General features: G+C 39.8%; 64 protein-coding genes and 1 pseudogene (2 of these 65 running past the window's edge). 12 read left to right on the plus strand and 53 right to left on the minus strand.

Annotated features, from left to right (window positions below; translation table 11 throughout):
- From LC455_RS14635 to yugI, 6 genes are all read right to left on the minus strand, one after another.
- A protein-coding gene (locus LC455_RS14635; RefSeq protein WP_223591863.1) for a YugN-like family protein crosses the window boundary here: on the minus strand, positions 1-259 show its 5' portion. Its footprint begins 143 nt before the window's first position; only the first 259 of its 402 coding nucleotides appear in the window; the start codon lies at positions 257-259; its stop codon lies beyond the left edge, outside the window.
- A gap of 93 nt (positions 260-352) precedes the next feature.
- A complete protein-coding gene (locus tag LC455_RS14640; protein ID WP_223591864.1) occupies positions 353-1,702 on the minus strand; it encodes a glucose-6-phosphate isomerase in 1,350 nt (449 codons plus the stop codon).
- Between the two features lie 273 nt (positions 1,703-1,975).
- Positions 1,976-3,139: an iron-containing alcohol dehydrogenase gene (locus tag LC455_RS14645; protein ID WP_223591865.1), complete on the minus strand. Its 1,164-nt coding sequence runs from the start codon at positions 3,137-3,139 to the stop codon at positions 1,976-1,978.
- A 92-nt stretch (positions 3,140-3,231) separates the two neighbouring features.
- Entirely contained in the window at positions 3,232-4,503 is a 1,272-nt protein-coding gene (locus LC455_RS14650; protein WP_223591866.1) for a Glu/Leu/Phe/Val family dehydrogenase, read from the minus strand.
- Between the two features lie 24 nt (positions 4,504-4,527).
- Positions 4,528-5,727 carry an ornithine--oxo-acid transaminase gene (locus tag LC455_RS14655; RefSeq protein ID WP_223591868.1) on the minus strand — a complete coding sequence of 400 codons (1,200 nt, stop codon included), beginning with the start codon at positions 5,725-5,727 and terminating at the stop codon, positions 4,528-4,530.
- A 157-nt stretch (positions 5,728-5,884) separates the two neighbouring features.
- Positions 5,885-6,286, minus strand: coding sequence for a S1 domain-containing post-transcriptional regulator GSP13 (yugI, locus tag LC455_RS14660; RefSeq protein WP_223591869.1), 402 nt, complete (start codon positions 6,284-6,286; stop codon positions 5,885-5,887).
- Positions 6,287-6,507: 221 nt separating this feature from the next.
- Here yugI and LC455_RS14665 point away from each other — a divergent pair, with 221 nt between their 5' ends.
- Positions 6,508-6,741, plus strand: a complete 234-nt coding sequence (locus tag LC455_RS14665; protein WP_223591870.1) for a helix-turn-helix domain-containing protein — start codon at positions 6,508-6,510, stop codon at positions 6,739-6,741.
- Positions 6,742-6,860: 119 nt separating this feature from the next.
- Here the strand turns inward: LC455_RS14665 and LC455_RS14670 are convergent, their stop codons facing one another.
- Complete coding sequence (locus LC455_RS14670; RefSeq protein WP_223591871.1) at positions 6,861-7,124, minus strand: DUF1871 family protein; 264 nt, start codon at positions 7,122-7,124, stop codon at positions 6,861-6,863.
- Between the two features lie 85 nt (positions 7,125-7,209).
- On the opposite strand from LC455_RS14670, the gene LC455_RS14675 reads away from it, so the two are divergent.
- A complete protein-coding gene (locus LC455_RS14675) occupies positions 7,210-8,373 on the plus strand; it encodes a MalY/PatB family protein (protein ID WP_223591872.1) in 1,164 nt (387 codons plus the stop codon).
- A gap of 278 nt (positions 8,374-8,651) precedes the next feature.
- Here LC455_RS14675 and LC455_RS14680 read toward each other — a convergent pair whose 3' ends face one another.
- From LC455_RS14680 to LC455_RS14710, 7 genes are all read right to left on the minus strand, one after another.
- On the minus strand, positions 8,652-9,029 hold the full coding sequence (locus LC455_RS14680; protein ID WP_223591873.1) for a PH domain-containing protein: 378 nt from the start codon (positions 9,027-9,029) through the stop codon (positions 8,652-8,654).
- 91 nt (positions 9,030-9,120) lie between these two features.
- A complete protein-coding gene (gndA, locus tag LC455_RS14685) occupies positions 9,121-10,533 on the minus strand; it encodes an NADP-dependent phosphogluconate dehydrogenase (RefSeq protein WP_223591874.1) in 1,413 nt (470 codons plus the stop codon).
- Positions 10,534-10,694: 161 nt separating this feature from the next.
- Positions 10,695-11,885 carry an alanyl-tRNA editing protein gene (locus tag LC455_RS14690; RefSeq protein WP_223591875.1) on the minus strand — a complete coding sequence of 397 codons (1,191 nt, stop codon included), beginning with the start codon at positions 11,883-11,885 and terminating at the stop codon, positions 10,695-10,697.
- A 110-nt stretch (positions 11,886-11,995) separates the two neighbouring features.
- A complete protein-coding gene (locus LC455_RS14695) occupies positions 11,996-12,406 on the minus strand; it encodes a hypothetical protein (RefSeq protein WP_223591876.1) in 411 nt (136 codons plus the stop codon).
- Between the two features lie 127 nt (positions 12,407-12,533).
- Positions 12,534-13,088, minus strand: coding sequence for a superoxide dismutase family protein (locus LC455_RS14700; RefSeq protein WP_223591877.1), 555 nt, complete (start codon positions 13,086-13,088; stop codon positions 12,534-12,536).
- A 94-nt stretch (positions 13,089-13,182) separates the two neighbouring features.
- The gene (locus LC455_RS14705) at positions 13,183-13,392 is read right to left on the minus strand and encodes a hypothetical protein (protein WP_223591878.1); all 210 of its coding nucleotides are present in this window, start codon (positions 13,390-13,392) and stop codon (positions 13,183-13,185) included.
- A gap of 77 nt (positions 13,393-13,469) precedes the next feature.
- Positions 13,470-14,210: a peptidylprolyl isomerase gene (locus LC455_RS14710; protein ID WP_223591879.1), complete on the minus strand. Its 741-nt coding sequence runs from the start codon at positions 14,208-14,210 to the stop codon at positions 13,470-13,472.
- A 119-nt stretch (positions 14,211-14,329) separates the two neighbouring features.
- Here LC455_RS14710 and LC455_RS14715 point away from each other — a divergent pair, with 119 nt between their 5' ends.
- Positions 14,330-14,713 (plus strand): kinase-associated lipoprotein B, encoded by a 384-nt coding sequence (locus tag LC455_RS14715; protein WP_223591880.1) that lies wholly within the window; start codon positions 14,330-14,332, stop codon positions 14,711-14,713.
- 38 nt (positions 14,714-14,751) lie between these two features.
- Here LC455_RS14715 and kapD read toward each other — a convergent pair whose 3' ends face one another.
- From kapD to LC455_RS14760, 9 genes and pseudogenes are all read right to left on the minus strand, one after another.
- Positions 14,752-15,375 (minus strand): 3'-5' exonuclease KapD, encoded by a 624-nt coding sequence (kapD, locus tag LC455_RS14720; protein ID WP_223591881.1) that lies wholly within the window; start codon positions 15,373-15,375, stop codon positions 14,752-14,754.
- Positions 15,376-15,538: 163 nt separating this feature from the next.
- Positions 15,539-15,925, minus strand: coding sequence for a hotdog fold thioesterase (locus tag LC455_RS14725; RefSeq protein ID WP_223591882.1), 387 nt, complete (start codon positions 15,923-15,925; stop codon positions 15,539-15,541).
- A 127-nt stretch (positions 15,926-16,052) separates the two neighbouring features.
- Positions 16,053-16,340: a hypothetical protein gene (locus LC455_RS14730; RefSeq protein ID WP_223591883.1), complete on the minus strand. Its 288-nt coding sequence runs from the start codon at positions 16,338-16,340 to the stop codon at positions 16,053-16,055.
- A gap of 118 nt (positions 16,341-16,458) precedes the next feature.
- The gene (locus LC455_RS14735) at positions 16,459-17,967 is read right to left on the minus strand and encodes a leucyl aminopeptidase (protein ID WP_223591884.1); all 1,509 of its coding nucleotides are present in this window, start codon (positions 17,965-17,967) and stop codon (positions 16,459-16,461) included.
- Positions 17,968-18,040: 73 nt separating this feature from the next.
- Positions 18,041-18,652 carry a 3D domain-containing protein gene (locus LC455_RS14740; protein WP_263297792.1) on the minus strand — a complete coding sequence of 204 codons (612 nt, stop codon included), beginning with the start codon at positions 18,650-18,652 and terminating at the stop codon, positions 18,041-18,043.
- 192 nt (positions 18,653-18,844) lie between these two features.
- A complete protein-coding gene (locus LC455_RS14745; RefSeq protein ID WP_223591885.1) occupies positions 18,845-19,168 on the minus strand; it encodes a YuiB family protein in 324 nt (107 codons plus the stop codon).
- A gap of 143 nt (positions 19,169-19,311) precedes the next feature.
- Complete coding sequence (locus LC455_RS14750) at positions 19,312-19,440, minus strand: YuiA family protein (protein WP_223591886.1); 129 nt, start codon at positions 19,438-19,440, stop codon at positions 19,312-19,314.
- A 311-nt stretch (positions 19,441-19,751) separates the two neighbouring features.
- Positions 19,752-20,088: pseudogene (locus LC455_RS14755) on the minus strand (NUDIX domain-containing protein); the annotation flags it as partial.
- A 59-nt stretch (positions 20,089-20,147) separates the two neighbouring features.
- Positions 20,148-21,365, minus strand: a complete 1,218-nt coding sequence (locus LC455_RS14760; protein WP_223591888.1) for an NAD(P)/FAD-dependent oxidoreductase — start codon at positions 21,363-21,365, stop codon at positions 20,148-20,150.
- Between the two features lie 451 nt (positions 21,366-21,816).
- Here LC455_RS14760 and LC455_RS14765 point away from each other — a divergent pair, with 451 nt between their 5' ends.
- Positions 21,817-22,815 (plus strand): NAD(P)/FAD-dependent oxidoreductase, encoded by a 999-nt coding sequence (locus tag LC455_RS14765; RefSeq protein ID WP_223591889.1) that lies wholly within the window; start codon positions 21,817-21,819, stop codon positions 22,813-22,815.
- Positions 22,816-23,026: 211 nt separating this feature from the next.
- On the opposite strand, the gene LC455_RS14770 is transcribed toward LC455_RS14765, so the two are convergent.
- Entirely contained in the window at positions 23,027-23,392 is a 366-nt protein-coding gene (locus LC455_RS14770; protein WP_223591890.1) for a HesB/IscA family protein, read from the minus strand.
- A 39-nt stretch (positions 23,393-23,431) separates the two neighbouring features.
- Entirely contained in the window at positions 23,432-23,671 is a 240-nt protein-coding gene (locus tag LC455_RS14775; RefSeq protein ID WP_223591891.1) for a YuzB family protein, read from the minus strand.
- A gap of 260 nt (positions 23,672-23,931) precedes the next feature.
- On the opposite strand from LC455_RS14775, the gene LC455_RS14780 reads away from it, so the two are divergent.
- Positions 23,932-24,999, plus strand: coding sequence for an NAD(P)/FAD-dependent oxidoreductase (locus tag LC455_RS14780; RefSeq protein ID WP_223591892.1), 1,068 nt, complete (start codon positions 23,932-23,934; stop codon positions 24,997-24,999).
- Positions 25,000-25,043: 44 nt separating this feature from the next.
- Here LC455_RS14780 and LC455_RS14785 read toward each other — a convergent pair whose 3' ends face one another.
- Entirely contained in the window at positions 25,044-25,373 is a 330-nt protein-coding gene (locus tag LC455_RS14785) for a YuzD family protein (RefSeq protein WP_223591893.1), read from the minus strand.
- 152 nt (positions 25,374-25,525) lie between these two features.
- Between LC455_RS14785 and LC455_RS14790 the strand changes: the two genes are divergently transcribed.
- Positions 25,526-25,762, plus strand: a complete 237-nt coding sequence (locus LC455_RS14790) for a NifU family protein (protein ID WP_223591894.1) — start codon at positions 25,526-25,528, stop codon at positions 25,760-25,762.
- Between the two features lie 49 nt (positions 25,763-25,811).
- Here the strand turns inward: LC455_RS14790 and LC455_RS14795 are convergent, their stop codons facing one another.
- Together LC455_RS14795 and yutH are read right to left on the minus strand one after the other, a co-directional pair.
- Positions 25,812-26,801 carry a 2-hydroxyacid dehydrogenase gene (locus LC455_RS14795; RefSeq protein WP_223591895.1) on the minus strand — a complete coding sequence of 330 codons (990 nt, stop codon included), beginning with the start codon at positions 26,799-26,801 and terminating at the stop codon, positions 25,812-25,814.
- A 95-nt stretch (positions 26,802-26,896) separates the two neighbouring features.
- Positions 26,897-27,910 (minus strand): spore coat putative kinase YutH, encoded by a 1,014-nt coding sequence (gene yutH, locus LC455_RS14800; protein WP_223591896.1) that lies wholly within the window; start codon positions 27,908-27,910, stop codon positions 26,897-26,899.
- Positions 27,911-28,299: 389 nt separating this feature from the next.
- On the opposite strand from yutH, the gene LC455_RS14805 reads away from it, so the two are divergent.
- Positions 28,300-28,815, plus strand: a complete 516-nt coding sequence (locus LC455_RS14805; RefSeq protein WP_223591897.1) for a phosphatidylglycerophosphatase A family protein — start codon at positions 28,300-28,302, stop codon at positions 28,813-28,815.
- A 26-nt stretch (positions 28,816-28,841) separates the two neighbouring features.
- Here the strand turns inward: LC455_RS14805 and LC455_RS14810 are convergent, their stop codons facing one another.
- From LC455_RS14810 to LC455_RS14820, 3 genes are read right to left on the minus strand one after another with little or no spacing between them, the layout of a single operon-like run.
- Positions 28,842-29,606 carry a TIGR01457 family HAD-type hydrolase gene (locus tag LC455_RS14810; protein ID WP_223591899.1) on the minus strand — a complete coding sequence of 255 codons (765 nt, stop codon included), beginning with the start codon at positions 29,604-29,606 and terminating at the stop codon, positions 28,842-28,844.
- A 6-nt stretch (positions 29,607-29,612) separates the two neighbouring features.
- Positions 29,613-30,056, minus strand: coding sequence for a DUF86 domain-containing protein (locus LC455_RS14815; protein WP_223591901.1), 444 nt, complete (start codon positions 30,054-30,056; stop codon positions 29,613-29,615).
- A gap of 28 nt (positions 30,057-30,084) precedes the next feature.
- A complete protein-coding gene (locus tag LC455_RS14820; protein WP_223591903.1) occupies positions 30,085-31,386 on the minus strand; it encodes an EAL domain-containing protein in 1,302 nt (433 codons plus the stop codon).
- A gap of 187 nt (positions 31,387-31,573) precedes the next feature.
- Here LC455_RS14820 and LC455_RS14825 point away from each other — a divergent pair, with 187 nt between their 5' ends.
- A complete protein-coding gene (locus LC455_RS14825) occupies positions 31,574-31,840 on the plus strand; it encodes a DUF3055 domain-containing protein (protein WP_223591905.1) in 267 nt (88 codons plus the stop codon).
- Between the two features lie 59 nt (positions 31,841-31,899).
- The gene (locus LC455_RS14830) at positions 31,900-32,184 is read left to right on the plus strand and encodes a cytosolic protein (protein ID WP_223591907.1); all 285 of its coding nucleotides are present in this window, start codon (positions 31,900-31,902) and stop codon (positions 32,182-32,184) included.
- A gap of 28 nt (positions 32,185-32,212) precedes the next feature.
- Here LC455_RS14830 and LC455_RS14835 read toward each other — a convergent pair whose 3' ends face one another.
- Positions 32,213-32,488 carry a YutD family protein gene (locus LC455_RS14835; RefSeq protein ID WP_223591909.1) on the minus strand — a complete coding sequence of 92 codons (276 nt, stop codon included), beginning with the start codon at positions 32,486-32,488 and terminating at the stop codon, positions 32,213-32,215.
- Positions 32,489-32,594: 106 nt separating this feature from the next.
- Between LC455_RS14835 and LC455_RS14840 the strand changes: the two genes are divergently transcribed.
- Positions 32,595-33,239 (plus strand): YhcN/YlaJ family sporulation lipoprotein, encoded by a 645-nt coding sequence (locus tag LC455_RS14840; RefSeq protein ID WP_440446400.1) that lies wholly within the window; start codon positions 32,595-32,597, stop codon positions 33,237-33,239.
- A gap of 41 nt (positions 33,240-33,280) precedes the next feature.
- On the opposite strand, the gene lipA is transcribed toward LC455_RS14840, so the two are convergent.
- Positions 33,281-34,198: a lipoyl synthase gene (lipA, locus tag LC455_RS14845; RefSeq protein ID WP_223591913.1), complete on the minus strand. Its 918-nt coding sequence runs from the start codon at positions 34,196-34,198 to the stop codon at positions 33,281-33,283.
- 176 nt (positions 34,199-34,374) lie between these two features.
- On the opposite strand from lipA, the gene LC455_RS14850 reads away from it, so the two are divergent.
- Positions 34,375-35,370, plus strand: coding sequence for a M23 family metallopeptidase (locus LC455_RS14850; protein WP_440446401.1), 996 nt, complete (start codon positions 34,375-34,377; stop codon positions 35,368-35,370).
- Positions 35,371-35,396: 26 nt separating this feature from the next.
- On the opposite strand, the gene yunB is transcribed toward LC455_RS14850, so the two are convergent.
- From yunB to LC455_RS14945, 19 genes are all read right to left on the minus strand, one after another.
- Positions 35,397-36,173, minus strand: coding sequence for a sporulation protein YunB (yunB, locus tag LC455_RS14855; RefSeq protein WP_223591915.1), 777 nt, complete (start codon positions 36,171-36,173; stop codon positions 35,397-35,399).
- Between the two features lie 85 nt (positions 36,174-36,258).
- On the minus strand, positions 36,259-36,561 hold the full coding sequence (locus LC455_RS14860; protein ID WP_223591917.1) for a YunC family protein: 303 nt from the start codon (positions 36,559-36,561) through the stop codon (positions 36,259-36,261).
- A 60-nt stretch (positions 36,562-36,621) separates the two neighbouring features.
- Complete coding sequence (locus LC455_RS14865) at positions 36,622-37,974, minus strand: bifunctional metallophosphatase/5'-nucleotidase (RefSeq protein WP_223591919.1); 1,353 nt, start codon at positions 37,972-37,974, stop codon at positions 36,622-36,624.
- Positions 37,975-37,981: 7 nt separating this feature from the next.
- The gene (locus LC455_RS14870) at positions 37,982-38,803 is read right to left on the minus strand and encodes a sulfite exporter TauE/SafE family protein (protein WP_223591921.1); all 822 of its coding nucleotides are present in this window, start codon (positions 38,801-38,803) and stop codon (positions 37,982-37,984) included.
- A gap of 17 nt (positions 38,804-38,820) precedes the next feature.
- Positions 38,821-39,666: a DUF72 domain-containing protein gene (locus LC455_RS14875; protein WP_223591922.1), complete on the minus strand. Its 846-nt coding sequence runs from the start codon at positions 39,664-39,666 to the stop codon at positions 38,821-38,823.
- A gap of 150 nt (positions 39,667-39,816) precedes the next feature.
- On the minus strand, positions 39,817-40,596 hold the full coding sequence (gene kduD, locus LC455_RS14880) for a 2-dehydro-3-deoxy-D-gluconate 5-dehydrogenase KduD (RefSeq protein ID WP_223591923.1): 780 nt from the start codon (positions 40,594-40,596) through the stop codon (positions 39,817-39,819).
- Positions 40,597-40,624: 28 nt separating this feature from the next.
- Positions 40,625-41,455 (minus strand): 5-dehydro-4-deoxy-D-glucuronate isomerase, encoded by an 831-nt coding sequence (gene kduI / locus LC455_RS14885; RefSeq protein ID WP_223591924.1) that lies wholly within the window; start codon positions 41,453-41,455, stop codon positions 40,625-40,627.
- A gap of 29 nt (positions 41,456-41,484) precedes the next feature.
- Positions 41,485-42,498, minus strand: a complete 1,014-nt coding sequence (locus LC455_RS14890) for a sugar kinase (protein WP_223591925.1) — start codon at positions 42,496-42,498, stop codon at positions 41,485-41,487.
- A complete protein-coding gene (locus LC455_RS14895; RefSeq protein WP_223591926.1) occupies positions 42,495-43,148 on the minus strand; it encodes a bifunctional 4-hydroxy-2-oxoglutarate aldolase/2-dehydro-3-deoxy-phosphogluconate aldolase in 654 nt (217 codons plus the stop codon). The genes LC455_RS14890 and LC455_RS14895 overlap by 4 nt, the downstream gene beginning before the upstream one ends.
- A gap of 57 nt (positions 43,149-43,205) precedes the next feature.
- Entirely contained in the window at positions 43,206-44,231 is a 1,026-nt protein-coding gene (lacD, locus tag LC455_RS14900) for a tagatose-bisphosphate aldolase (protein ID WP_223591927.1), read from the minus strand.
- 193 nt (positions 44,232-44,424) lie between these two features.
- On the minus strand, positions 44,425-45,591 hold the full coding sequence (gene nagA, locus LC455_RS14905) for an N-acetylglucosamine-6-phosphate deacetylase (RefSeq protein ID WP_223591928.1): 1,167 nt from the start codon (positions 45,589-45,591) through the stop codon (positions 44,425-44,427).
- Between the two features lie 75 nt (positions 45,592-45,666).
- The gene (locus LC455_RS14910) at positions 45,667-46,833 is read right to left on the minus strand and encodes an SIS domain-containing protein (RefSeq protein ID WP_223591929.1); all 1,167 of its coding nucleotides are present in this window, start codon (positions 46,831-46,833) and stop codon (positions 45,667-45,669) included.
- 23 nt (positions 46,834-46,856) lie between these two features.
- On the minus strand, positions 46,857-47,762 hold the full coding sequence (locus tag LC455_RS14915; RefSeq protein ID WP_223591931.1) for an ROK family protein: 906 nt from the start codon (positions 47,760-47,762) through the stop codon (positions 46,857-46,859).
- A 192-nt stretch (positions 47,763-47,954) separates the two neighbouring features.
- Positions 47,955-50,621, minus strand: a complete 2,667-nt coding sequence (locus LC455_RS14920) for a polysaccharide lyase 8 family protein (RefSeq protein ID WP_223591933.1) — start codon at positions 50,619-50,621, stop codon at positions 47,955-47,957.
- A gap of 104 nt (positions 50,622-50,725) precedes the next feature.
- The gene (locus LC455_RS14925) at positions 50,726-51,331 is read right to left on the minus strand and encodes a hypothetical protein (RefSeq protein ID WP_223591935.1); all 606 of its coding nucleotides are present in this window, start codon (positions 51,329-51,331) and stop codon (positions 50,726-50,728) included.
- A gap of 116 nt (positions 51,332-51,447) precedes the next feature.
- Entirely contained in the window at positions 51,448-53,178 is a 1,731-nt protein-coding gene (locus LC455_RS14930; RefSeq protein ID WP_223591936.1) for a sensor histidine kinase, read from the minus strand.
- Positions 53,179-53,290: 112 nt separating this feature from the next.
- Positions 53,291-54,610: an ABC transporter substrate-binding protein gene (locus LC455_RS14935; protein ID WP_223591938.1), complete on the minus strand. Its 1,320-nt coding sequence runs from the start codon at positions 54,608-54,610 to the stop codon at positions 53,291-53,293.
- Between the two features lie 95 nt (positions 54,611-54,705).
- The gene (locus LC455_RS14940) at positions 54,706-55,536 is read right to left on the minus strand and encodes a carbohydrate ABC transporter permease (protein ID WP_223591939.1); all 831 of its coding nucleotides are present in this window, start codon (positions 55,534-55,536) and stop codon (positions 54,706-54,708) included.
- 14 nt (positions 55,537-55,550) lie between these two features.
- Complete coding sequence (locus LC455_RS14945; protein ID WP_223591940.1) at positions 55,551-56,495, minus strand: carbohydrate ABC transporter permease; 945 nt, start codon at positions 56,493-56,495, stop codon at positions 55,551-55,553.
- A 253-nt stretch (positions 56,496-56,748) separates the two neighbouring features.
- Here LC455_RS14945 and LC455_RS14950 point away from each other — a divergent pair, with 253 nt between their 5' ends.
- Positions 56,749-57,393: a YesL family protein gene (locus LC455_RS14950; protein WP_223591941.1), complete on the plus strand. Its 645-nt coding sequence runs from the start codon at positions 56,749-56,751 to the stop codon at positions 57,391-57,393.
- A 107-nt stretch (positions 57,394-57,500) separates the two neighbouring features.
- Here LC455_RS14950 and LC455_RS14955 read toward each other — a convergent pair whose 3' ends face one another.
- Positions 57,501-57,671, minus strand: partial view of a response regulator transcription factor gene (locus LC455_RS14955; protein ID WP_223591942.1) — the 3' portion only. Its footprint extends 1,434 nt past the window's final position; only the last 171 of its 1,605 coding nucleotides appear in the window; its start codon lies off the right edge, out of view — the gene reads right to left on this strand; it ends in the stop codon at positions 57,501-57,503.

The raw sequence follows: 57,671 nt of genomic DNA on the forward strand, positions 1-57,671 counted from the left end.
GTCCTGATTCATAAACATGTGATAACAGAAATGGTCTTTCTAATTGAACAGTACAATTTCTGGCATCTAGCTGGCCATCCACAGCTTTAAATGGCAAGCGCAGGAACTCATAACTATCATCATCATTGATTTTATAGTCGAATGCGCCGTGATCATAATCCCAATTGCCGCCAATCGAATATCCGATAGGTTTTAATTTTTGTTCAAGCTTGTATAAATCAAATTGTTTCCCTTCTACTTTCGATGGTAATTCAATCATTTTAATTTACCCCCTTTAGACATTACCGTTAGTTTCTCCAATTTCAATAAAAAAAGTGCTGATTGTGTAAATCCAATCAGCACTTTTTTATATTTATTTCAAACGTTTTTCAAGTTCTGCTTTTTTCTCTTCAAATCCTGGTTTACCCAGTAATGCAAACATATTGACTTTATAAGCTTCAACCCCAGGCTGGTCAAATGGATTGACTCCAAGCAAGTATCCACTCATGGCACAAGCTTTTTCAAAGAAATAGACCAGATAGCCGAATGTATACTCATCTAAAGATGGAATGGTTACGATCAGATTCGGTACACCGCCATCTGTATGAGCAAGCATCGTGCCTTCAAACGCCTTGTTGTTGACAAAATCAATCGTTTTGCCGGCTAAGTAATTAAGGCCATCTAGGTCATTTGCCATTTCTTCAATGGAAAGCTCATGACGCGGCTTTTCAACCTTAATAATCGTTTCAAATAAATCGCGGCGGCCTTCTTGGACATATTGACCAAGTGAGTGAAGATCTGTTGAGAAGTTTGCCGAAGATGGGAATATTCCTTTTTGGTCTTTTCCTTCACTTTCGCCAAAAAGCTGTTTCCACCACTCTGAGAAATACTGAAGCCCCGGCTCATAGTTAATCAGCATTTCAATCGTTTTCCCTTTATTATAAAGAGCATTTCGAACGGCAGCATATTGATAGGCGGCATTTTCTTCAAGCTCGGAATGACCAAAATCCTCCTGTGCTTTGGCAGCTCCTTCCATCATTTTTTCAATATTTGCACCGCTTACAGAAATTGGAAGTAAACCAACTGCAGTTAAAACGGAGTAACGGCCGCCGACATCATCCGGAATGACAAAGGTTTCGTAGCCTTCTTCATTTGATAATGTTTTTAAAGCACCTCTGGCTTTATCAGTAGTCGCATAAATTCTTTTACGTGCTTCCTCTTGTCCATATTTTTCTTCAAGAAGCTTTCGGAAAAGACGGAAAGCAATCGCAGGTTCTGTTGTTGTTCCAGACTTAGAAATAACGTTAATGGAGAAGTCCTTGCCATCAAGGAGATCCATTACATCCCTCATGTATGTAGAACTGATATTGTTTCCAACAAAAATGATTTGCGGGGTGGTCCGCTTATCTTTTGGAAGCGAATTATAAAAACTGTGCTGGAGCATTTCTATCGCTGCTCTTGCACCCAGGTAAGAACCGCCGATCCCAATGACAAGAAGAACGTCAGAATCAGCTTTAATTTTTTCGGCTGATTTTTGGATACGGGAAAATTCTTCTTTATCATAGTTAGTTGGGAGCTCAATCCAACCTAAAAAGTCGCTGCCCGCACCCGTTTGCTCATGCAATGAATGGTGAGCAACTTTAACGGCATCGCGCAGGTATGTTAGTTCATGCTCTCCAAAAAAGGTTAATGCTTTTGAGTAATCAAAACGAACGTGTGTCATGAATGATCCTCCATAATTTTATTTTCAATAATCACTTTAACGAATGACTGACGGATTATCAAGCTAGTTCCTCTCATGTAAGCGTACCCATTTTCGATAAATTTTTTACGTTTTCGTAGATTTTGTCGAATGATATTCATTAACTTAAAGTGAGGCTCTGTTAAACTTTGTTGTTGATTTGCGCTCCAATCAACAGTGTTAAAATATCAACAATGTTCTTTAACTCAGCTTAAAATAAGAAAACCCGGACACTTAGTGCCCGAGTCCATGCTTTTATAATGATGCGCGATAGATTGCTAGTGTATCTTCACGATTTAGCTTTTTAAAGTTTCCATACTCCCCATATACCATGGCTTTGTCTGCCATAATTTCAAGCTTGCTGTCATCGATATCATAATCAGCTAACCTTGCTGGGGCTCCAATGCTGCTCCAGAATTCACGCAGTTTTCTAATTCCTTCAAGTCCTGCTTCCTCGTCACTTTTTCCTTCCGGATTAACACCAAACACCCTTACCGCCAGCTTTTTAAAGCGTTCCGGTTTTACTGAAAGATTATGCTCCATCCAGTGTGGGAACAAAATCGCCAGCCCGCCGCCATGAGGGATATCATAAACAGCTGAAACCGCGTGTTCAAGATTATGTGTCGCCCAATCGCCGCGGTATCCCATGTTTAAAATACCGTTTAAGGCCATTGTGCCGCAGTATAGTACCGTGGCCCGGTGTTCATAATTCTCTAAATCTGCGAGCAATTTCGGCGCCGTTTCCATGACGGTCATCAGCAAGCCCTCACACATACGGTCCTGAAAATCTGTATTTTCTTCAAGATGAAAATAATGCTCCAAAACATGTGACATCATATCAACTATTCCATAAATGGTTTGATCGCGTGGAACAGTAAAAGTGTTAACAGGATCTAAAATTGAGAATTTAGGAAACGTCACAGGACTTCCCCAGCCATATTTTTCATTTGTTTCCCAATTGGTAATAACCGAACCGGCATTCATTTCCGAACCCGTAGCTGCAAGCGTCAAAACAGTCCCAAACGGAAGGGCATCCTTGGCAACTGCTTTTCTTGTTACCAAATCCCAGGCATCTCCATCATATTTTGCACCGGCAGCAATCAATTTGGTGCAGTCAATTACGCTTCCGCCGCCGACAGCCAATAGGACTTCAATTCCTTCCTTTTTACAGATCTCAATCCCTTTTTGGGCAGTTGTAAGGCGTGGATTGGGTTCTACACCTGATAGCTCATAAACTTCAGCCCCAATTTCATCTAAAAGGGCATTCACCTTTTCATATAAGCCGTTTCGCTTGATACTACCGCCGCCATACACGAGCAGCACCTTTTTTCCAAAGCGGGGAACCTGTGTTTTTAATTGTTCAAGCTGATCTTTTCCAAAAATTAAAACAGTGGGATTCCAAAATGTAAAATTATCCAAAATTAACACCATCCTTTTCACATTCCATTATTATTGATATAAAAATTTTTTGCAAAAAAATTCCCTTGCACCCAAAAAATTGCAAGGAGAATTTAGATCCACCCTCTATATATCGAGGCTTCCGCCATATTTCTTATGCCAACGATATAGGCAGCTAAACGCATATTTATTTGACGGTTTAGCGCGAGGTCGTAAATTTCATTAAATGAATGGACGATTCTATCCCGTAATTTATCGGTGATTTCCTCTGCACTCCAATAATAGCCCTGTTTATTTTGCACCCACTCGAAATAGGAAACCGTTACACCGCCTGCACCTGCCAGGACATCAGGGACAATTAAAATTCCACGCTTCGTTAGAATTCTAGTCGCCTTAAGGGATGTAGGGCCATTCGCCGCTTCTACAATAAGCTTTGCCTTTATGTTCCCCGCATTTTCTCCCGTAATTTGATTCGAAATCGCCGCTGGAACTAATATATCACAATCTTGCTCCAGTAGTTCCTGATTGGAAATGGCCCCTTCGAACAGGGTAGTAACTGTACCAAAACTATCACGCCTGCTAAGTAAATACTCAATATTTAATCCATCCGGATCATAAAGGGCGCCATATACATCAGAAATCCCAACGATAATGGCCCCTGCCTCGTGCAAAAATTTAGCGATGAAGCTGCCCGCGTTTCCGAATCCTTGGACAATCACCCGCGCTCCCTTTAACCTGATTCCACTCCTCTTGGCCGCTTCTTCAATACAAATGGTAACACCATTTGCGCCTGCTTTTTCGCGCCCTTCTGACCCTCCAAGAACAAGAGGTTTCCCTGTGATAAAACCAGGAGAATCAAATTGTCGGAGACGGCTGTATTCATCCATCATCCAAGACATAATTTGCGAATTGGTATACATATCTGGTGCGGGGATATCTTTAGTTGGTCCGACAATTTGACTTATTGTCCGTACGTAGCCGCGGCTTAAACGTTCTAATTCACCAAAAGACATCGTTCTTGGATTGCAAATAACACCGCCCTTTCCTCCCCCGAAAGGTAGATCAGCTATTCCGCATTTCAAACTCATCCACATTGATAAGGCTTTTATTTCATCCTCTTTCAGCTGATGATGAAAACGGACACCGCCTATGGTAGGACCAAGTGAGTCATTATGCTGGGCTCTAAAACCAGTAAATACTTTCGTTGAGCCGTCATCCATCCGAACCGGGATCCTTACTTGGAGTGTTTTTATAGGTTCTTTTAGCAGATGATACATATCATGGTTAAGCCCGAGTTCAGTTATTGCATCACGGATGATAATTTGTGTTGATGTAAGAAGGTTTAACGTCTCTTTTTCTTTGCCTGCTTCATCAATTTTCCCCATATTGGCACCCCTAGCAATCCCAATTTAACCTAATACTTTTGTGATTCTTTCAATAGCCCAATCCAATTCGTCCTTTGTAATGACGAGCGGTGGGGCAAATCGAATGACTGTATCATGTGTTTCCTTGCACAACAGTCCCTGTTCTTTTAATTGTTCACAATATTTTCGTGCCGGTTCCGTTAACTCCACTCCAATAAACAGTCCGCGTCCACGAACTTCCTTAATAATCGGATTCTTAATTTCCTTTAGTTTGCTTAAAAAGTACTCACCAAGTTCCAACGATTTTTCAGCTAACTTTTCATCGACAAGTACATCAAGCGCGGCAATAGAGACAGCACATGCCATCGGATTTCCACCAAAGGTAGAACCATGGGAGCCTGGATTAAAAACTCCTAAAATTTCCTTATTGGCAACAACACAAGAGATCGGAAACACACCGCCTCCGAGAGCTTTTCCAAGAATATACATATCAGGTTCAATACCTTCCCACTCACAGGCAAACATTTTACCTGTTCGTGCTAAACCGGCCTGAATTTCATCCGCGATAAACAAGACACTGTTTTCCTTACACAGCTCATAAGCAGCCTTCATAAAACCTTGCGGCGGAATAACGATGCCTGCTTCTCCCTGAATCGGTTCGATTAAAAAGGCAGCTGTATTTGGCGTAATGGCTTGCTTTAATGCTTCTAAATCACCATATGGCACTAGCTTAATCCCTGGAAGCATTGGGCCGAATCCTCGCTTGTACTCAGCATCAGACGATAATGAAACCGCCGTCATCGTCCTGCCATGAAAATTCCCAATACAGCCGATAATTTCTGCTTGGTCTTCTGCTACTCCCTTTACATCATAGCTCCAGCGGCGAGCTGCCTTCACAGCTGTTTCCACAGCTTCAGCGCCTGTGTTCATAGGCAGGACCATTTCTTTATTGGTTAATTCACTTACCTTTTCATACCATGGACCAAGCTGGTCGTTATGAAAGGCACGGGAAGTTAATGTCACCTTGTCCGCTTGTTCCTTTAATGCCTGAATAATTTTCGGATGGCGGTGGCCTTGATTAACTGCCGAATAGGCACTAAGCATGTCCATGTATTTGTTTCCTTCAGGGTCTTCCACCCAAACCCCTTCAGCACGCGAGATGACGATTGGCAGGGGGTGATAATTTTTAGCGCCATATTTCTCAGTTTTTTCAATGAGTTCATTGGTATTTATGTTTTCAGCCATTCACATTTCCTCCTTTTCATTAAACAAGATATGTACACATAACTTTATTGTAGCCGAGCTGGAAAAAAGAATGAAAGTTTTTTATAAAAAAGCTCTGTTTATAAAAAAAGCCAAGGCCAACTGCCTTTCAACAGTATGCCTTGGCTTTATGAATGATTTATTTTTTAATTAAATCTTCGCGCTGTGATTGGTCAATCCATTCTTGAAGCTTATCCTTAAGGGTGTTAAAACCTTGTTGTCCTTCTGCTTCCGGAATGATCGCAGCCGCTTGGCGCTTACGAGGCTTCTTCACTTTTGCTAGTTGCTCGACTGGCGCTTCTTCAGTTGCTCTGATAGAAAGACCGATTTTTCCTGCCTCTTCATCAATCGATAACACTTTTACTTTAATTTCATCCCCAACTTTTAGATGGTCATTAATATCCTTCACATAACCGTGCGTGATTTCTGAAATATGCACAAGACCTTGTGTATTTTCATCTAATGCTACGAACGCTCCATATGGTTGAATTCCTGTTACTTTACCTGTTACGATACTTCCTGTTTCAAATTTTCCTGACATGAAAACACTCCTAAGTAAATAATTATTTAGTCCCTTATATACGCATTATAAGATTATACCACAAAGGATTGTTTTTATCAAAGAAAGCAAAATAATAGAAACAGAGCCCCTTCCAAATTATAAAATTGTCAGAAAATCTTAACATGTGGAATTAGAAAAAAGATTTATCCAATGTTACACTAGTAGAGAGTAATTAATTATTATAAGTTGAGGTGAACAGTATGAATAAAATCGGCCAAACAATCAAAACCGCTCGTGAAATGCGTAACATGACACAGGAAGAATTAGCACAAAAAATCAGAGTTGGAACCAGTACGATTGAAAAATATGAATCCGGGGAACAAATTCCTAGTAGCCAGACCATTTTAAAATTATCTACTGTACTAGATATCGCAGCATCAGAGTTATTAGAATACCACAAACTTCATACAAACTCCTCGTCAGTGGAAAATTAATAAATTTTTCTATCATGGTTGTATAATAAAGGGGAAATCGGGTAATCCTTATACCATAAGCTTTCTAGTATTCCCCCCTTTTTGAGAGGACACCCCGATATCGGGATGTCCTCTTTTTTTTACAACGAGCAAGAATCGTTCGCCTTAATTTCTAGTAGTTCACCTGCTACTTTTAAACAGCTTTCCAATGGGATGAGTTTTTCAAAGGAAAATTCATAGATGGTTTGAATTCGCTTAGCAAGTGTTAATGGATGGTCTAGTTCATGAACAGCCGCTATCACATCAGCGATTTCCGTCTCGTAGCTGCCATTTTTCAATTGGAAGGGATCCCATTCATTTAATAGGTCAACAAACTTTAAATTTGTCTGAATCTCTTTTCTCATTTTTTTCTCCTATTGTTTTAACATTTGATCGATTTATTTTATCATAAGAAACAGAAGGTTAGAAAATATTACAGGCGGTGGACATATGTCAGTATTTAATGAGCGGATAGACCGGTTTAAAACGGCATCAGTTAAATGGGAATTAACAAAAGATATCTTTGGAGAGTCTGATTTATGGCCGATGTGGGTAGCGGATATGGATTTTAAGCCGCCACAGGCTGTCATTGATGCGATAAAGAATCGCGTCGAACACGGGGTCTTTGGCTATACTTTTGTTCCGTCCTCCACCTCAGAAGCTATTAACACCTGGCTGTTAAAGCGGCATCAATGGAAAATTAACTCTTCATGGCTGTTATATTGCAGCGGTGTGGTGCAGGCCATCAGTACAGCCATTCATTCGTTTACTAAGGAAGGTGATCGGGTGCTGCTTCAATCACCTGTATATACTCCCTTCTTTGATATGATTGAAAAAAATAAACGCATCGTCGTAAACTCTCCACTACGATTGGATGGAGATCGTTATCAGATTGATTTTGCGGGTTTTGAAAAAGCTTTGCAAGAAGGCTGTAAATTATTTTTACTTTGTAATCCGCACAATCCTGCTGGCAGGGTTTGGACAAAAGATGAGCTATTAAAAATTGGTGAGTTATGTTTACAATATAATTGCCTTATTCTTTCTGATGAGATTCATTCTGATATTATCTATAAGAAGTTTACGCATAAACCGATTGCTTCTCTAAATGATGAGCTTTTGGATAGAACCATCACTTTAATTGCTCCTAGCAAAACGTTTAATCTTGCTGGCTTACAAGCGTCTGCTGTGATCATTAAAAATAAGGAATTACGGATCCAGTTTCAGGAGCAGCAAAAACGCCAAGGTGTTTTCTCCTTGAATACCTTTGGGATAATTGGAATGGAGGCCGCCTATCGTTACGGTGAGGAATGGCTCGAAGAATTGATTGATTATTTGCAGGTGAACAAGGATTATACAATGCAATTCCTAGCGGATCATTTGCCAGAAATCACTTGTATCGATGCCGAAGGAACTTACCTGTTATGGCTTGATTGCCGAAAACTTGGATCAAGCGATAAAGAGTTACGAAACTTGCTGATTCAAAAAGGAAAGCTGGCATTAGAACCCGGCCCTAAATACGGCCCTGGCGGTGAAGGATTCGTCCGCATCAATATTGCTTGTCCAAAGGATGATTTGATAGAAGGACTAGAACGTCTAAATAGAGCACTTAGTTAATATGAACGCTTCTTATCGACCATCTAACTGATAAATTGGCTTCCTCGGTTGTTATGAACGTTTCTTATCGACCGTCGAACCTAAAAAATGGCTTCCTCGGTCGTTATGAACCTTTCTTATCGACCGTCGAACCTGAAAATTGGCTCCCTTGGTCGTTATGGTCGCTTCTTATCGACCGTTGCACCCAAAAATTAAAGCTCAAAGTCGTTATGACCGCTTCTTATCGACCGTTGAACTCATATATGGATTCTAACGGTCGATAAGAAGGGATAAAAAGATTATTTCAACACATATTCAGCTAAAACACTTTGGAGTTCATAGATGTTTAAGTTCTTATTAAATTGCTTTTGCAGCGGAAGGGCATTTCCGGAGATCCAAATCTTTAATTCAGCATCTAAATCAAAGCTGCCTGCTGTTTCAATGCTGAAATGGGTAATGTTTTTATATGGAATGGAATGATACTCGACCTTTTTTCCAGTTAAACCTTGCTTGTCAACTAAAATTAACCGCTTATTCGTAAAAATAAACATGTCCCGAATGAGTCTATACGCTTTTTCAATTCTTTCACTAGGAGCCAAAACACGTTCAAATTCCTTTTGTACTTCCTGTGCATTCACTTCTGAGGCATTGCCTATTAAACCATCTAAAAAACCCATCTAAATCACCCTCTCTATTCTCTCAATTAAGTATACATAAGTCTCCATATATTAAAAAGCCAGACGTGAATGTCCACGTCTGGTTCGCCAATTATTTCTCAAGCCACTCGGTATGGAAAGTTCCTTCACGGTCCACCCGCTGATACGTATGAGCTCCAAAATAATCGCGCTGAGCTTGAAGCAGGTTGGCAGGCAGGATCGCTGAGCGATAACTGTCATAATACGATAGTGCACTAGAGAGTCCTGGAACAGGTATCCCTGCTTTTAAGGCGATGGAAACAACCTCTCTCGCTGCATCCTGATAATCCCCTGTAATTGCTTGAAAGTAGGAATCCATTAGCAAGTTGTCTAATTCCGGATTTCGATCATATGCATCCATAATATTCTGCAGGAATGCTGCTCGAATGATGCAGCCGCCTCTGAAGATCTTCGCAATTTCACCCGGTCTCAAATCCCAATTATACTCATGGGAAGCCACTTTATATTGAGAAAATCCTTGTGCATAAGAAATAATTTTACTAAAATACAAGGTTTTCCGAATTAATTCAATAACGTCCTTTTTATTGCCAACAAATTTATTTTCACTAGGTCCTTTTAGCCATTTGCTAGCTTTTACACGCTCTTCCTTCATAGCTGAAAGGAAACGCGAGAACACAGATTCAGTAATAATGGATAGCGGAATACCCAAATCAAGGGCACTCTGACTCGTCCATTTTCCAGTTCCTTTTTGTCCCGCAGTATCGAGAATAACATCCACTAATGGCTTGCCCGTTTCCGGATCCATTTTTGTAAAAATGTCTGCGGTAATTTCAATCAAATAGCTGTCAAGTTCACCTTGATTCCACTCGCTAAAGACCTCATGAAGCTCGTTGACAGATAAGCCAAGGAGCGTTTTCATTAAATGGTAAGATTCACATATTAACTGCATGTCACCATATTCAATACCATTATGAACCATTTTTACATAGTGCCCAGCACCATTTGGACCAATATATGTACAACAAGGGTCTCCATCCACCTTAGCTGAAATAGCCGTTAAGAGTGGACCAACCTCATCATAAGCTTCCTTTTGTCCGCTTGGCATGATCGACGGACCTGTCAATGCTCCCTCTTCCCCGCCAGAAACACCGGCACCTATGAAAAGAAGCCCTTTCTCAGCAAGAGCGGCATTTCGTCGAATGGTATCTTTGTAATAGCTGTTGCCTCCATCAATAAGAATGTCCCCTTTGTCTAAATACGGAACCAGCGATTCGATCGCTTTATCGGTAATTTCACCAGCATTTACCATTAATAAAATTTTTCGGGGAAGCTCTAAGGATTGAACAAATTCTCCAATATTGGCAGTACCAATTATATTTTTCCCTTTATGATGTTCTAAAATTTCATTTACTTTCTCAGCGGAGAGATCGTATACGGAAACAGGGAAACCTTTGCTTTCAAAATTCAGGGCTAAACTTCTTCCCATTACACCTACACCGACAACCCCAACTTTTTGTTTTTCCAATCTTATCATCCCTTCAAGGTTATGAAAAAAAATTCATTTAAATTATAACATATATGAAATATTTTTTCGCACATCATTTAATACAAAATTTATATTTATAGTGTTAAAAAAAATACACTTTTTTATTAGTAAAAGTGTATCAATAAACGAAAAAAAGACTGCTATTTCGATAATTCGAATAATAACTTCAGCAATTCCTCCGGTGTTATAAGCTTTTCGCCTCCTCCTTGCGCAAATGAATCATTTCCCCCGCCCTTACCATTTATGAACGGTAGTGCTTTTCCAATAATCGTTTTCATATTTTCATTTCTAGCTTTTCCTTTTGCACAGACCACTTGGAGCTTATCTTCATTGTTCGATACAAAGATAACCAAAGCATTTTCATTGTTTGCCGTGATAAAACGAGCTAACTTCTGAAGTTCTTGAATACTGCGATTTTGAAAAATTTCATTTACGATATTATCAGTATAATATTTATCATTCAAATCCTTTGCCTCGAATTGCAGTAGCTGCTCCTTGGTTTGTTCCAAAAGCTTTTCTTGCGATTTTGCATTCTCTAGCATCCGACAAACAGCTGCCTCCATATCTTTTTCAGGTGCATTAAGTAGGCTGGTTAACTGAAGCAGAATTCTCTGTTTTTGCCCAAGCTGTTTTAAAACTCGATTTCCGCAGACAAATTGAATCCGTGTGTTTTTCCTTTGTCTTTCCCAATCTAAAACTTTTATTGCACTAACCTCTCCTGTTGCTTTTGGATGGGTTCCGCCGCAGCCGTTATAGTCGAAATCTGGAATAATCACGAGCCGGATATTTTCTTTAACCTTCGTTTCTTTTCTTAATGGATATTGAGAAAGCTCTTTCTCTGTTACCCACTTTACTTCAATAGACCTATTCTCCAATATTATTTGGTTTGCAAGCTCTTCCGCTTTCTTCGCTTCCTGCTCCGTTAAATTTTCTGTCTGCAAATCAATGGTGACCATTTCATTTCCTAAATGAAAGCCAACGGTCTTGTAATCAAATAATTGCTCAAATGCTGCCGATAAAATATGCTGGCCAGCATGCTGCTGCATATGATCAAAGCGCTGTTCCCAATCGATGGCCCCCATTACCTCTTTCTGGGTATCAGGCAATGGCATATCTATGTAATGACGTATCTCCCCATGTATTTCTTCAACATTTAATACATTGGACTCTCCAAGCGTCCCAATGTCGTGTGGCTGGCCACCGCCAGTTGGGTAGAATGCCGTTTGATTTAAAAGAACGTACCAATTCCCTTCCTCGTCTTTATCTTTTTTAAGCACTTGTGCAGTAAAGGATTGAATGTAGGCATCTTGGTAATATAGTTTATTTTCCATTTTAATAGCTCCTAAATTTTTAATAACCTCATTGTCATGAAAAAAGGAAAAGAAATCAAGAAAAACCTGTCCCGCTAATTTAAAGGACAGGTTTCCAATATTAATGAATGTTACCTTTTGTCTTTACGATGGCCAAATGTGGATGGTTGAGTCTGTGGCTGTTGGCCTTGTTGAAAACCACCCATTCCTTGAGGAAAACCTGTTTGCTGTCCGCCCATTCCCTGTGGAAAACCTGTTTGCTGTCCGCCCATTCCCTGTGGAAAACCTGTTTGCTGTCCGCCCATTCCCTGTGGAAAACCTGTTTGCTGTCCGCCCATCATTTGCGGGAACCCTCCAGGCTGCTGAAAACCGCCCATCATATGTGGATAGCCAGGCTGAAATCCACCCATATGTGGATAGCCGTGATACGGAAATCCCCCCATCATTTGTGGATACCCTTGCTGGAATCCGCCCATCTGAGGATAACCCATTTGCTGAAAACCAGGCTGTCCTTGAAAACCGCCAAATTGTCTTTTCTCCATCAATACTCGCCTCCTTACAATCTCCCTGTTAGTGTATGTCCACATATTGGAAAAGCTTAGATTTATACCCAAAAAAGAAAAATTTCATATAAAAAGCCATCTCGCTCCATGAGATAGCTTTTACCTACTATTCTTTATCGTCCTGTGCTTTCTTTTGACCTTCTTTATTTTTATCCTTTGAAACCTCTCCGCAGGCAATCCGATTACCTGAATTTCCGGCAGGTTGAGTCATCCCGTCATCTTTTCCTTCATGAACAATAAGCGACGTCCCCTCTTTTGTAAACAGAGATTTCTTTCCATCCTTTAAGGTCACATTGGATGCCATAAGATCTGCCTTTACGGACCCATCATCCTCAACAATTAAATTGGGCAGGTCGCCGGCATGTGCGCCTTTTGGATGAAGCAGTCCATGTTCTTTTTTCTCTGGATTAAAATGGTTTCCGGCAGATTTGAAATCAGGTGCCTCGCAGGTCCCTTTCTCATGAAAATGAATAGCATGTATCCCAGGTGAAAGCCCCTTCAAATCTACGGACATTTTCACACCACTGGCTTGCTCCTGCAATTTGACTGTTCCCAAAGAATCTCCTGCCGCATTAAACATTTCCACATCAATTTTTGTGATATTTTTTTCCGTACATCCAGTTAGAATGAGAAGTGGAACAATCAACCAGAATTTCTTCATATGTAATCCCCCTACAATAGACAATTTGCCGTTAGTATCGACAAACGAACATTGGACTATTCAGTGTTTTGGGGCAAAAAAGGAACAGCTGCAGTTAACTGTTCCTCTGACTAGGCTCGTGATTTCGAATCCGATCCTCTAATTCTTTTGCTTTTTGGGCTTCCCGCTTGGAGTGAACAATGATTAACCTCATCGTTACCAAAGCACCTATGAAAAAAATAAAAAACGTAATTGCTGCGGGAATATATTCCGATTTATCTTCAGGAAAGTATAAAAACAAGGACATTACTAATGACTGAAACATTTTTTTCTTCCTTTCTATCAAGGACTTGCTCCTAATAAATCATTATAGCAAGAAAAAACGTTTCCGACCAACAAAGCTTATTTTAATACTTTTATCTTTTTAATAATAACATCTTTTTCTGGTTTATCCTGTGCCCCCACAGGTGTGTCGGCAATTTTATCAACGACTTCCATTCCTTCAACAACTTGTCCAAAAACCGTATGGCGGTGATCAAGCCATGGAGTTCCGCCGTGATCATCATAGGCATCAATCATTTCTTTCGGGTATCCAGCCTTGTCCATTTCCGATTTCATTTGCGGGTCAAGAGAAGTTTTTTGAACAATAAAAAACTGGCTGCCGTTTGTGTTAGAGCCTGAATTGGCCATTGACAAGGCTCCGCGGATGTTGAAAAGATTATTGGAGAATTCATCTTCAAATGGCTTTCCCCAAATACTTTCGCCGCCCGTTCCGTTCCCATTAGGATCGCCGCCTTGAATCATGAAGTCTTTGATAACCCTGTGGAATATTAAACCGTCGTAATATCCTTCCTCAATATGCTTGACAAAATTTTCAACGGCTTTTGGCGCATACTCTGGAAATAATTTAATTTTTATCGTACCCATTGATGTTTCCATTTCAACGAGCTTCTCTTTCTCAGACACCTCTGTTGAAAGCTGAGGATAGACATCCTTTGACACTTGTTGATCCCCTTCCTTCTGTTCCGTTTTTGGCGCAGAACTTTTTGTTTTTGCTTCTTCCTTCTTTGTTGTGCTTGTCCCACAAGCCGACAATACTAAAAAAATAGCAAATAAAGCAATCAAGAATTTTCGCTTCTTCATTTATCATACCTCCATTTTTTCACTTTAACCGAAAATAAATTTTTTTGCACTCTGATTTAAATTTAGTCATAATGAAGGGGAAGAATCAAGATAAAGATTGGGAGTCAGGGGGTTTTTTCATGTCAGAATTGCAGGTTGGTACTGCAGTAACAGGTTTCTATAAAACAGGAAAGTATATTGGAGAAATAACGGATATCCGCCCGCAGCATTATTTAGTAAGAGTTTTGGGTGTTCTCAAGCATCCAATGCAAGGCGATCTTCATAACCCAAAAGAAGCGGATGTACTCATTTTCCATGAGAGGCGGGCACTGGCCTTTAGAGAGCAGGCCAATATTCCAAAGCAGATGGTCAAACCCTTTGAAGAAGAAATACCCGACTACAAAGAGTCATTAAAAATAGCGGTAGATAAAATGAAAAATGAACTGTTAGAAACATCTTCACAATGGGCTGAAATGAGCTTAAAAATGATAGACTCTCTAGAAAAGGATTATTTCAAATCCTAAAACATTAAAGGCCAAATCAGGTTGAGTGATTTGGCCTTTTATGCGAATTCATTTAATAACTTTGAAAAATCAACCCGGTCACCGATGGTGGTTGGCTTTGGTTTTTCTAGATATCGTTTATCCTTTTCAACTAGCTTGAATATATTATAGGTAGTCAAGGCATCATCAAGTGCCCGGTGATGCCTGCCTGTCCCTTCCTTGCCATATTCTTGAACAGCCTTCCATAGTCCTGTTTGATTTTGATCTCCAAAGAATCGTTTATATTCCATTGACAGATCTAATTCTGAAGCATGAAATGGAAAAGCAGCACCAGCCTCCAAACAGTTATGACGAAGTACCTTCATATCCATATTTCCCCAAGTAACAATTGTGGTTTCCAGATTACTTTTATTGAATTCCTCCAGCTTTCGGATAAAATCATAAAAAGATAGCCCCGTGTCAACCTGCTGCTGTGAAATATGTAAAAAGGATTTACAGCGTTCTGATAGTTTTGGGAACTTTAGAGGAGTAACAAAGGAAGAAAACTGTTCGGCAATCTGATCGTCAATAACGGATACAATTCCAACCTCGATAATTTCAGCGAAAAAATCCTTCATGCGTCCATTACGTTCAGGCATTGTAAATTCAAAATCAATAAATAGGTATTGCCGCTTTGCTCTCATATTCTTCACCCCCATTTCTTATGAATCAGTTATACTACCATTATATAAAGAAACATGTACAAAAAACTGTGCTATTGTTCTATTTTATTTTCAATTATAACATGATTTTCCTTAAATTTTTTAAATATTTCAATAAAAAAGAGAGTGGGTAAAAATCCCATTCTCATTTTCTGATTTTTATGACCGCCATGGTACATCTTGAAACGCAAATAAGGCGTTCCTGATCGTCGGTAATTTTAATATCCCAGACTTGTGTCGTTTTGCCTTTGTGCAGGACTGTGCCCACCGCTGTGACTACTCCTTCCCGAATAGAGCGAACATGATTCGCATTAATTTCAAGACCGGCTACTGCTTCCTCTTCTTTATTTACTAACTCATAAGCGCCCAAACTCGCAACCGTTTCAGCCAAGGCCACAGATGCACCGCCATGCAGGATGCCAAAAGGCTGTCGCGTCCGCTCATCAACTGGCATGGTTGCGATGATTTTTCCTTCTTCAATATGTGTGACATCGATTCCTAAGGCTTCAATTAATGTATCTTTAATCATCATAATCCTCCTCTTTTTCATTTCTATGTAATGCAAAGAAAGCTGTCATAATTAATCCTATTCTCTTTTTTTCATGAATTTCCTTCTTTAAATTAAAGGAAAAACAGCCCTAGAGCTGTTTTTTCCTTAATTAATAATAAAATGGTGAAGCACCGAATCCAGGGCCGCCTATACCAGGATAGCCAAGGCCAAGCCCTGGAGCTCCAAAACCAAGTCCTGGCGCAAAACCAAATCCTGATCCTGGGTAGCCTAAGCCAGGGTAACCAAAACCGCCGTAAAATGGACGTGCAGCAAACGATGCACCAAGTCCGCCTCCAATTAAACCACCTAAAAAACTAAGCCCACCTATTGCCAAGGGTAATCCAAAGCCGAAAAATCGTTGATCTTGTACCGGGTAGGGACTTCGATATGGGTACATTAATTACCATACCTCCTTTTTCGCTATACTTGCCTACACTATTTCATATGCGAGAAGGAAGGCTAATGAGTGGGCAATTATTTAGAAAACCCACGGAAGTTTCCGTGGGTTTAAAGGTTTATTTTTCAATTGGTTCAAACCGTTCTACAAATAAGGCAAGAGTACGCGTCATGACTCCGGTTGCACCTGCAGGACCAAGATCATTACCTTTAGCAGTAGTAGCCGTTCCGGCAATATCTAGATGCACCCAAGGAGTACCTTCAGCAAATTCGCCGATAAAGGCACCGGCAACAAGCGCATGTCCCTCACTGCCTGGGGAATTATTTAAATCAGCTATTTTGCTATTTCTGACTCGTTCCTTCTCGCTATCAAACAAAGGCAGTAACCACATTTGCTCACCGGCTTCTACCGATGCTTCTAACACTTGTTCATATAATGATTCATGATTGGTCATCGCGCCGGTTGTATGTAATCCAAGTGCCGTAATGACCCCGCCGGTTAATGTTGCAACATCGACTAAATATTCGGCTCCATGATGCTTCGCATACGTTACGGCGTCTGCTAACACCAAACGGCCTTCTGCATCCGTATTCAATACCTCAATCGTTTTCCCACACATTGAGGTAATCACATCGTCCGGCTTAAAGGCATGAGCACTAATCATATTATCAGTCGAAGGGATGACAGCCACAACATTTTGTTCTGGGCGGGTTTCACCAATGATTTCCATTGCTCCGAGCACAGCCGCCGCTCCACCCATGTCTGTTTTCATCCCTACAATGCCGGCTTTTGTTTTAATCGAATAACCGCCCGTATCAAAGGTAATTCCTTTTCCGACTATGCCGATTACGTCTTTCCATTCATCTTTCCCTTGATACTTTAACACAATCATCTTAGGCGGCTCTGTTGACCCTTGGTTTACAGCAAGGAATGCTCCCATCCCAAGCTTTTCAATTTCTGCTTTATCTAAAATTTCTATCTCAAAATCATACTTATCAGCAAGCTTTTCTGCATAATTTGCCATATCGGTTGCTGTAAGCAAATTTCCAGGAATATTGACAAGCGTCCTAGCCGAGTTTGTTCCATTTCCGAAAGCAAAGCCGACCGATAACGACGCTTGAATCTCTTCTCTATCAAAGCCCTCACAGTAAACATTCAGGCTCTTCAGTTTTTTCTCAGGTTCATTCGATTTCTGCTTGTAATCCTTGAATTGATACGTCGCCAGTGAAAAAGCTTCGCTTAAAGCATGGGCAGCTTCTAATCCATCCAGGTCATCCGTGAGGAAAGAATCCAGATAAACAGCGGCCTCTTCTAATTTACTTGCCTTCAGATCTTTAAATAACTTACCAAATGCTTCTCTTAGTTTCTCGAAGGTCAATTCCTTTTCCTTTCCAAGACCGACAAACCAAATTCGTTTTGAACCGATTTTACTAAAGGTATGTATTTTGCTAATACTTTTTAATTTTGCTGAAATATCACCTGATTTAACCAACTCTGTTAGCTGTCCATCGAATTTTTCATCCAATTTCGCTAAAGTACCTGAGAATTTTTCTGGTTTTTCAAAAAGTCCAATGACCAGACCTTCATGTTCAGCAGTTAACTCCAATTTTGATGTAACTTGAAACATTCAAATTCACCTCCGTGTTATTCACCATTTATTATACCGAACCCCAAATAAAAAAACAGGCACGATGCCTGCTTTACCTTTTTTCTGAGCTAATATACCGCTGGCGGAATACCTGCAGCGTTTTATCCTCGTTCCAAGCCTGTAATTGTTGTTCTGTCAGTTTTCCATTGCCTTTTTGAACAACATAGACCTCTACCTTTTTTTTGCCCCATTTATTATAAACATCCTCAACGGTTTCATAATAAAGATCTAATTCATTTCCTTTTATTGCGCCGCCCTTATCAGCTACGACCCCATATCCATATCCGGGAATAAACAGAATTGTACCAATCGGAAAAACGTTCAAATCTGCTGCTACAGTAGAAAATAAATCACGTTTGACTTTAACACCTGAATAGGTGATCCCATACTCAGGATGTCCTTGTCTTTTTCCAGTCGATTCAAAACCTGCGGTGTAGCCGGTAGCTGTAACAGTTTGCTTTGGATACTTTGACCAATCAAAGGCATCCTCTAATGTTGGAGAGGCGGTCCCTGAGACATTTTCGCTTGATGAAATAACTGACGCAAATTGTGAAATTAAAGCATGAGCATTAACACCAGAAATAGATTGGAACGTCGCTAATAAGGCCATAATAAAAAGAGTTGTCATGGCTGCACGCTTGATCCAATTTTTAAATATATCCATTAAAATTTTCACTCCTCCAAAAATATTCATTCCCAAGCTGAAGGGAATTATTCAAAAAAGGAATGAAAAAATTTAACAAGGGCCAAAGCAAATGGTCATAATATAAATCTGTTGATTGGAGCGGAAAGCGCGAATCAACAGTCTAGTTAAAAGAGCAAAACAAAAAAACCCTTTGCTAAAGGGCAAAGAGTTTTAAAACATTTGATAGCCATTTTTTCGAAGCAGTTTGATGGTAAATCCAGCAGCGATGGCTCCTGCTAAACCACTTAACAAAATAAGAATATCAGCGGTGGCCAGCGAGCTGAATTTATGTCCTAATTCCAAAAAGGCTGACTTACTATTTGTAAAATATTCAATAAATCTTACTTTATCTACGATTAAAATGGCCACAATAGGATATATTATCGCCATAACCCATGACATTCTTAAAAGCATATTTAGGATAAATCCAATACCAAAAAACAAGACAAAAAATAGCAATATCGAAATAACTAAAACAACGATGCTCATTTGCATCCGAGATTCCCCCTTTACGCATCAACACTAAGTGTACCTAACGTCCAAAGTGGAGTCAATATGAACACAAAAAAAATAGCCCTTCGAAATGTTCGAAGAAGCAGTATCCAGCAATTCTTTTCAATTATAAAACTTAACTCCCCTTATTCCTCTTCTTTCTTGCCTGTGCCACCACAGCAGGAACACGTTTCAGAACCACCAAGCACTAGTTGAAAATAGCCGTACCCTGAGCAATAATCACAATTTTTAGTATCCAAGCTCTTAACTGTCATCCTTTTCATCCCCCTTGTATATTAACTTAATTTTCTGATAATATAACAAGGATTGGCGAAAAAGGAAAGAGCGAAATTCTTGCAAATTCTCAAAAGAAAACGGATACATATAAAGTTTTCTTTCATTTTCTAAGTGTTACTTAAATTTTCAAAAAATTACAAAAATAATTTGTAAGCCGTATAACCAAACTGATCTCCTGGGTTCAACCCATCAATACCAGGTTTTATACAAGATTCCTTTAGCTTAATAAGCTGGTGAAGAATTATAGACGCATCTTTTTCATTTAACAACTCTTCTGGTGCCATAAATCTCGCTTCATAAAGTTCATTTTCCTGATGGATTATCTTTTCTTCGCTTATTGGCTCCATTAAAAAGACGATCATATTGTCACTTATTTCTTCTTTAATTACTCCGGTTCTTAACCCGATAAGACCTTTAACGGTACAGTCAATTCCTGTCTCTTCTTTAACCTCTCTTATAACCGCTTCATCTGCCGTTTCACCTATCTCAACAAAACCTGCTGGCAAGGACCATTGGCCCTTCAAGCCGCCGTATCTCTTCTTTACAACAAGCCATTGGCCATCCTTAGAAATCACTAACCCCGAAACAGCTAACCACACCTTGCCGCGTTTTTCACGATTGCTCATTGTAGCACCCCTAAATAATCATAACAAAAAAGGACAGGGTCACTGTCCTTTTTTACTTATTAAAATACATTAAACTTTCCTTTTTTCAGTACAAGACCGGCGCCGCCAATCATATATAGGGAGCGGTTATCGACTACCTTTTTCATGAAGGAAGCTTTTGCACCAGTGATTTTCTTGCCAAACACAACACCGATAGCATCATCTTCACCAAGTGAGCAAACGGTACCTTTATTATCAAATGTAAAGGTTTCAAGCTCTGTCTTGCTCCGGACAAGTGCAGCCAAGTTGCGTGCCACAAGTTCACCCTGCTGCATTGCAATTTGGGCAGTCGGCGGATATGGACGATTAATTTCTTCATTGATGACAAGAGAACTGTCGCCAATAATGAATACATCATCAAAACCAGGCACTCGTAATTCTGGTGTTACCTTTACACGGCCTCTCATAGCTTCAAAACCAGATTTCTCGATGATAGAATTCCCTCGAACACCCGCTGCCCAAACAACAGTACCCGCTTTGATCTCACGAGGCTCTTCTTCACCTTTCGCTACGATAATACCGTCAGGAGTAGCTTCCTTAATAGCCGTTCCAATTAAAAATTCTACACCTTTTCGTTCTAATTGAGATACAGCATAATTAACTAATTCCGGATCAAATCCAGGTAATACAGTTGGAGCCGCTTCAACACAGATTATTTTTACTTTATTATAATCAACATCATATTCGTGGCATAATTCAGGAATTCGATTTGTTAATTCTCCTAAAAATTCAATTCCCGTAAAGCCTGCACCACCAACAACAATGGATAGGCGATTATCATTTTTTTCTTCCTCCATATTGTAGGTAGCAAATTGATACTCAATATGCTCACGAAGCTGGCGTGAAGAATTTACATTAGTAATCCCAAAAGCATACTCTTTTAATCCTTTAATCCCAAAAGTCTCAGGTTCGCCTCCAAGAGAAATAACAAGGTAGTCATAATGGACTTCGCCTTTTTCTAATACGACTATCTTTTCATCTTTCTTAATTTCAACCACTGTATCTTGAATAAAGTCAACCTTGCTTCGGTCAATAACATCACGGATATCATAGCGTACTTTGTCATGATGAAGTGTACCTGCAGACGCTTCATGAAGCCATGTTGTTTCATAATGGTAATCATTTTTATTTACTAATACGATATCGGCTTCATTTATACCGACAAGCTTTTGTAAGCGAACAGTTGTCATCAGTCCGCCGTATCCAGCACCGAGAATAACGATTTTAGGTTTTCTCAAAGTGATCACTTCCACCTTTTAAGTAAATTTTTTGAATAAATTCGCTTATTCTTATCTTCCACTGCTTTAACTAATTTTATTTTTCTAAGCAGAAAAATGTATGTGATATACTTCACGAATGAGGATAAAGAAAAATAGCCAATTTTAAATACACCCGATTTCATCATTCAACTGAATCGGATTTTCAAACCGGTCATAAAATTGTTCCTATTTTGTCACAAATAATTAACAATATATCCACATTACATCTTATGCTACTTTCCTCGGATTTTCAAGCGAATTTTTTAATTTATTTACCAAAAGAATATTAAAAATTTTACTTTTTTATAACCTAATTCAAGTTATTTAAATAGTTATTCCAGTCTGAATATTGCCATAAAGAAGTGAGGATTTTATTAATTTATGATATTATAGGGAGTGGAGTTGTTACTACTAGTTAGGGGGATACGGCGTGCAAGAAAATCAAAAAGTTTTTGACATTACTATTATCGGCGGAGGCCCTGTCGGTCTTTTTACAGCTTTCTACGGAGGAATGAGACAAGCTTCAGTAAAAATCATTGAAAGTTTACCTCAGCTAGGCGGCCAATTATCTGCCCTTTATCCGGAAAAATATATTTATGATGTTGCTGGTTTTCCAAAGGTCCGTGCACAAGAATTAATTAATAACTTGAAGGAACAAATGGCGAAATTCGAACCTTCAGTTGCCCTCGAGCAATCTGTTGAAAAATTGGAAAAGCTCGAAGACGGAACTTTTAAATTAACCACTAATAAAGAGGTTCACTTTTCTAAAACCGTCATTATTACAGCTGGAAACGGAGCCTTCCAACCGCGCCGCTTAGAGCTTGAAAGTGCTGTCCAGTATGAAAAGAAAAACCTCTATTACTTTATAGAGGACTTAAACCAATTTGCCGGCCAAAAAGTAGTTGTATTTGGCGGCGGAGATTCAGCAGTGGACTGGGCTTTAATGCTGGAGCCAATTGCCGAGCAAGTAACGATTGTTCACCGTCGTGATAAGTTCCGCGCACATGAGCATAGTGTGGAAAATTTATTTAATTCAAAAGTAGATGTAAAAACTCCGTATGTACCTGCAGAACTAATTGGGGATGAAGACGGGATTAAACAAGTTGTTCTTCAATATGCTAATGGTGAAGGAAAAGAAACGATTGATGTGGATGCTGTCATTTGTAATTATGGATTTGTATCCTCACTTGGACCTATTAAAGAATGGGGTCTCGAAATTGTTAAGAACTCGATTGCCGTCAATTCCAAAATGGAAACAAATATTCCAGGAATATATGCAGCCGGTGATATTTGCACCTATGATGGCAAAGTAAAACTTATCGCCTGTGGTTTTGGTGAAGCGCCAACTGCCGTAAATAATGCGAAATCATTTATCGATCCTAAAGCAAAAGTACAGCCGCTTCATAGTTCTTCAATGTTTGATAAGTAATAAGAAAAGCGGAAGCACCCGTTTAACGGCGTTTGGACTGGAGCACTTTGACTGAGATAAAGGAAACACGGAGAGCGGAGCGATCCGATGTTGACTTATCGTAGGGAAATGGGCGAAGTACACTAGCCGCTGGGTGCTGGAGCTGGACAATTCTCAAAGTTTAAAATTAATACTTTCTACAACAAAGGCGCCCACTTGGGCGCCTTTTTATTTAACATTCTTCAGGTGTACCTGCTGCAGTCGCTGTTCGGAAAGAAGAACCACATCCGCAGGAAGCAATAGCGTTCGGGTTGTCAATCGTAAAGCCACCGCCCATCATGGACTCTTTATAATCAATTTTCGTGCCCCGTAGAATTAGTGCACTTTCCTGATCTACGACTATTTTAATTCCATACTGTTCAAATTGCTTGTCAGCCGGATTTAGCTCGTGTTCGAAGCCCATTCCATAAGATAAGCCGCTGCATCCTCCACCTTTTACACTTACTCGTAAGTAGGCTCCTTCTTCTTCATTGTGCTTCATCATTTCTTTAATGTGAAGAGCCGCCGCTTCCGTTAAGATTACAACATCATTGCTCATAATTTCTCCTCCTTTTTTAAAGTTTTAATATAGTATATTTTAAAACATCGGATTTTCCTCTAAATATTGATAGATATTGTCCACAAGTTCATCAGGTGTTTTTCCTGTCACTACCTCTCCATTAACTAGAGCATATAATGTGGAGGCACATTTACCGCAATATCCAAGACATCCATATTCAATAATATCCAAATTTGGATCTTTTTCTAATTTTTCAAGTGCTTTCTGCGCACCATTCGCCAGATTGCTGATACAAAATTCTATGATCGGTTGAATCATTCTTTTCACCTCTCCATTACGTACCTATCCTACTATTTTTAACATGTTCCGTCAATTATCACGACTGTAGCTTTAGTGTCAAGAAAAGTGGGATAAGTGTTGTTATTTCGCCACATTTTAGATATACTCATATGTGGTAAAAGAACAGAAATTATTCTAGAATATATCAATTAATTCCCATTTGTTTTTGATTCTGAAATGGGTTCCATTTGAGCAAAATAAAGACATTAGATATTGGTTTAAAAAAGGGGAAATACAAAATGAAAAACCTTGTTATACTTGGCGGCGGATACGGCGGCATGAAAGTTTTAAACGAATTGCTTCCAAATCATCTGCCAGAAGACGTTACGATTACGCTTATTGACCGCGTACCGTATCATTGTTTAAAAACAGAATACTATGCTCTTGCTGCGGGAACGATTTCGGATAAAGAAATCCGTGTCGCCTTTCCAGAGCATTCACAACTCAACATCAAATATGGCGATGTCATCGGGATTGATCAAAAAGATAAGAAGGTCTTATTAAATGGTGAAGATCCTATTGAATATGATGACTTAATCGTTGGCCTGGGCTGTGAAGACAAATATCATGGGGTTCCTGGTGCTGATGAATATACTTACAGCATTCAAAGCATTGAAAAATCCCGCCGCACCTACTCCGCATTAAACAATTTAGCTCCCGGATCTGTTGTCGGGATTGTTGGTGCAGGTCTTAGTGGTGTAGAACTGGCCAGCGAATTGAGCGAAAGCCGTGAAGATATTCAGATTAAATTATTTGATCGCGGAAAGTATATTCTTTCTTCTTTCCCAGAGCGATTAAGTAAATATGTTGAAAACTGGTTTGTGAGGCATAATGTCGAAATTATTAACAACTCAAATATAACAAAAGTGGAAGAAAAAACACTGTTCAATCATGATCAGGCAATCAAATGTGACGTCATTGTTTGGACAGCAGGGATCCAGGCGAATAAAATTGTCCGGGAGATGGAAGGGGAAAAGGACCGATTAGGAAGGCTTGAAGTAACACCTCATCATCATCTTCCTAATGATGAACATATTTTCATTGTTGGTGACTGTGCTAGTTCCCCGCATGCTCCAAGCGCCCAATTAGCTGAGGGTCAGGCTGAACAAATTGTCGAAGTACTTAAGAAGCGCTGGAACGGTGAACCTTTGCCTGAAACGTTCCCACCTATTAAATTAAAGGGTGTCCTTGGTTCTCTAGGTAAGAAACAAGGGTTTGGTATGATGGCTGAGCGTGCAATTACGGGACGTGTGGCCCGCCTGTTGAAATCGGGCATTCTGTGGATGTATAAATGGCATAACGGCTGATAAAAAAAGAAGCATTCCGTTTTGATAATTGGAATGCTTCTTTTTTATATCGCTTTATATCCGTACTTTTCAAGCTCTGAAAAAATGGTCTTGAGGCGTGGATTGCCTTCGCCAACTACTTTTTCTTTTATCACCACTACTGGATAAAACATATCTTCATCAATAACCCGTTTCGCAAAATGATATTTTTCAGGGTCTTCTTCTGGAGGCAGCAGGATATCCACATATGTCATTTTAAAGGGCTGCTCCGGGAACTTTCTTGTAATGGCCGCTTCCAGCCATTCAAATGTTTCTTTTGACGAGGGCAGGTTGACACAGCTTGGGCATAATTGTTCGGCACCGTACAGAACAATTTCTACTTCGGTAAATTCCATTAAAACCATTCCCATCTTTTTTTCTTTTATTTTACAATAATTAAATGATAAAAACGAAGAAAATGTCTGTAAATGTGTGTTATCCTATTTTCTGAGAATGGATTTTTAAGGCCAATGACATTATAATATAGATAGGAAAGGAGACGATTAATATGGCAGAACAAGAAATGTTTGAACAAGTTCAGGAAGTATTAGATAAATTACGCCCATTTCTTCTTCGCGATGGCGGGGATTGTGAATTAGTTGATGTAGAGGATGGTATTGTTAAGCTTCGCTTGCTTGGTGCTTGTGGATCTTGCCCAAGCTCAACCATCACATTAAAGGCCGGCATTGAAAGAGCTCTTTTAGAAGAAGTGCCAGGCGTTGTCGAAGTAGAGCAAGTATTTTAATTAAAGACGACAAAAGCGATTGCCTTTAGAAGCAATCGCTTTTTTAATTTTATGATTTTACAAAGGGTTTCCAGTCTTTATTCACAAGTGTTTTTGGCATGTTTCCTTCTAAAACTGATATGATATTTTCTACACAAAGCTTCATCATGGCGGTTCTGGTTTCAACACTTGAACTGCCGATATGCGGAAGTGCGACTACGTTTGGAAGCGATAATAATGGATGGTCTCGATTGATTGGTTCTCTTTCAAATACATCTAATCCAGCACCAGCAATTTCCCCTGCAATTAAGGCGTCATATAAGGCCTGTTCGTCGATTACAGGGCCTCTTGAAGCATTGATAAAAATAGCCGATTGTTTCATTCCTCTGAATACTTCACGCGTGAACAAGTTTCTGGTTTCTTGTGTTAGTGGTGTTAGACAGACGATGAAATCGGATTTCTCGACAAGCTCTTTAAAAGGTACATACATGGCACCTAGCTTCTGTTCTATTTCAGGCTTTCTGGTCCGGTTATGATAAAGGACGTTCATATCAAAGCCTGTTGCCCTTTTGGCAACTGTTTCGCCAATTTTCCCCATTCCAACAATACCAATTGTTTTATGATGAATATCTTGGCCAGCCAGAAGCAGCGGGCTCCAGCTTTTCCATTTTCCTTCCTTGACATATTCGGCTGCCTCGACTATCCGGCGGGCGGCCGCCATCAGCAAACCAAAGGTTAAATCAGCCGTGGTGTTTGTTAAAACATCAGGAGTATTGCAAATTGCAACTCCTTTAATGCTTGCTTTTTTGACATCAATATTGTCAAAGCCTACAGCTAAATTAGCGACAACCTTTAACCGATTCCCGGCGGTTAAAATTTGTTCATCGATTTGGTCAGATACCATCGTCAAGAGGGCATCTGCTTTCTCAGCCTCTGCGTGAAGGACTTCTTTTGGAACGGGAATATCCTCATGTTCCCACATTTTTACTTCATATTTTTGTTTCATAACTTCAATAACTGCCTCTGGCAGCTTCCTAGTAATGTAAATATAAGGCTTCATGCTGCGTCCCTACCTCAATCCTAATTTTAGAACTCCTTGTCATTTTACCATATTATTCTGATTGAAATTTTTCAAAAATGTGTCAATTCATATATTTACACTTTATATAACCATTCCAACTGGGGGAGATTTAACCTTTTGATTGGCGCTCCCGAAATGTGAAAAAACCCAGCCAAAAATCGCTCATATTCACCCGATTGTCTTAAAATTTTACTTAGCTGATCTTCTAATACCTTCTTATCCTGCTCGGACCGAGTTATATAATAATTTTCGATAGACTCAAAATAGTGGAGTGGGAAAATTAGACGCGAGTATAATAATCGCCACGAAAATGATGATAATGGAGCAACACTTTGATATTCTTCAAAAAATTGTTTTAAATCGACATCGTATGTTTGAAAATTTCGGAAATATCTCTCTCTTGTCCACTCGGCTAAATCACGGCTGCGATGATCAAATACCCAATCAAAGGGATTTTTAATAACATAATTGCCGCCCCACGTTTTTTTAGAAAAACGTTCATGACAGACTGTGCCGCTGTCCGTTTCGGCTGGTTCATCATCTATTTCTGTATCGACTAGGTATTGAATGGCATTTTCAGTTAAGCCCATATAATAGGGAAATGATTCGATAAACATCCGTTCAAATTCATCTTCTGGCGTTTGAAAGAGAAGGCCATTCCAAACTTTTTCCATTTGTTCAAGCCGCTTTTCCCATAATTCCTTCCACTTTCCAATTCGGCTGGACCGCTCGATTTGAAAGGGAACCCTTCTCCCGCGTTCATGAAATTTAGCGAGCTTACGCCCTAATTTGATTTTCCGCTGTTTTTCATCTGCTTGCCGATTGGCTAATACGCAATATTTATTTTGTTCCCATGTCGTAATTAAATTCCCTTCCTTGGACTGCAAAAATATAGGCACATTATGGTCGCCATAATTTCGCAGATGTTCGGCAATCTTCCCAAGTTCAGAAATATCCTCTTCTTCCTTTCCAGCAGGATTAGAGATTACATACAGCCAGCCATTGCCTCTTAAGGCGTCATACGTATCTAATTTTATATATTCTTGCGTTGTGATCCCATATTGATTTTCAAGCATTTTCTGAAGCATACGAGTCCCACCTCTTCTTCATACCCTTATTAAGTCATATATATGAAGGAGCATTAAAAAACTTGTTGTCTTCCTGTTTTTTTTAAAAAAAGCTCTGTTAAACTCTGTTGTTGATATGGCGCTTCGCTTTCCGCGGCGTACCGGGGAGCCTCCTCGGCGCTTTTGCACCTGTGGGGTCTCCCCAGCCCCGTAATCCCGCAGGAGTCTTCGCGCCTTCCGCTCTGTTAAAAAATCAATCAACTATTGCTTTTAACACTTCCAAAAAATGAATAGAAAATATGGTCGAATGGAAAGATAAAATTTTGATTGGTTCTTTTACTTTGAATTGCATATCTTATGAAAAAAGAGTATATATATAGTGAAAATCCAAAGAAAAGGTGATAAAAGGGATGGCAGACGACAAAAAAGTAGATATGACCGAAGAAACTGCACGCAGATGGCTAACAGAAAGAGGCGTCCAAATTCAAGATATTGCTGATTTAGTTTTTTATTTACAAGAAAAATATCATGAAAATTTACAAATGGCAGACTGTATTGCTAATGTGGAACGCGTCCTCTCCAAACGTGAAGTGCAAAATGCCATTATTACCGGAATCCAGCTCGACATGCTTGCTGAAAAAGGAATGCTTGAGGAGCCGCTTCAATCGATCATAGGGACAGATGAGAGTCTTTATGGAGTAGATGAAATACTTGCCTTTTCGATTGTGAATGTGTATGGATCAATTGGATTTACCAATTATGGTTATATTGATAAACAAAAGCCTGGCATCTTAGCCCATCTAAATGATAAATCAACCGGTGAGTGCCACACTTTTTTAGATGATATTGTCGGTGCAATTGCCGCAGCTGCCTCAAGCAGACTGGCGCACCGGGCAGCAAGAATGGAAAAAGAAAAAAATAGTTAAAAGGATGGGTGTAAACCCCATCCTTTTTATACCTCCCATTGCTTCAATGAATCAATGGCATATGTAGGTTTTCGTTTATACCCTTTAAGCAATTCTTTCGTGGTCACACCTGTATGAACCAATAGTGTGTCCATCCCGGCATTCATGCCCGCTAAAATATCTGTGTCATAATAATCCCCGACCATGATCGTTTCTTCCTTGGCCGTTCCTAATACCTTTAAGGCCTGCTCCATAATAATCGATTCCGGCTTGCCGATAAAAATCGGTTTCGTTTGGGTAGAAACCGTAATGACGGATGTCAGCGAACCATTCCCCGGCAACAGCCCTCTTTCAGTTGGAATTGCAATATCACCATTGGTAGAAATGATGGCCGCTCCATTTCTAACAGCCAAACAAGCAACAGCTAATTTCTCATAACTGATGGAGCGGTCAATCCCAATCACGACAAATTCCGCATTTTCTTGGGCAAATTGGAATCCCTTTTCTTCAAGCGCCAATCGTAGCCCTTCCTCTCCAATTACATAAACAGCAGCATCCTTCTTGGTTTCATAGATGTAATTAGCGGTTGCCTGGCTGGTCGTGAATACAAGTTCTTCCTCTGCCGGAATATCGAAATCCCGAAGCTTTTCGGCAACCTGTGCTGGTGTCCTTGACGAATTATTTGTTACAAATAAATACGGGATTTTCTTAGCCCGCAGACTTTTGACAAAATCAGAAGCTGCCTCAATACGTTCAGTTCCTTTATACATCGTTCCATCTAAATCAATTAAATAGCCTTTATATTTTTTCAAAATCCTTCACTCCTGACTTTTAAAGGCGGAAACAGGACCTAGTTCATTTGTAAGATAATCGCGGACATTTTTCGCAAAAAGAGATAAAGCCGGATGAGATTTTGCAAATTGTTCCTTTAGATCACTATGGACTATTTCTGTATAATCTTGCACAAGTTGCTTCCGGTATGGAATGAGGCTTTTTAAGACATTACCTATTTCTTGTGATATGACCCTTTCATCCATTAAAATTTCAATGATATCGTCATAACTCCCGGGGTCGCGCATGATAAAACCGTCAATCATGGCATTGCCAACATCAAAAATGGCTTCTAGTGACATTTGTGTTATCCGTTCCAATGCAGCTTTTTCTAATGGTGTCGACCATTCTGACTGCTCAGTGAAAAGATTTATTTGTTTTTCTAAATAAACCAAAGTTGTTTCCATTTTATCCCGGTCTACAAAATACATTTGCTCCACTTCCTTTTTTGTTGTCTTACTAAGTTGCAAGCCCGTTTACGAATGCAGCTGGAGGGGCATAAAAGTTTCCTTGCGCTAAATCCACTTTATTTCTCGTTAGAACTGATGCTTCTTCTTCGTTTTCAATTCCTTCTGCGACAACTAACGACCCTGCTTCTCTTGCCACAAGCAGCAAACCTTTCAGCATCGATTCCTTTAGAGAATTTTGATGAATATTTTGGATTACTGATCGATCAATTTTGATGATATCCGGCATGATTTCACTAATCGTACTTAAACTGGAATACCCTGCACCCGTATCATCGACAGCGATTCGAAACCCCATTAATCGTAACATTTTTATATTATAAATAAAGTTCTTTAAGCCCTCGATGGAATCGCTCTCGGTTACTTCAATAGTGATTTGCTTAGGCGAAATACTTTTATATTTTAACATAAGATTTTTCAAATCTCTTGTAAATCTTAAATTACCTAGAGTTAACGGGGTGCAATTCACAAATATGTCCTGACGGCATCTAGTAGTCTTTATTTGCTCCAAAACTATTTCAATGATAATCATTTCCAGTTCATACAGCATCCCAGTCTGTCTTGCAACCGAAAAGAGCGGCAATGGATTTTCTAATAGGGTTCCCTGCGGTCCTCGTGTAAGCATTTCCCAGGCTCGAATTTCTTTTGTTGCTACATCGATTATCGGCTGGGCTAAAAGTTTAATGTCCTTTTTTGAAATAATTTTATTCATCGTCATAACCATTTCATTAAAACCTGATTTAGCTTTTCTTTCTGCCATAAAAACGGCCTGTCTATGGGCTTTTAAAACAGAATCATGAATCGAGTAATGTTTTTTATCAACAAACATATAGCCCGTTTCAAAAAAAAGCTCGACAGCAGGGTATAACTTATGTAATTTCTTTTCAACATGATAAGTTATTTTATTCATAAACAGATCTATTTCTGATAAACAATCCCGTTCAAAATCAACTTTTAAGAATAGTGTAAAACCGTCACCATAAAAATCATGGAGAGTGATGATATCTTGATTGTTGATTTCTTTCTCAATAGAAAGACGGAAAAACTTCCCTATATTTTTAATTAGCTTTGTATAATGGGTTTGTCCAAGTAAATCAGCCAATTCAAAAGAATTTTTGATATTAAACACAATCACAGCCACTTCATGTCCAGATTGAAAGGCTGATGTTACACCCTCTAATGCGGGATTTCGCAAAATTATTGGGGGTGGATAAAAGCGAATTGACGAAAGAGGCAGTAAATTCTTTCCCCATTGCATTACATTTATTGCTTTTTCGATGTAACGACGGACCATTCAATTCATCCCTCTTCCAGTCAACAATTGAGAATTTAAGTATATTGTAGCATATTTTGACAGATTTCGTATTTTTCAAGAGGCGAATTTTACAAATTTTGCGGTAATTTCACTACTCCCCTCAATCAAATAAATTTGTTACTATAGAGAAGGTGTTAAAAAGTATTTTTTAAAGGAGATTATTGGGATGAAAGAACGGTTTTTCTTATACGATGATACGGAGAATACAAAAACAAGATTTGTTAGTTTTGTCGGTGAAAACCAGCGCTATGATTTAGCCATTGTTCAATCCGACCGCCATTATGGTAAACATCTTGTCCTTGATATGCAGGGAAACCGTTTTGCTATTATTGGCCACGATGACCTGCAGGAGGAAGGCTATTTAGAATATGCTTTTCAATTAAATGAAGAAGATGCAGAAGAACTAAGATCCTTTCTAATGGAATTAGTTTAAACAATTACTCATGATTTTCCCTCCTTGGGCTAAACTAGGTTTTAAAAGGAGTGGAAAATATGGCGGATAAAGAGGCAGAGAAGTATACGGAAATATCCAATGTGGAAAAACAGCATAATTATCTAACTGCTCAGGAGTTTCCAGAGGGACCTTATGGCTCAACCTTCCGAAAAGACGATCCTGTTCAAAATAAGAGCATGCCCTGGGAAGAAGGGCAGCGGACCTATAGTGCATTTAATTATGAATATAAGTCATTTCATCAAGAACTGCCCCGGCAGATGGAAGGAGCCCATCCGCCGCATGATGATCCGGACACGGATGAACAGGCCCCATATAACAAATAAACGAAAGGCCAGGTTTCTGGCCCTTCGTTTATTTTTTTACCTTTTTCAAAACAAAATAAGCACAGCCAAAGTTGCAGTATTCATAAAGATATTCGCTGAGGGTGCTTATTTTTGTATCAAAGGTAGCTTTTTGATTTTGGTCTTCAAAAAAACCTTTTAAACGGAGCTGGCCATAACCCCAGTCTCCCACAATGAAATCGTATCTTGATAAAATATCGCTATATCTCGCTTTTAGAGCATCCTCATTAAAACCGTTTCGATGCTCCTGCACCAATTCATACATGGTGTTGTTAATATTTATCATCTTTTTTCACCTCAATTTGCCAGACACTCTTAATTCCCATTATAACCGATTCACCATCAATTACTAAGAAAAAAAATCCTCCCTTTGGCTATTCTAATAAAAGGAGGTGTTAAGCTTGAAAAGGTCAATCATCGTCATTGGATTGTGTACGCTTACTGCTTTAACTGGATGTGCAAAGGACACTAAGAATGACATCTATGAGGAAAGCGGTAATACCATTAATGTTAATAATAAGCGACATGAGCTCTACAATGAAGGAGCAGGCCGCGGTATTCGAAATGTCAGCAACAATTATGGGTATGTCCGCCACCAAAAGAGTCCGTTGATGAATGATAACACAGCCAATAATCATTATACAGCTCTTGATCGAGAACAGCTTGCTAACATAATCAGCAAGTACAGTACCAATATCCATAATGTAAATGATGTAGCCACCCTTGTAACAGACCAAGAAGTCTTAGTTGCATATGATACAAATTCCAAGAACCGAAATTTAACAGCGGATCAGGTGAAAAAAACCGCGATGTCCGTTGTACCAAGATATTACCACGTTTACGTGACTGACAATAAGGTATTAATGCGCGACGTTGAAAATTTGGCAAATCTCGATTCAACAAGCCGTAATACCCGGAATTTGGTTAATGGCTTGATTAAACAAATGAAAAAATCTCCTCAGGGTTTAAGGATGAACACTACTGAGGATGAAAATGGTCTTACTCCGGACGACCAAAATTATAATCACAATAAGTAATAAAAAGAGTTCAGTCATCCTAGACTGAACTCTTCTTCGCTTTATGCTTTTTTTGCTTCCTTTTCACCAAGTAATTGCTTATGCTTTGCAGCAGCATTTACCTGTTCGTCGGCATGGTAGGATGAGCGCACTAAAGGACCGGCTTCACAGTGGCTAAAGCCTTTGCTGATGGCAATTTGCTGCAGTTCTTTAAATTCATCAGGACTATAATATTTCTCAACCCTCAAATGACTCTTGGTAGGCTGTAAATATTGTCCGATGGTCATAATATCCACATGGTTTGCTCGCAGGTCATCCATTACCTCCAGGATTTCTTCCTTTGTTTCTCCAATTCCAATCATTAAGCTGGATTTAGTCGGAATGGTTGGCTGCATTTCTTTTGCCCGTCGTAAAAATTCAAGCGAGCGGTCGTACTTGGCACGTGCTCGAACTCTTGGAGTCAAGCGGCGAACGGTTTCAATATTATGGTTTAAGATGTCGGGTTTAGCATCCATTAAAAGCTGTAAATTTTCTTCTTTTCCACCCATATCGGAAGGAAGAACTTCAATGCTTGTGAATGGGTTTTTCCGGCGAATCGCTCGTACTGTTTCAGCAAATACAGCAGCACCGCCGTCTTTTAAATCATCGCGTGCAACCGCTGTAACAACCACATGCTTTAAGTTCATAAGCTGAACGGAATCGGCCACTCGTTCTGGTTCTTGCCAATCGAGTTCTGTTGGCAGACCCGTTTTAACCGCACAGAAGCGGCAGGCACGGGTACATGTATCACCAAGGATCATAAAGGTTGCTGTACGTCTTACAGCCCAGCATTCATGAATATTAGGGCATTTAGCCTCTTCACATACAGTATGAAGGTTTTTTTCGCGCATCATTTTCTTCAGGCCCGTATATGACTCATTCGTGTTAAGCTTTATTTTTAACCACTCAGGTTTACGTAATATTTCTTCTTTCTTGCTCATTTTTACACCCCTTGCAATCCACTTATGTATGGAAAATGAGTTCTTCTGTTGTCACTTTAACATACTGCCTGCCTTTACGACAAGCAATCAATTCTTCTTACCAATTATTAACCATAATGAAATTGTTTAGAAAACATAAACTAAACTTGTACATTAATCGGAAGGAGGATTCCTGCGTGAGGGTTGTTCTAATGATTGGAACTTTCCTTTTATTTTTTACCTCTACATTTGCTGTCAGGGATGCTCAAGCTAAGGAACCTGATCCCTATCAGGAAAGAATGAAGCTTTATAAAAAAGTGGAAACCGTTACAAATATACCCTGGTACTACTTAGCCGCCATCGATCAATATGAAAGAAGTGTCCGTTTGGCCCGTCGTGATTTACCAAAACCAGACGGGACGATTGCCATTTATTTTCGTCCTGAAGAGTGGTCTGGCTTAACGAATCCGAACCCTAAGACCAAAAATCCTACCATCATTCAGTTTTTTAATGGAATAGGTGTCGATGGCAATGGAGATGGTAAAGCGAGCTTAAAGAGTGATGAGGATGTTTTATATGCTTTTGCTAATTATCTTCTTTCCTATGGTGTCGATCATGATAATATAAAAATCGGACTATGGAATTACTATCATCGCGATAAAACGGTTGGGATTATTGTTGGTAAGGCCAAAATGTACCGCCATTTTGGAAGGCTTAATTTGGATACTCAGGTATTCCCTGTCCCAATTCGCTCCAATCACAGTTATCGCAGTACATGGGGAGATGCCAGAGGCTGGGGAGGCAGAAGGATGCATGAAGGCACTGATATTTTTGCCGGCCATGGAGTCCCTGTTCGAGCCACCTGTTATGGCATTATAGAGATGAAGGGTTGGAATAAGTTCGGGGGCTGGAGAATTGGCATCCGCGATATTAACAATACCTATCATTACTTTGCCCATCTTAGAGGGTTTGCTGGGAATTTAAAGGTCGGATCAATTGTTGAGCCTGGTATGGTCATTGGCAGTGTCGGAAATACAGGATACGGGCCGCCCGGCACTGCGGGCAAATTTCCTCCACATTTGCATTATGGTATGTATAAAGACAATGGAATAACAGAATGGTCGTTTGATCCATACCCGCATTTAGCAAAATGGAAGCGGATTGAGCGGATGAATCTTAGGAAGCAAAAATAAAGGACTTTCCACTAAGGATTGTCCTTTTAGTTTGTCGATTTTGCTTTTTTCTTTTCTTCTGTTTTAGGCAATTCGATGGATGGCAATGCATTGCTTCCATTATTATAAAATTGCGGAACATCGCCCTGAATTAATCTGCCTCCAACAGGAATTTTTTGATCCAGCTTAGTGATTTTCGTTGAAAACGGTGTAATAATTTGCACCGATACTTCTAGATGAATGGCTACATCAATCCAAGTATTATTGATTCCCAGTGGTTTTGGTGTGATTTTCACATCCGGACGGACATCCCCAATCGCTTGAAACTTTACCGGTATCTTCGGACCAAGGTTTCCGAATAAGGCCATATTTGTTGCCCGCCCTAGCGGTACATTCCAAACAATTCCATCCGAATTCGTATTTTCTAACTCTATTTCGACGTCGGTTAATTGCTGTAGGGAAGAAAGATCACCTTTCTCGGCAGCATTAAGATTCTTTTGGATCTGACTGGTGATTTCGGACAATTTCTGATTTACTACCTCCGTTTTTAAAGTTGCGCTAGGCGGAGAGCCATCAGTTCCCGGTTCTACAGCAATTACATCGCCAATCTCGACTGTCTTTTTATTTATGGCTTTCGTAATAACCTGTGAGGCTATCTTTTTTGATTGAGATTCAGCATAACTGATTAACGTCGGTTCAATGCCTTTGTTAATAATCCATATCCCAAAGGCAGTGGAAAAAAGAAAAAAAACAAATGAAAGCAGCATAACATAACGGAAAGGCAGCGGACCTCGCTTCGTAAACCGTCGGCGAATCTTTGCCAAAACTCATCACCCCTTCTAGCTATATGTATGCTTCTAGAAGGTGAACTAGCCCAATTAAAAAGCTTGCTTAGGTAAAAGCAAGCTTTTAAATCATTTTCAGCAAGGCGTCCCTGCCTATCATTCCTTGGTGGATTCCCAGTTCTTCTGCCTCAAATGTCACCGATTCCATTGGCGCATTTAGAAGCTGATCGATGGTTCTGACCCCGACGGCTCTTCCCGCAATAATCTTGCGGTCCTTCAATTTTTCATTTAAAAGACCGACATCCAAGGCACCGCACATGATATATCCTTTATCGCTTGAAATGGCAAGCAATGTTGTTTTTGGAAGTAAAACGGTCACCGCCAAAAAGGTATGGCCGTCTATTTCGATTGGTGAAAGCTCAATCAATTCCTACACTCCTTTCCTCATTATCAAATTATGACAATGATCAAAAAAGAGTGTATTCAACTAGGACATCTGCTGCAATTTCCATTTTAATAGATCCCGCAAGAACTCTGGCAGGAAATAGGTTTTTTGTTTAGAGGGAATGACCTCTTTGAAAAAATGGCCGAACGTAAACATATCTGGCAAGGCCAAAGTGTACCTTTCCTCCATCTCTATTGGTTTGCCATTCATGAATATCCTTCCATCTTGGACTAGAATGCCTTCATATACAAATATCCCAAGAACGTCTCCTCTAAATCCTAATCCTTTGATTTGTTTATGTGGAAGGCTTGCATCCTGGGTTTCAGAGAGAATATTTTTAAATTCCCTGCCCGTCAGCTCCACGACACACGGATTGATGGGATGAGGACAAATCGTTAAAAGATCATATTCAGTGACTTCACCTGATAAGGACCCTAAAAGAAGTCCTGCATTGATCATGGCAATATCTGATTTACACCATTCTTTTAACGAAGAACAAAGGAGTCTGGAGAAATTTGTTTCCTTATATGGATCATTTAACAACGGTTCTTGAAGAGTTGTTACTTTTTGGCTTAATAGTTCTTTACCCAGCTTAAGGAATGCCTGAACCTGCTCCTGTTCATTAGCAGACTCCGGAAGATCCTTTACATCATAAACTATAGCTTTCTTATCGTTAATTTGCTTTTGATCATTTAGTTTTAGGGTGACATGACCCACCAAATAACCATATTTCCCTGCAGCCCCGAGCAGAGTTTCCCCCACTAACCGGCCGTTTTCAAAATAATGATGTGTATGAGCTCCTAAAATGATATCTATCTCCTGTAACTCACTGGCAATCTTTTCATCATCCTTTAATCCAAGATGAGAAAGACAGATAATGATATCTGATTGTTCTTTTAAGCTTGGGAGCCATTTTTTCAGCTCCATGATGGGATCTGTCAGCTTCCAGCCAAGCAATTCATATAGATGAGCAAAATTCGCCGTTACCCCAATGACCCCGATACGGGTTCCGTTTTTTGTCGGATAAATCTTATATGGTTTAACCCAGCTTGGATAAACTTGATTTTTTTTATAAAAGTTCGCAGCCAGTATATCGAAATGGGCGTCTTCATACAGATGATCCAAATCATCATATGGGAGGTTGATTCCTTCGTTATTTCCAATCGTGATGGCGTTATATTCGGACTCATTTAATAATTGGATGTTTCCTTTTCCTTTAGATGCCTCCGAATAAGGATGCCAGCGGTCGATAAAATCGCCGATGTCAAATAAAAGCATTTCCTCTTTATGTTTTTGATGATGCGTTTTTCTTTGTTTGAGGAATTGCTCAATTCGCGGCCAATTTTCTAAGTGGCTGTGAACATCATTAGTATGATAAATATGTATGGTTTCCATTTGTATCTTATCCTGCAATTCCTTCATAGATTAATCGTATGCCGACAATAACTAGTACCGTCCGCAATAATAATACGATCGTTTTACTCTTAAGCTTAGTATTTAAGTAGACCCCAACCCTGGCGCCAATCCACGCCCCGGGTACTAATGCAAGTGCATAAAGCCAATTGACATTCCCGAGCGTTATATGCGTAATGGAACTGAGGATTGATGTTGGTAAAATCATAAACATCGAGGTAGCCGTAGCGACGTGCGGCGGGAAAAAGAAGACTAATATCATCGTTGGTACCATCAGTGAGCCTCCGCCGACCCCAAATATCCCTGATATAAACCCAACAATAAATGCAACGAGAACGCCAATCATTGGATTATAGCCGTATTCAAAGGTTTTCCCCGTATTGTCTGTAAAAGTACGGACAATTCCTTTTTCCTTTTTATAAGGAATCGGCTTTAGTTTATCTTTTAGCAGTAAAATGACTGAGACAAAAATAATGAACAAACCAAAAAGAATATTAAAAGAATGCATCGGTAATTTTTCTGTTACCCATGCTCCAAGAATACTGCCGGGACCACTGCCAATCAAGAAAATTAATCCGCTCTTATAATCGACTGTCTTATGTTTCATATAAGCAAGCGTAGAGGATAGCCCTGTAAAAATCATCGTGAACAAGGACGTTCCTACCGCAACCTGGGGGCTAACATAGCCAAAGGCCGAAAATGATCCTAAATAAAGCAAGGCGGGAACAACAATGATTCCTCCTCCTAAACCGATGAGCGAGCCAAGTGAACTCGCTGCCAGTCCTATCACAACCAAAAGAATCCATTCCATTTTTACACCTTCTAATTTTAAAATAGATCTAACTGCCTTGGAGCAAGCCCTTCATATTCAATCTGGAGCAGTTCCATCATTTGTTTAGCGTTATCTGCCGCGTCACCGCCCGAGTTATTATTAAAGAGGAGATATACATCACTGCATTCATTTTTAAGCTTTGCGATGGATTCGGCCCATTCTTCTAATTCCTGTTGGTTATAGCGATATAGGAACCGGACTTCCCGCCAATCCACGTCGGTTCGCTTTTGCCAGCCGTGGACATTACGGCCATGGAACCTGACAAGTACTTTTTCAGGAGTGGTGGCTTGAAGAATGGTTGGCACAGATCCTTCCCCGGACTGTGGTTCATCACATATGCTATGAATCCATTTTTCTTCCTTCATAAATTCTAGTGTTTTTTGAAGGTATTCTGGTTTGAACCAAGATTGATGTCGGAATTCAAGGGCGCATGGAATGGCTCCCATTTCTTGCTTGCACCATCGTAAATAGTCGACATTTTCCCGTTTGCAATCAAACCACGGTGGAAATTGAAAAAGGACCATTGCTAGTTTATTTTGTTCTATGTATGGCTCGAGTGATTCCTTAAACGCATTAAACATTGCCTGTTTTGTATCAAAAGGGACTTCTCCCCGTAAATGCCCGGTCATTCCTTGATAGGCCTTGACAATAAACTGGAAGCTCCCCGGCGTTTCATTGACCCATTTATTTGCGTTCCGTTGCGGCTGGATCGCATAAAAAGCTGTATCCACTTCAACAATAGGAAAATGGCCTGCGTACTGTTTTAATTTATCTCTTGAGGAAATTTGACCAGGGTATAAGGTGTCATGGTCGCCCCAGCCGGTTACTCCAATATATATCAACTCATTCACCTCCACCACTTAATAATAGCATAACCATTTTAAGGCGGCGGGTAATTTTAGTGTGCTCAAATCTCAATTTCAGCATCAAAAAAACCGCCTGCCATCACGGCAAACGGGTAATTTTTTTAAAATATTCTTGCGTCTGCAATTTTATCTGACCAACCAGCCGCCGTCGACTGCTAAAATGTGGCCATTCATATAGTCAGATGCCTTACTTGAAAGAAATACCACAGTCCCCATTAAATCAAAAGGTGTTCCCCAGCGCCCGGCTGGAATACGTGAAAGAATTTCTTGATTACGACTTTCATCTGCGCGAATAGGTGCTGTATTCGCCGTTGCAATATATCCAGGGGCAATGGCGTTGATTTGGATATTGTGCTCGCCCAATTCATTGGCAAATGCTTTTGTAATACCTGCCACGCCATGTTTACTGGCTGTGTATGGTGGTACAAATTTACCGCCTTGGAACGCCAACATGGAAGCAATATTAATAATCTTCCCACTTTTTTGCTCAGCCATGACTTTCGCTGCCGCCTGGCTTAAAAAATACTGAGCATTTAAATTGAGATCGATTACCGCATTCCAATCTTCTTCTTTGTATTCAAGCAGCGGCGCTCGGCGAATCGTCCCAGCATTATTGACGAGAATATCAATTTTTCCGTACACATCTAAACAAGTCTTAACGATTTCATTAATCGTTTCTTTTTTTGTTATATCTCCTTGCAAGAATGATACCCTGCGCCCCTCTTTTTCTATAAGTTCCCTTGTTTCATCAAAATTGCTATCATGGGCAACAATGAATAAATCAGCACCAGCCTTCGCAAGTGCTACGGAATATCCTTGTCCTAAGCCAGTATTTCCTCCTGTTACAATAGCCACTTTTCCGTCTAAACGAAAGAAATCCATTGAAAATTCATGTAAATTTGTCATATCTGACTCTCCCACCTTCTATTATTTTTTATCGTAAATCTTCCATTTTCACGGCATCCATGTCATCATACGAGATATTCTCACCACACATGCCCCAAATAAAAGTGTAATTACTTGTTCCAACACCTGAATGGATTGACCAGCTTGGAGAAATGGCGGCTTGTTCATTTTTAATGACTAAATGCCTTGTTTCATTTGGCTGTCCCATGAAATGAAATACGCGGGTTTCCGGTTCCATATCGAAGTATAAATAGACTTCCATACGGCGTTCATGTGTGTGGCATGGCATCGTGTTCCATGCACTTCCCGCCTCCAGCATCGTCAAGCCTAATTGGAGCTGGCAGCTCTGACATACATTCGGGTGAATGTATTGGTAAATGGCACGTTGATTTAGTGTACTTGGATTCCCTAAGCGAAGCGGTTCAATTTTGTTAATATCGATTTTTACGGTTGGAAATGTTTGATGGGCCGGTACAGAATTTAGATAGAACTTCGCTGGAGCTGCTGCGTCCTTTGAATAGAACAAGATTTCTTTTGTTCCTTTGCTAACATATAAACCATCACCGCGTTTCATATCGTATTCGTTACCGTCAAGCACAATCAAACCGTCCCCGCCGATATTAATGACACCCATTTCACGGCGTTCCAAAAAGTAATTGACACCCAATTCTTTGCTTAGTGAAATCGTTAATTCTTCGCTCGTCGGCATCGCACCGCCAAAAATCATGCGATCAACATGTGTGTATGTTAAGTTGACTTTTCCCTCGGTAAAGATATTCTCTACTAAAAATTGACTCCGCAATTGTTCTGTTGTGTATGTTTTTATATCCTCAGGATGATGGGCGTAACGTGTCTCCATTAATTAATCCCCTTTTTATCATTTTGTGGTTACCGTGAAATCTTTCCAGAACTGTTTTCAGCAAATTGAAATACTTCTTCTTGTGTAAAAGTATTGCAATCACCAGATACCGTATGCTTTAATGCAGAGGCGGCAGAAGCAAATGAAACAGCGGTTTGCGGTGATAACGATCCCAACAAACTAAAAAGGATTCCTGCCGCATACGCATCTCCGCCGCCAACGCGGTCTACAATTGGATTTATTACATGTTTTTTCGATACATAGAGCCTCTCATCTACGAATAAGGTTCCTTGCAAAACATTATGAGATGCTGAAATAACGTCCCGGAAGGTAGAACTCATATAGCGGATGTTTGGATAAAGCTCTCTTATTTTTTTATAATAGAAAACTAGTTTCTCTTCTCTTGTTAAAGAATCGCTGGCTTGTTCTATCCCCAATAAGTAGATGGCATCCAGTTCACCGCAGAAGCAGATATCCACATACGGCAGCAAGTTTTGAAACACTTCCGCTGCTTCCTGATGGCTCCAAAGTGATGCCCGGTAGTTGCAATCAAAGCTTGTCATGACTCCATGTTCTTTTGCTTTCTGTAAAGCAATAAGCGCTGCTTCTTGCAGCCCCGCGGACAAGGCCGGGGTAATTCCAGATAGATGAAACAGGGCAGCATCCTTAAAGATTTCATCAAAATCCAATTCTTCTACTACCAGTTTAGAAAAACTCGAATACTTTCTGTCATACGTCACTTTTGCACTTCGTTCCCCGACGCCCGTTTCTAAATAATAGGTGCCCAATCTCTCTCCGCCTGTCATTAGATAGTCGGTATGAACACCATGTGACAGAAGATGACGTTCCACCCCAAGTCCTAATGGATTATTTGGGATTTTGCTGACAAAATACACATCATAACCGAAATGTGAAAGGGAAATTCCGACATTTGCTTCCCCTCCCCCATAGTGCATCAGCAACTGTTTGGCATTTGAAAGACGTTCTCCAGTTTGAGTGGAGAGACGAAGCATAATCTCTCCAAACGTGACAACCTTTTTCACGATTTGTTCACCCTTGCTTTCTGTACTTTTTCTACATATTTACGAGCAAGTGATGTGATTTTTGAATAGTCTCCTGTTTTTGCTGGAGCTAGTAAATTCCCGCCTACTCCTACTGCGACACAGCCATTTCGAATCCATTTTTCAACATTTTCTAAATCTACTCCGCCTGTTGGCATGATGTTTACCTGTGGGAGCGGTGCTTTAACCGCCTTTACAAACTCAGATCCGTAAGTGCTTCCCGGGAATAATTTCACAATATCGACTCCCGATTCCAACGCATGCTTCATTTCGGTAATGGTCATGCAGCCTGGCATATATGGAATTTGATACAAGTTACATAGTTTAGCAGTTTCTTGATCAAAAGCTGGACTGACAATAAATTGCGCTCCTGCCATTATGGCTATCCGTGCTGTAACTGCGTCCAGTACAGTTCCTGCACCAATCAAGACGCATTCTCGGTCAAAGTAGTAGTCTGTCAACTGTTTAATCACGTCTTCGGCGCCTTGAATGGTAAAAGTAATTTCAATACTTAAAATCCCACCCTCAATACAGGCATCGGAGATATGACACGCTTCTTCCGCAGAATCAGCCCGAACGACAGCCACCACTCCACAATTGGCTATTTTGGTTAAGGTATTTAATTTTTTCATGCGAACCTCCAATAATGGGTTTTGTAAAGGCTCATCCGTCAAAGCGGAAAAAATTCTTCAAGCATACTGCAAAGTGTTTCCTGGAACATCATGTGTATTTTTAATCTTGTCGAACCATGAGCTGGCTGACTCTTTCAACACTGCATTTAGTTCCTCAATATTCTTTTTGCCGTTTTCACGCAGCCATGCACGTCCTGCCTGTTCACCGTTTGAAGCAAATGGTTCAACGCCGTTTTTCCAGGTTGCACGGCCGCATAAGACGCCATTAAAGGTAGAACCGGATTTTTTGGCAAACTTCAATGTTTCCTGGAAAACTTCCGCACTTACTCCGGCACTTAAAAAGATAAATGGAAGCGCAGTCGCTTCACTTTGTTCTTTAAAATACGCAGCAGCTTCTTCGTCACTATAAACTGTTTCCCCTTTCGCAAAACCTTCCACAAAGTTCATATCCACTGGAACTTCTACTTTCAATACATCGACATTGTACTGAGGCTTGGAAAATTCCTTCATTGCCTCAATCACTTTATGCGGCTTCACTTTTGCATACTCTTTACTTTTTGCATTATTATATTTGGCATCATACGTGACAATTTCCAAGAAAAATGGAATGTCCTCAGCTGCACACTCGGAACCAATCCGTTCCATAAAAACATGTTTATACTCGTTAATTTTTTCGTCCTCATCCACATCATAATAGAGTAAGAATTTAACAGCATCTGCACCTGCATCTTTCAACCTTTTAACGGACCACTCCGGTAATAAATCAGGCAACCGGCCCACAGCCGTTGCATCATAGCCGGTCTTTTCATAGGCTACCAATAGCCCTGCATCTTTGCTGCGGACTTTTGCAGCGGGCAGTCCATACTCAGGATCTAACAGGATGGAAGTAGAATAAGGAGTCAATTCTTCCGAAACCAAATTTTTAAAGCGGATGATGCTATTATCTTCGACACTTTCCGTACCCGCTGCCATAATCATTTTTTTCAATGAGCCGCGCTGGTCAATCGCCAAAGCTCCGATTACACCATTTACATCAGATAGACGTTTTAAAGCGGCCAATTTGTTACTTGTCATTTCTAACATCGAAATTCCCCCTATAAATCTATTTTTTCGACCTGTATCAAATCAAAATAATAATTGAGCTAGGACAGGTTAATATAACCCGTTCCCAACTTCTAGTGAATTTAACATACCGGGGGCCATGGCTGTTTTTAGTGCTGTCATAATGGACTGATTTCGATTCACTGCCACGGCTAAAATCATCGCACTCCCTCTTTCAACAAAACAAATTGTTTAAGCTTTGATAGCGGCATACACCATCAAGGTAAGTAGCCGTTAATTCCAATGCTGGAGTCAGCACAATAAAGTCAGCCTCATAGCCTGCCTTAATCTTCCCGCATAGGCCGTCCAATTGAATACTTTTAGCAGGTGCCATACTCGCCATATAGATCGCTTCTTCAGGTGTGGAAATCCCCCATTCGACGACATTTTTAACAGCCGCATTTAATTGCAGAACACTGCCTGCTAAACTTCCACTTTCCAAATGGGCTGCCCCATTTTTTACCTCCGCAGTAAATTCTCCCAGCTGATAGGTTCCTTCCGGCATCCCTCCAGCCATCATACAATCCGTCACCAGGACGGTATTGTTTCTGCCGCGGACATTCATTAAAATGTTGGCGGCAGCGGGATGAACATGGTGCCCATCACAAATGAGTTCGGCAAACACATCTTTTAAATTCATAGCCGCACCGGCCATTCCCGGCTCACGATGGTGCAGCGGGCTCATGCCGTTGTACGTATGAACAAAAATGGAAGCTCCTTTTTCAACGGCTTGTTTGGCTTCTTGGTAAGTGGCGTTACTATGGGCCAATGCCACCGCAATTTTTTCTTTTACGGCAAATTCAATAAATTCCGCTGCTCCTGTTCTTTCAGGTGCCAGCGCAATCTTTTTAATCATCTGATTGGAGCGTTTCTGCCAAGTTTTCAACGCATCAATGGACGGATCACGAAAATAATTTTTGTTTTGCGCGCCTTTATGTTTTTCTGTAAAAAAGGGCCCTTCCAAAAAGATGCCTCTTATTTTGGCGCCCTCCACTTTTGAATAATTAACACCAATCATCTCAACAACGTCATTCAATGAATCTATCGAGGAAGTTAACGTTGTTGGCAGAAAGGATGTCACCCCGCAAGACAAGAGCCCCTTGGAAATTTCATTCAATCCATCAAAATCATTGTCCATTACATCGTGGTTCTTGAAGCCGTGAATGTGCGTATCCACTAATCCTGGAGCGATCCACAGTCCGCCATAATCAATAACTTCTGCGGACTCGTTGGGCAATTCTTCAAAAAAAGCACCGAATTTTCCCTCTTTGATTTCCAAAAAACCGGGACCGGCTGCCCTTTCCTCAAGAAAAAATTTTTCTGCATAAATAAACTTTTCCATTTCTCTTACACCTCTGATCAGAAGCAGTTACAGAAAGGGAGAAAATCCCTATCCAATTATAAAAATTCAAAATTATTACTTGTATTCGTGAATGGTTACCCCTTTTACAACACGGTTGACTGTTCCAGATGGAGAAGGAGTGTCCGGTGTATTGCCCACTTTAATGGAAGCTAGCAGCGAGACCGTTTGACCGATTATGACATACGGAAGGGCCAAGTACGCGTCGGGAATATCTTGGGCTTCAGGTCTAAAAGAAAATGTTTCACCATCATAATTGGTTTCTCCGTCCACTGCGATGGCGCAAATGCAGCAGGCTGTGTTATCTTGCTTCAATTCTTGTAATATATCTAAATCGTAAAAACGTGTATAAGGATGGTTTGAAACAAAAACAAAGACTAATGTTTTTTCATTCACAAACGATTTAGGTCCGTGTCTGAATCCCAGCGATGAATCAAAGGAGGTAGCAATTTTACCAGCAGTTAACTCCAATACTTTTAACTGAGCTTCTCTTGTTAGGCCCTCCAGGCTGCCTGAGCCAAGATAAACGATGCGCTCAAAATCAGTCTCGATTATTTTTTTGATGATATCTTCCCGATTAATGACACTTTCACCCATATGGCGGATTGTTTTAACAATGGCTAATTTCTCACCAACTGATAAAGGATCAAAGACGAGTAAGGCTGTTAACGCCATGCAAGTAAAACTTCCTGTCATAGCGAATCCTTGATCATTGGATTTTTCAGGCATCAACAGCAATAAATTGTTTTCGTCGTTCTTTGCCCGGTTGGCTAACCTCCCATCTTGTGCGCAAGTAATCGTCAACTGATACAAATTGCTTACGATTTGTTCAGCCAACTGGACGGCCGCAATACTTTCTGGACTGTTGCCGCTCCTGGCGAACGAAACTAGTAATGTTGGAACATCTGCTTTTAAAAATTGATATGGATTTGATACTAATGCGGTTGTTGGAATACTTAGCAATTCCCACTGTTCTTCATCCACTTTTTCTTTTAGATAGGGAGTGACTGTATCTCCTACATAGGCAGATGTTCCGGCACCTGTAAAAATGACCCGGACTCTGCTGTGTTTACTAGATAATTTTTGTAGAAATTCTTTAATCTCGATGCTTTTCTTTGTTAACAAGGCAAATGTCTCTTCCCATAAATCTGGCTGCTGTTTTATTTCCGCAGTCGTAATCGATGCACCTAATGGCAATAACTTCTCTTGGGTTAATGTAAACATACCGACATCTCCTCTTGGTTTATTTATATCTTTTCAAATACTCTTAAGCCTGCACCAATCACTCCATTATCCTGTCTCAAGTTGCTGATACTCATCTGGCCTAATAGATGCTGCTGTTCAGGCAATTGATAGATTTTCAACTTTTCTTTTATGATGTCGAGCAGAAAAGGATTGTTTATAATCACACTGCCGCCGAAAACAATTTTATGAGGATCCAATAAGCAGGAAATGGAATAAATGCCTTGAGCCAAATTATCTGTTACCCCTTCGATAATCGGCAGATATTCGGGTGCTCCTGTTGTATATCCGGTAAAGACATCTTTCGTTGAAAGATGTTGAACCTGCAATTGCGTTTTGGCTAAAGTTTGGATAGCTGGTCCGGCTGCGACTTTTTCCAACCGCTCATTTTTTTTTATGGCGGACTTTGACAGAACGGGGATCAAACCCAGCTCGCCGGCAAATCCAGCTCCTCTGATAAAGGTTCCATTATGAATGATCGAGCAGGAGATTCCTGTGCTGATGGTCATATAAACAAAGGTCTCCATCCATGTTCTCCTGGAAAAATTCCACTCGGCAAAGGCAGCCATATACACATCGTTATCGATCGTTACCTTTTCAATAAAAAACTTTTCCTGTAAACGCGATACGATTGGAAAGTGATCCCAACGCAAATTATTTTGAAAAATCGCGATGCCATTCTCCCTATCCACTTTACCCGGGACACCTGCGCCGATTCCTTCTATCTCTGCCCACGAGAAAGATGACTTTTCAAGAACTTGTTCAACCGCCCCTATTACTTGTTGAAACATTTTTTCGCGGTCAGAAGGATCACTTTTTACTTCGGCACGATAAAGCAACTCTCCCGATTCTGTAATGATTCCCGCTGCAATCTTTGTACCCCCGATATCAATGCCGATTGCCTTTTTCATTTTTCTGCACCTCTAATTTAGACACCTTATTAAAATATTGCCTTTTTACGTATCATAATTTTTATGAGGTTGTTTCTATAGGTACGATTTAGGGCTTTTTGTGAAAAATTTTTACTTTATGTAGTTCAATCTAAATGAATAAAAAACAGCCAAGACTATTAAAATAGCTTGGCTGTTACTCAAAAAACGCTATTACCTTTGTGAATCCAAGAGTATGGTTTTACTTAACAAAAAATTAGCAAAAAAAGGATTAATCATTTTTCCAGATTGAGCTCGAACTTGATTTTCAAGATCTGTCACACCATTATCCACTAACTTACTGCCAATTTTGTATTTTTGAATCTGATTAACCTTAGAAATTAAACTGTTATAGATTCCGTCATTCATGATCCAGCCATTTTGATAGCCGAAATCAATGACTTGATTTAACCGTTCAATATCCTTCGACTCATCGACTTGGAACTTCACAACATGTGTTTTACCGATAGACCCGGCCGTATTAACCTCTACTTTTATTGTAGGAGATGTTTGCAGCACCTTTACGGTATCATCTTTACTTATGACAGAAATTCCTGTTTTATCTACATCAATGATGACTTTGTCCTGCTTTTGTGTTGGATCCGAAACAGACAATGTCAATTCACCTTTTTTCTCCTTCACCATAACAGAGGAAGGATTCTCAGCCGTGATGAAATCTGCCGTCCCAGGTGCGAAAAAGTTGGCAGCGGTTATTCCCAGCGTCGTTTCTTTAACCGAATGAACATCCTTTGTATTGCTTAAGATTGTTACATCCGGATTCTGGCTGTATGCTTCTACTTCTTCTTTAGATTTATTTGGCAGCAGTACATACGAATAAGAAGCCTCTTGCGGATTTATTCCATGATTAAAAGCCAAGCTTAAGTAATTTCTTGTAATCGGAGCGGTTGAACCTCCGCTGTTAATATCTTTCCATGATCCGGTTCTTGCTTCTCGTAAACCATCAATTTGTGCAGGATTAGGGAAATAATAGCCGATGTCTGAATTTTGAACATTCCCCTCTAAATGGGCCCACTTGACGTTTTCCATTGGTTCTGACCAGCCAAGACTGCTTGATTTTGTTTCTCCATTTACGGTTAACTGGTTGTCTCCGGCATCTCGCAATTGCCGGTTTTCAACAATCGTTTCTACTTTACGACTGTCCCCGCCTTTAATATCGGATCCGAGCGCAACGATTTCATCATCAAACATGAACCAAGACTTTTTGCCTTGCAAGCTGCTCCCTGTCACATTTGCAAGTGAGAAATCCATACCAGCCGATCCATAAAGCCCATCCATTGTGGATCCGCCTGCCCAATTTCTGGTGTTATAATAAGCGGCCCAATCTCTTAATATTCCTTTTGACCCGTCCGTGGTTGTACCCGCTAATCGGAAGCTGTCGACTGTTGGCCAAAAATCGTTTTTAAATTGCTTAAGATCATTGTTGTATAAATTGGTCATGCCGATTCCTGTATACCAGCCCTTTTGGTTTTCTCCATTGCCGTATTCAAAAGCAGATATCCGATCGGAGAACATGCTTAATCCAAAACCAAAGCCCGGGCGTAAATGCACGACTCGGTCCATACCAGCAAACACCTGATTTTTAAGTAATTCCCCTCTTGGTTGAATCGAAGAATCCGCCATCAAGGATTTTACAAGATTAATATCATAAACCGACAAACCTGCTGTATAGTTAGGGAACGTAGTATCCGTTTGAATCCATTCTTTCACCATGCGCTTGATTGACGTTGATTTTTCCTGAGGAGCTGCATTGGCCAAATTTAACAAGCTTAGAATGATGGTTCTGCCTTTATCATGATCATTTTCATATTGGCGCGAAATGGATCGTCCATTCACCATATCCATCACCGCCCCTTTATAAATAAGCGGTTCAAAAGTATCCGATACCCAGTTAAAGATATTATCCACTTGAGGAGACGGCCATTTAGAATCCTTTAACAAATATAGGATGTCTGCCGTACGCGTGAGCCAAACAGCTCCATAACTGCCTGTGTAAGCAATATTAAAGTGCTGGACGAGGGACCCATCTTTATAAACGCCATCACTATGATCCACGTAAAGATATTCATTAGGAAGCGAATCATGCCCTTGGGTTACTTTTTCATCGGTTTTCCCAATCACCCCTCTGAGGTTAGCGATAAAAATTTTGTCCAGCAGGTTCGCTCCTGTTTCTTTAATGGCATTGTTATACGTTCTCACTTTCGGGTTTGGATCAAAATGGTCAATTGCCTTTATATAGTTATTTAGCTGTGTTGGTGAAAGCTCATCGTACAATAAGACCATAATATCGTTTAATCTCTTTGGTGTTCCGATTTCCCAGTCCCACCAATTTCCATACTCGCTTTTTTGCTCGTTATAACGATTGGCGTACATCCAATCCAAGGCGCTTATAAGGTCAACTTTCATCGCTTCATTATGATATAAGCTTGATCCTTTAATGGAATAGGCAAGCGCCATATCTTTCAAGTTGTTATAGGCACTGGTAATCTCAGCTGAATTTGACGTACTCACTAGGTTCTTCCATAAGTATGACCGGCCCTCTTCCTTATTTAGCGTGTCCCAGTACCCTGTTTTTCCGGCATTTGTAACCCGATTGGATAATTTCACAAGGTACTCATTTATATCCGAGTCATTTGGGTTGTATTGTTCATTTCCCGTCAATTTGTTAAACCATCTTGCACGAGCTTTGTCAAAATCATCCATGGTGACGGACTGCTCCCCTGTTGTATTGGCTTTAGCGATGTTCTTTACAGAAATAAGAGAAACAAGAAGCATGGAAATTATCAATAAAATCATTGATTTCCTTTTTTGCGGTTTAGCCATTGTCTTCCTCCTCGGAATATAGTGAAAATAATGATCTGTTTTCTAAATTTTCAGACTATAAATGGAAGCGTATTCAAAAAACTAATAACCAAACTTTTACTAAATTAATAGTCAACGAGTGTTGCTGCTGCCGTTAAAGCCCTCTTATGATTTTTACTGCTTGCAACAATACCTAGCACTTTTTCGTTTGTATGATAGCCCGCCTTCTCCAAGGGCGGATTCTTGACTATCTTAACTCCGTAACAATGTTCTTGCCCGTTATCCATACTTGATAAAAACCGGGTGCCGTTTGAAAATTTGCTTTCAAATTGATCAAGCGGCAAAAAAGTCCCTTCACGAGCAAAACGTATGAAAGACTTTTTATCCATCACGACTATATCAACGCTTCCCGTTGCAATCATCGCCATCAGTTTTTGCTGGATAGTTCGATCTGAAAGAGTGTTATCACTTGTTGTCCAAAAATTAATTTGAATGTTTGGGGATTCTCTTTCTCCTGAGAATTTTTTGGTAATGTCTCGTTGTACATCGAGCCGCTTTTTCTCTTTTACAAAATTTCCAATAAACACTGCCTGTAAATCTGTTTCCTTTGAGTGATGAATAGATGGAAGAAGGGATAGAATCATCCCAGCAAATAAGATTCCTATGAGGATGAATGATTTGTAATGGTACCAAATTTCATCTGTTTTTTTGAAGAATGTTTTGATATCCATTTTTTTATTCCTCCTTTCCGGGATACCATTACAAAGAAAATGTTACTGGAGCCAGGCACCAGTAACAATGTACGATTTTTACTCATATGGAGGAGGATTTTTACCTTTTCAATTAATCACAAAGGCCCTTTAATAGGAATAGATAAGCGAATGGACAGTCCTGAATTTTCATTACCTTGAAAATCCATCGATACCTCAGGTCCGTAGGTCAGCTTTAGACGTTGAAATACATTTTTAAGGCCAATATGTTTTTTACCTTCATTTTGCTCCGCTTCCTCATGAAGATTGGACTGCAGGCATTTAATTTTTTCTTCCGATATCCCTATGCCATTGTCACGTACTTCAATGATTAATTGTTGATTTTTTATGCTTCTAGCTTGAATAACAATCTCCGGTTTATAGAGAATTTCATTAAATCCGTGAATGATGGCGTTTTCAACTAAAGGCTGCAAAATTAAGCGAGGCACGCGGAAATCTTCCCATTCTTCCGGAAGATCAATAATCAAATCCAAATTCATGTCGTTCCGCATCTTCATAATATCGGTATAGTCAATCAATAACTCACACTCTTTCTTCAGGGGCGTCAGTTCATCTACCCTCATGTAAGCACGCAGCAGCCTCATTAAAGAATCTATTTGACGGCTATGAATGTGATCATTGTTTAAAATCAGATTACATTTAATTGAATTGAGTGTATTAATCAAAAAATGCGGGCGGATCTGAGCAAACAATGCTTGAAGTTCAATCACCCGTTTTTCTTCCTGCTCTTTTTTGAATTTTCCAATCCATTGTTTGATTTGATCGAGCATGTTGTTAAACGCATTTCCCAGTACTGCAATTTCGTCTTTTCCTTCTACCGGGAAACGGACGCTTAGATTTTCATTTCCAAACTGTTCGGCTACCCTTCTTAGTCTATTAAGGGGTTTGTAAATGGATTTGCCAATAAACACTGAAATAATAAGAAAGATCAAGATACTAATAGAAAGAGAAATAGCATAGAAACGAAAGGTTTGCGAAATTTCGCCTGTGATATTTTTAAATGATGAACGATAAAGCAGCTTCCAATTTGCAGCAGAAACGGTTGCACCAACCTTTAATTCCTCCGCATCCGCAGGTCCTGCTTCATTGTCTGGGTATTGAATAATCAACTGTTTTTTATCATCGTACAACTGGAACGTTCCGGAATCTGGTTTTTTAAACAGATGTTTAAAATATCCATGCGGGATTCCTACAAAAATAACCCCTAAATCCTTGCCGTTGGAGAAATCTTTATAGGATCTCACAGCAAAGTAATAGGATTCATTTTCAGTCAATGGCGATATGCCTAATTCGGATTCTGTTACCCAATAGATTCTGTTAGGATTGAGCGTGCTCCTCCACTTTGGATCTAGTGCTTTTGAATTGGGATTCTTAAGGAATGAATATTCCAACGTATTACTTCCAGAGATTAAAAAATTGCTGTTATTCAAATAAAATACCTCTGCCTTTAGTCCAGAAGTTTTAGAGAAAGCTAATTTAAGAAAATCGGAAATGCGGGCATATCTTTGATAATTTTCAAAGGAAGATAACTGACCGACATCTTTAAAAGCCCTAATATCCTCAAACGTGTTACTTCCTGGTTTTCCATAAAGATTGGTGGCATAGACGATTTCCTCGACCGTTTGATTTAAATCGCTTGCATACACATTGACCACATTTTGGCGAGAATCCTTCACCTTCTCGACTACTACACCTCTAATGAGGGAATAAGAAAAAACCGACGCAATCGCAAGGGGAAAGAGAATAAAAATAAAAAAGGAAATTTGAATTTTCCGGTAAAAAGTAGATTTAAACAGCCATTTCATCATTTCCGCCCCTCCTCTGCATCATCTGCCGACAATTTAGTATACCATGACCGCTGAACCTAATAATAAGGGAAAAAGCAACCATTTCGGCTGCTTTTTCTCGGGACAAACGTGTTTACTTGGATTTAGAAATGATATCGTTCCCCTGCTCAACCATCCATTTTTGGGCATCTTCAGCACTTGTTCCATCTAACATGAATTTGCTGAATCCATCCTCCAACACTTTCTTTAATTGGCTGGCATAGCCTGTTGTATAACTTGTATCGTAAGTTACATATCCTCTATTATCGAACACGGAGCTCACTAGTGATTGTTTGTCTACCAGATTTGAGTCTTCACCAATCATTTTGTTAATAACAGCATCCTTGTCGACATTCTTAGATCCTGGAATATCACTGATCACATCTGTTTGCTGCGCCATATAAAGAGCGAATTTATAAGCTTCTTTCTTGTGTTTAGATGACTCCCCAATCGCGAGATAATGTCCGCCAACGTTTTCTGCACCAACCTTAGTGTCTTTTGAAGACTGCGGCAGCGGTGCGAATACAGTTTGGAAATCGTGCGGATACTTTTCTTTATCCTTAATTAAACCGACGAAGAATGCTGCTGTAGGAAGCATAGCTGCTTCACCATTTAAGAATTCTGATGCATAGTGCAATTGGGCGGCAATGACATCCTTAAATGGCTTAACAGAGCCGTCCTTTTCCATGTTACGGCGCAGCTCAAAGAAATTCTTAAAAGATGGATCATTAAATACCGGCTTTTGATCTTTTGTTAAATATGGGTGTGGCAGCTCAGAGTAAGCAACGAAATTATCGTATTCTCCCCAAGTATGGAAGTAAGCGCCATACTGCTTGCCCTTCGTTAATTTTTTGGCATACTCACGGAAATCGTCCCAAGTCCAGCCCCATGTAGGGACAGGCAGCCCGGCTTCATCCAATGCTTTTTTATTTAACGCGACCAGCCAAGGCTGTGAGGTATCTTGGATACCATATGTCTTATTCTCATATTTCGGCACACTGTAGAATTCTTCATCTGGATTAATAGAATCCGCTTTCAAAAAATCATCTACCGGAGCCAACACGCCGCGGGCTGCACGCTCTACCATGAAATCCACATGTGAGAAAGCCACGACATCAATAGGTTGTCCAGTCCCCATCTTAATGTCCAGTTTTTTGTAATATTCAAGACTGTTATTGTTTGTAACGAGCGGTTCATAATGAACCTCAATATTCGGGTTTGCTTTTTCAAAATTGTCAATTTTTTTCTGAATCACATCATTGGTTTCCCAAGTATAGTAGTTGATGGAAACCTTTTCATCTTTCTTTGCTGTTTTTTGATCAACCTTTTCTGTTCCAGCGGAGCAGGCCGATAGAAAAACAGAGCCTACCAATGTCATACTCAACAACATATTTCGCATCTTTTTCGTCTTCATGAATGTTTCCCCCTTTATTCACTTTCAAATTTATTATAATTTTCAATTTAATTTAAGGCTGTGTAATATTTTGAGAACATTGTGCACAATTTTGCCTACCCTTTGACACCGCCAACCGTGATTCCCTCGATAACCTGTTTTTGAAGGATTAAAAATACAATAACAAGTGGAACAATCGCAGCAAGGGCTGCCATCATCGTTGCTGCATAGCTGGTGCCAAATTCATCGGCAAACATTCCCATTCCAAGTGTAATCGTAAATAATTTTTGACTGGATAGAAAGATAAGCGGATTCTGATAATCATTCCAAGTCCAAATAAACTTAAGAATACCCGCAGTTGCCAGAATGGGTTTTACCATTGGCAGCATAATCTGCCAATAAATCCGGAGAAATCCGGCCCCATCCATCTTTGCCGCCTCGATATATTCCGTACTGATTCCGATCATAAACTGCCGCATCAGGAACGTAAGCGGGATGGAGAATGCAGACATGAGTATGAGTGCTTCATGAGAATCATACAGGCCAAGCCAATTGATCAGGATAAATCTAGGGACCAGCGTGGATTCTGACGGAACTAAGAAAAACGCCATTAGTAAAAAAAACACTGTATTTTTAAAAGGAAAATTTAATTTTGCAAAGGAATATCCCGCCATCGAAGAAATGATCAGCGTAATGACAGTTGAGATAATGGCAAGTTTTAATGAATTGAAATAAAACAATTCAAACGGGACTTTTCCAAGCCAGACGGTTTTAAAGTTTTCAATGATGTTCCAGTTATTTGGAATCCATTCGATTGGGTAAGACATAACATCCTTCTCTACCTTTGCTGCAGAAGAGAGCATCCATAACAAAGGGGACAAGAACAAAAGCGACAACATCCCAACCAAAATCGTTCCAATAATTTTTGATACTTTCAAGTTCGTCATATCATACACACCTCCTAAAAATTCTCTTTTTGCGCCCTGGCAGTAATAAGAGTGATGACAGCAACAATGACAAATAATATCCAAGATAATGCACTTGCATAACCCATTCTAAAATTTTGGAAACCTTCTTGGTAAATATAATAAACAAGAACATTCGTTGAATTGTTTGGTCCTCCTTCGGTTAAAAAAGCAATCAAATCAAAGACCTTAAACGAGTTTACAATCGATGTGATAAGCAGGAATAAAGTTGTTGGTCCCAGCATTGGAACGGTAATATGAAAAAATTGCTGAAGCTTGTTTGCACCGTCTATTTGGGCTGACTCATATAATTCCGCTGACACACCTGTTAATCCTGCGAGATAAATGACGACATTATAGCCGACGATATTCCATACTGCGATAATAATGATTGCCCAAAGAGCAGAATCCGTACTGCCGAACCAATCAGGCGGATGGGCAATTCCTATCGAATGTAATACTTTATTAATCACACCCAGAGAAGGATGGAATAATACAGAAAATACTGTTGCCACTGCAACCATCGTTGAAATATAAGGTACAAAGAATGCCACCTTAAAAAAGCCTTTAAAATAGACAGTTGATGAAATTAACACAGCGATCACCAATGATAACCCAATACTGACAGGAACATATACGAGAGAAAAAATAAAATTGTTTTTCAAGGCTTGGTAGAAAACCTTATCGTGGAATACATTGATGAAATTCTCTAATCCAATAAAATGAATTGCTTTGAGTCCGCCTACCAAGTTCCATTCAGTAAAACTTAAATACAATGAAAAAAGCAGCGGGAAAACACCAAGCCCAACAATCCCAATAAATTCTGGGGCAATGAAAAGCCAACCGCTTAACGATTCTCGACGGGAGTTCGTCCAAAAACTTTTTTTAATCATAGACTTCCCAATTGATTTACGGGTTGTTTTTACTATGTTCGTTTCCATTATATCCTCACCTCATCTTTTGTTTGTACTCTAAATTTAATGGAATCTTAGTGGGGTTCCCATTGACAATTTGTACTTGTGCGTGCAATATTTTTACCTTTTCAAAAGCCTGTTCCAGCTTTTTTCAGAGTATACCCATGGGTAAAAATCTTTCACATGAGGGTAAAAATTCTTCACGACCGATTGTTCCTATTTTCTTTATAATAATAAATATTAATGAAGATTTTCCGTTCATATAAAGGAGGGGGTAAGAATGGAATGGAAAGGTATTTTGGGATTAATCTTCCGTACGTGTGAGTGGATCATGCTTTTGGCGTACCTTAATATTCTTTGGATTCTTTTCACTCTATTAGGAGCAGTTGTTTTCGGGATCTTCCCCGCAACGGCAGCGATGTTTGCGGTCATTCGAAAATGGTTGATAAGTAAACATGATGTACCAGTGCTGAAAACATTTTGGACCTATTATCGGGGAGAATTTTTAAAAACAAACCAATTAGGACTAATGTTTTTCGTGACAGGTCTCATTCTATATCTTGACTTTAAAATCATTGATTTTCAAAATGAATTCATTCATAAGATATTTTTGATTGTTTTATTCCTGTTTACTAGTGTTTACGCAGTGACTTTTATTTATATTTTTCCGGTCTTCGTCCAATATGATTTGAAACTTCTCCAGTATGTGAAAAATGCTTTTCTGATCGGGATTGCTAACCCGATTAGAACCGCCATGATGGTAGTGTGTCTCATTACTGCCTTTTTTGTACTAAGACTGGCGCCTGGTCTGCTTCCTTTCTTTTCAGGTAGCCTGCTAAGTATCGTGATGATGACTTTTGCTTATCAATCTATTAATAAAATTGAACATAAAAAAAGCAGCTCTGCTGTAAGCAACAATCATTAACAATTGAAACGAAACATTCAGACCAAAAGCAACCCCATTTTGTACTAGGACGATAGCAAGCAGCCGCTTCTCCAAGGTCAAAATGGGGTTTATTTACAATTAAATCTTTACGTAAGAATCTTATTTGCTTGCCTGGATTTATATTCCCCCGGGCTATATCCTGTATGTTTCTTAAATATTTTGGAGAAGTAAGTTCTGTCGGAATAGCCCAGCTGACTTGCAATAATTTCAATGCTGTCTTCTTTTTCCTTCAACAATTTTTCAGCCGTCTTCATTTT

Source organism: Neobacillus bataviensis (assembly GCF_019969725.1).

Excerpts from the sequence above, each read along its gene's own strand:
- LC455_RS14710 (WP_223591879.1), bottom strand. The coding sequence starts at position 14,210 with ATGAAGAAGCGAAAATTCTTGATTGCTTTATTTGCTATTTTTTTAGTA.
- LC455_RS14940 (WP_223591939.1), bottom strand. The coding sequence starts at position 55,536 with ATGACGAACTTGAAAGTATCAAAAATTATTGGAACGATTTTGGTTGGG.
- LC455_RS14715 (WP_223591880.1), top strand. The coding sequence starts at position 14,330 with ATGTCAGAATTGCAGGTTGGTACTGCAGTAACAGGTTTCTATAAAACA.
- LC455_RS14675 (WP_223591872.1), top strand. The coding sequence starts at position 7,210 with ATGTCAGTATTTAATGAGCGGATAGACCGGTTTAAAACGGCATCAGTT.
- kduD (WP_223591923.1), bottom strand. The coding sequence starts at position 40,596 with ATGACAAATTTACATGAATTTTCAATGGATTTCTTTCGTTTAGACGGA.
- LC455_RS14640 (WP_223591864.1), bottom strand. The coding sequence starts at position 1,702 with ATGACACACGTTCGTTTTGATTACTCAAAAGCATTAACCTTTTTTGGA.
- LC455_RS14930 (WP_223591936.1), bottom strand. The coding sequence starts at position 53,178 with ATGATGAAATGGCTGTTTAAATCTACTTTTTACCGGAAAATTCAAATT.
- yugI (WP_223591869.1), bottom strand. The coding sequence starts at position 6,286 with ATGTCAGGAAAATTTGAAACAGGAAGTATCGTAACAGGTAAAGTAACA.
- LC455_RS14750 (WP_223591886.1), bottom strand. The coding sequence starts at position 19,440 with ATGACAGTTAAGAGCTTGGATACTAAAAATTGTGATTATTGCTCAGGG.
- LC455_RS14910 (WP_223591929.1), bottom strand. The coding sequence starts at position 46,833 with ATGTTTACATTAACCCAAGAGAAGTTATTGCCATTAGGTGCATCGATT.
- LC455_RS14650 (WP_223591866.1), bottom strand. The coding sequence starts at position 4,503 with ATGGGGAAAATTGATGAAGCAGGCAAAGAAAAAGAGACGTTAAACCTT.
- kapD (WP_223591881.1), bottom strand. The coding sequence starts at position 15,375 with ATGAGAGCAAAGCGGCAATACCTATTTATTGATTTTGAATTTACAATG.
- lipA (WP_223591913.1), bottom strand. The coding sequence starts at position 34,198 with ATGAGCAAGAAAGAAGAAATATTACGTAAACCTGAGTGGTTAAAAATA.
- LC455_RS14870 (WP_223591921.1), bottom strand. The coding sequence starts at position 38,803 with ATGGAATGGATTCTTTTGGTTGTGATAGGACTGGCAGCGAGTTCACTT.
- yutH (WP_223591896.1), bottom strand. The coding sequence starts at position 27,910 with ATGCTTCAGAAAATGCTTGAAAATCAATATGGGATCACAACGCAAGAA.
- LC455_RS14825 (WP_223591905.1), top strand. The coding sequence starts at position 31,574 with ATGAAAGAACGGTTTTTCTTATACGATGATACGGAGAATACAAAAACA.
- LC455_RS14745 (WP_223591885.1), bottom strand. The coding sequence starts at position 19,168 with ATGCAAATGAGCATCGTTGTTTTAGTTATTTCGATATTGCTATTTTTT.
- LC455_RS14730 (WP_223591883.1), bottom strand. The coding sequence starts at position 16,340 with ATGTACCCATATCGAAGTCCCTACCCGGTACAAGATCAACGATTTTTC.
- LC455_RS14690 (WP_223591875.1), bottom strand. The coding sequence starts at position 11,885 with ATGGAAAATAAACTATATTACCAAGATGCCTACATTCAATCCTTTACT.
- LC455_RS14780 (WP_223591892.1), top strand. The coding sequence starts at position 23,932 with ATGAAAAACCTTGTTATACTTGGCGGCGGATACGGCGGCATGAAAGTT.
- LC455_RS14725 (WP_223591882.1), bottom strand. The coding sequence starts at position 15,925 with ATGATGATTAAAGATACATTAATTGAAGCCTTAGGAATCGATGTCACA.
- LC455_RS14920 (WP_223591933.1), bottom strand. The coding sequence starts at position 50,621 with ATGGCTAAACCGCAAAAAAGGAAATCAATGATTTTATTGATAATTTCC.
- LC455_RS14700 (WP_223591877.1), bottom strand. The coding sequence starts at position 13,088 with ATGAAGAAATTCTGGTTGATTGTTCCACTTCTCATTCTAACTGGATGT.
- LC455_RS14790 (WP_223591894.1), top strand. The coding sequence starts at position 25,526 with ATGGCAGAACAAGAAATGTTTGAACAAGTTCAGGAAGTATTAGATAAA.
- kduI (WP_223591924.1), bottom strand. The coding sequence starts at position 41,455 with ATGGAGACACGTTACGCCCATCATCCTGAGGATATAAAAACATACACA.
- LC455_RS14830 (WP_223591907.1), top strand. The coding sequence starts at position 31,900 with ATGGCGGATAAAGAGGCAGAGAAGTATACGGAAATATCCAATGTGGAA.
- LC455_RS14670 (WP_223591871.1), bottom strand. The coding sequence starts at position 7,124 with ATGAGAAAAGAGATTCAGACAAATTTAAAGTTTGTTGACCTATTAAAT.
- LC455_RS14735 (WP_223591884.1), bottom strand. The coding sequence starts at position 17,967 with ATGTTTCAAGTTACATCAAAATTGGAGTTAACTGCTGAACATGAAGGT.
- LC455_RS14680 (WP_223591873.1), bottom strand. The coding sequence starts at position 9,029 with ATGGGTTTTTTAGATGGTTTAATAGGCAATGCCTCAGAAGTGAATGCA.
- LC455_RS14950 (WP_223591941.1), top strand. The coding sequence starts at position 56,749 with ATGGAATGGAAAGGTATTTTGGGATTAATCTTCCGTACGTGTGAGTGG.
- LC455_RS14665 (WP_223591870.1), top strand. The coding sequence starts at position 6,508 with ATGAATAAAATCGGCCAAACAATCAAAACCGCTCGTGAAATGCGTAAC.
- LC455_RS14815 (WP_223591901.1), bottom strand. The coding sequence starts at position 30,056 with ATGTATTTTGTAGACCGGGATAAAATGGAAACAACTTTGGTTTATTTA.
- LC455_RS14805 (WP_223591897.1), top strand. The coding sequence starts at position 28,300 with ATGGCAGACGACAAAAAAGTAGATATGACCGAAGAAACTGCACGCAGA.
- LC455_RS14705 (WP_223591878.1), bottom strand. The coding sequence starts at position 13,392 with ATGTTTCAGTCATTAGTAATGTCCTTGTTTTTATACTTTCCTGAAGAT.
- LC455_RS14945 (WP_223591940.1), bottom strand. The coding sequence starts at position 56,495 with ATGGAAACGAACATAGTAAAAACAACCCGTAAATCAATTGGGAAGTCT.
- LC455_RS14795 (WP_223591895.1), bottom strand. The coding sequence starts at position 26,801 with ATGAAGCCTTATATTTACATTACTAGGAAGCTGCCAGAGGCAGTTATT.
- lacD (WP_223591927.1), bottom strand. The coding sequence starts at position 44,231 with ATGTTAGAAATGACAAGTAACAAATTGGCCGCTTTAAAACGTCTATCT.
- LC455_RS14835 (WP_223591909.1), bottom strand. The coding sequence starts at position 32,488 with ATGATAAATATTAACAACACCATGTATGAATTGGTGCAGGAGCATCGA.
- LC455_RS14925 (WP_223591935.1), bottom strand. The coding sequence starts at position 51,331 with ATGGATATCAAAACATTCTTCAAAAAAACAGATGAAATTTGGTACCAT.
- LC455_RS14865 (WP_223591919.1), bottom strand. The coding sequence starts at position 37,974 with ATGGAAACCATACATATTTATCATACTAATGATGTTCACAGCCACTTA.
- LC455_RS14695 (WP_223591876.1), bottom strand. The coding sequence starts at position 12,406 with ATGGAGAAAAGACAATTTGGCGGTTTTCAAGGACAGCCTGGTTTTCAG.
- nagA (WP_223591928.1), bottom strand. The coding sequence starts at position 45,591 with ATGGAAAAGTTTATTTATGCAGAAAAATTTTTTCTTGAGGAAAGGGCA.
- LC455_RS14655 (WP_223591868.1), bottom strand. The coding sequence starts at position 5,727 with ATGGCTGAAAACATAAATACCAATGAACTCATTGAAAAAACTGAGAAA.
- LC455_RS14820 (WP_223591903.1), bottom strand. The coding sequence starts at position 31,386 with ATGGTCCGTCGTTACATCGAAAAAGCAATAAATGTAATGCAATGGGGA.
- LC455_RS14895 (WP_223591926.1), bottom strand. The coding sequence starts at position 43,148 with ATGAAAAAATTAAATACCTTAACCAAAATAGCCAATTGTGGAGTGGTG.
- LC455_RS14775 (WP_223591891.1), bottom strand. The coding sequence starts at position 23,671 with ATGATTCAACCGATCATAGAATTTTGTATCAGCAATCTGGCGAATGGT.
- LC455_RS14785 (WP_223591893.1), bottom strand. The coding sequence starts at position 25,373 with ATGGAATTTACCGAAGTAGAAATTGTTCTGTACGGTGCCGAACAATTA.
- LC455_RS14770 (WP_223591890.1), bottom strand. The coding sequence starts at position 23,392 with ATGAGCAATGATGTTGTAATCTTAACGGAAGCGGCGGCTCTTCACATT.
- LC455_RS14740 (WP_263297792.1), bottom strand. The coding sequence starts at position 18,652 with ATGGATATATTTAAAAATTGGATCAAGCGTGCAGCCATGACAACTCTT.
- LC455_RS14935 (WP_223591938.1), bottom strand. The coding sequence starts at position 54,610 with ATGAAGACGAAAAAGATGCGAAATATGTTGTTGAGTATGACATTGGTA.
- LC455_RS14915 (WP_223591931.1), bottom strand. The coding sequence starts at position 47,762 with ATGAAAAAGGCAATCGGCATTGATATCGGGGGTACAAAGATTGCAGCG.